The sequence below is a fragment of the Arthrobacter sp. Soc17.1.1.1 genome, from assembly GCF_036867195.1.
Lineage (GTDB): Bacteria > Actinomycetota > Actinomycetes > Actinomycetales > Micrococcaceae > Arthrobacter_D.
Map to the genome: position 1 here is coordinate 1710842 of NZ_JBAJII010000001.1, position 54956 is coordinate 1765797.

Sequence of the window (54956 nt, forward strand, 5' to 3'; positions counted from 1 at the left end):
GGGCGTCGCCCTCGACTGCGACGGCGACGCCCTGCTGGTCACGGTCGACCAGGAAGGCGCCGCGTGCCACACCGGCACCAGGACCTGCTTCGACGGACGCGCACTCGACGCCGTGACCGCCGACCGCCCCGACCCCGAAGGATCCTGACCCCTATGCAGCAGCTGGGTACCATCAGCCCCACCCTCGAGGAGTTCCGCGCCCTGGCCGAGGCCCGCCGCGTGGTGCCCGTGCACCTGAAGGTGCTCGCGGACGCGCACACGCCCATCGGCATCTACCGCAAGCTCGCGGCGGGGCAGCCCGGCACCTTCCTCATGGAGTCCGCGGCCGTGGGCGGCGTGTGGTCGCGCTACTCCTTCATCGGTTCCCACTCCCGCGCCACCCTCACCACGCGCGACGGCGAGGCGCACTGGCTCGGCGAACCGCCCGCCGGCGTCCCCGTGGGCGGCAACCCCGTGGAGGCCCTGCGCCGCACGGTCGAGGCCCTGCGCACGGAACGGTTCCAGGACCTGCCCCCGTTCACCTCCGGCATGGTCGGGTTCGTGGGCTGGGAGGCCGTGCGGCACTGGGAGCGGCTGACGAGCCCGCCCGAGGACGATCTGCTGCTGCCCGAGCTCGCGATGTGCCTCGTCTCGGACCTCGCCATCCACGACAACTCCGAGGGCTCCCTCACCCTGGTCGCCAACGCGATCAACTTCGACGGCACCGACGAGCGCGTGGACGAGGCGTGGCACGACGCCGTCGCCCGCATCCGGGCGATGCTCGCGAAGCTCGTGGCCCCCACGGAACTCGCCGTGTCCGTGATGGCCGTCGACGCGCCGACGGCGGAGCGGTCCATGGACCGGGTCCGCGAGTCCTGGTTCGAGCCCGAGTACCTGCAGGCCATCGAGCGCGGCAAGCGGGCCATCGTCGACGGCGACGTCTTCCAGGTGGTGATCAGTCGCCGCTTCGAGATCGAGTGCGACGCCTCGGCGCTCGACGTGTACCGGATCCTCCGCACCACCAACCCGAGCCCCTACATGTACCTCTTCAGCCTCGAGGACGCCGACGGACGCGGTTACTCGATCGTGGGCAGCTCGCCCGAGGCCCTCGTCACTGTCACGGGCGACGAGGTCATCACCCACCCGATCGCCGGGTCGCGGCCGCGGGGGAGGACCACCGAGGAGGACCGCGACCTCGCCGTCGAACTCCGCGCGGACACGAAGGAGAAGGCGGAGCACCTCATGCTTGTGGACCTCGCACGCAACGACCTCTCGAAGGTCTGCCTGCCGGGCAGCGTGGACGTCACGCAGTTCATGGAGGTGGAGAAGTTCAGCCACATCATGCACCTGGTGTCCACGGTGGTCGGCCGGCTCTCGCCCTCGAAGACCGCCTACGACGTCCTCGCCGCGACCTTCCCCGCCGGGACCCTGTCCGGTGCACCCAAGCCCCGCGCCCTGCGCCTGATCGACGAGGTGGAGCCGCACCGCCGGGGGATCTACGGCGGGGTGGTCGGCTATCTCGACTTCGCGGGCGACATGGACATGGCGATCGCCATCCGGTCGGCCCTGCTGCGCGAGGGCAAGGCCTATGTGCAGTCCGGCGGCGGCATCGTCGCGGACTCCGTCCTCGAGGCGGAGGCCCTGGAGACGGTCAACAAGGCCGCGGCGCCGCTCCGCGCCGCCCTGACCGCGGCCGGTCTCCGGACCGCGACGGCGGACCTGCCATGAGCGCCGAGCGGCCCGCCGCCGACCGGCCCGCCGACGGCCGGTTCACGCGGCGCGGCACCGTCGTGCTGGCGATCGTGGTCCTCGCGCTGCTCGCCTTCGGGTCCACGACGCAGACCTGGCTCAGCGTGCGCCTGCCCCAGGAGGCCGTGCAGACACCCGACCTCAGCATCCCGGGGAGCGACGCGGCCACGCCCGTCACGGCGTTCGCGCTCGTGGCCCTCGCGGCCGCCCTCGCGGTCTCCATCGCCGGGCGGGTGGCGCGGTGGATCATCGCGGTGATCCTCGTGCTGTCCGGTGTCGGCATCATTTTCTCCAGCGCCGCCGTCGCCCTCGACCCGGCCACCGCGGCCGAACCCGCCATCGGGACGGCGATCGGGGTCAGCGGCTCCGCGGGCGCCGTCGCGACCGCGAGCGCGATGCCCTGGCTGGCAGCGGGAGCCGGTGTGCTGCTGGTCCTCGCGGCGGCCTGGGTGGTCCTGGCCGGCAGGACCTGGGGCGTGAACCGGCGGTACGACGCCGGCGCCGCCCGCGGCGTCCACCCTGCGGCCGGCAGCCTGCAGCCCGGCGCCCCCGTGCCGTCCACCGGGGACGTGGCCCCCGGTGTCGTCCCCGGGGCCGCGGGCACGGGCCGGGAGGCCGGTGCGGACGAGGACGGCGGAGCGCCGGGCGCCCGCACGGCCACGCGCGGGCACGCCGACCCCGACCGCAGCGGCGCGGCCCCTGCGACCCCGGGCGCCACGGACACCTCCGGGACCCCTGACGCCACCGGCGCCGCGGGCTCCGACGCCGGGCACGCCGGGCACGCGGGGCACGCCGTGCATGCCGAGGACCGGGCACCGCGCCCGCGCCGCACGAGCGCCCACGCCGACGAGATCGACAGCTGGGACGAGCTCTCCCGGGGCAACGACCCGACCGGCTGACCTCCGGCCGCGACGCCTCCGGTCCGACGGGCCTGCATCACGCCACGCGCCTCGCCGCGACGGCCGCATGCGCTGCCGCCTCCGTACCGCCGCGCCGACCCATCAATGGCAGAATGGGACCAGACCCGTTTCGAAGGAGATTTCCCATGGCATCCGAGACCCGCGCCTCCGCCACCCGCAACACCCCCGCGAACCACGCCCAGATGGGCGACGAGACGATCGGTCACGGCAACAGCCCCGCCGCGTGGACCTGCGTCCTCATCATGCTGGCCGGCGCGGCCGTGGCCTCCTTCGCCTACATCCTGGCCAGCACCGAGGGCAACAAGGACTTCGGCACCCTGCTGTTCTGGGCCGGCATCGGCGTCATGTTCATCGGCCTGATCGTCGGCTTCATCCTGCGCCGGATCGGCTACGGCGTCGGCGGGTCGAAGCTCAAGAACAACGGCCACTAGATGACCGTCCTCGACGACATCATCGAGGGCGTCCGTGAGGACCTCGCGGACCGCCGCCGCGCGCGGCCCCTCGAGGACGTGCGTGCAGCAGCCCAGGCGGCGCCCGCGCCCCGCGACGCGTTCGAGGCGCTCGGCGGTGGGAACGGCGGGAGCATCGCCGTCATCGCCGAGGTCAAGCGCAGCAGCCCGTCCAAGGGTGCCCTCGCGGACATCGCGGACCCCGAAGCCCTCGCGGCCTCGTACGAGCGCGGCGGCGCGGCGGTCATCTCCGTGCTCACGGAGGAACGGCGCTTCGGCGGCTCGCTCGCCGACCTCGACTCCGTCCGCGCCGCGGTGGGACTGCCCGTGCTCCGCAAGGACTTCACCGTGGACGAGTACCAGATCTGGGAGGCCCGCGCGCACGGCGCCGACGTCGTCCTGCTCATCGTCGCGGCCCTCGACGACGAGGAGCTCGGCTCCTTCCTCGCCCTGACGCACCAGCTCGGCATGAACGCGATCGTCGAGACCCACACGGAGGAGGAGGTCCGCCGCGCGGTCGCCGCCGGGGCCTCCATCATCGGCGTGAACGTCCGCAACCTGAAGACGCTCGAGATCGACCGGGACGTCTTCGGCCGGCTGGCGCACCTCATCCCGGGCGGCACGGTGGTCATCGCCGAATCGGGCGTCCGGGACACCGACGACGTTGCCGGGTACGCCGCGAGCGGCGCGCACGCCGTCCTCGTGGGGGAGGCGCTCGTCCGCCACGAGGACCCCGCCACCACGATCGGTGCCTTCCGGCGGGCCGGCAGCGCCGCCTGGGATGCCGGCGTGGCACCCCGCGGCTGACAGCCGTACCCTCCGCGACCCCGGCAAGGGTGCGCGGCGCACAGCAGGACGGGCCGGCCGCCACCGGCCCGTGAGGGACACGGGCGGCACCGCCGCCCGGACCAGGACCAACAGGACAGGAACGCTGAAGCCATGACCGAGATGCACCAGGACACGGGCCTGAACGGCGCGGACGCCGGAGCAGCGGACGCCATCGACGCCGGGACGGCCGAGGCGTTCCTCAGCCACGACGAGAGCCTCCGCCATGCCCCCGGACCGTACTTCGGCTCGTACGGCGGACGCTGGATGCCCGAATCGCTGATCGCCGCCCTCGACGAGCTGCAGGACACGTTCGACAAGGCGAAGGCCGATCCCGCGTTCACCGCGCAGGTGGCGGAGCTGAACCGGAACTACGCCGGCCGGCCCTCCCTGCTCACCGAGGCGCAGCGCTTCGCCGAGCACTGCGGCGGGGTCCGCGTGTTCCTCAAGCGCGAGGACCTCAACCACACCGGTTCCCACAAGATCAACAACGTCCTCGGACAGGCCCTCATCGCCAAGCGGATGGGCAAGACCCGCGTGATCGCCGAGACCGGCGCCGGCCAGCACGGCGTCGCGAGCGCGACGGCGGCCGCCCTCCTCGGCCTCGAGTGCGTCGTGTACATGGGGGCGGAGGACACCCGCCGCCAGGCCCTGAACGTCGCGCGCATGCAGCTGCTCGGCGCCACCGTCATCCCCGTCACCAACGGCTCGCAGACCCTCAAGGACGCCATCAACGACGCCCTGCGCGACTGGGTGGCGAACGTCGACACCACGCACTACCTCCTCGGCACCGCCGCCGGCGCGCACCCCTTCCCGGCCATGGTGCGGTACTTCCACGAGGTCATCGGCGAGGAGGCGCGCGAGCAGATCCTCGAGCAGGCCGGCAGGCTGCCCGACGCCGTCTGCGCCTGCGTGGGCGGCGGCTCCAACGCCATCGGCATGTTCCACGGCTTCCTCGACGACCGCGACGTGGCCCTCTACGGCTTCGAGGCCGGCGGCGACGGCGTCGAGTCCGGACGGCACGCCGCCACCATCACCCTGGGCCGCCCCGGGGTGCTGCATGGCGCGCGGTCCTACCTCATGCAGGACGAGGACGGCCAGACGATGGAGTCGCACTCCATCTCCGCCGGCCTCGACTACCCGGGCGTGGGCCCCGAGCACGCCTACCTCGCCGACATCGGACGCGCCCACTACGAGCCCATCACCGACGCGGAGGCCATGGAGGCGTTCCAGCTCCTCAGCCGGACCGAGGGCATTATCCCGGCCATCGAGACCGCGCACGCCCTCGCGGGCGCCATGAAGGTCGGACAGCGCCTCGCCGCGGATCTCGCACCGGGGGAGAAGCCCTCGGACCGGATCATCGTCGTGAACCTCTCGGGGCGCGGCGACAAGGACGTGGCGACCGCCGCGGGCTATTTCGACCTGCTGCCGGACGACAGCGCCGAGCAGGAGATCGCGGAGGAGGGTGAGCAGCTGTGACCACGCAGTCCACGAACGGTCCCGCCGGAGTGCCCGCCACCGCCGGGCACTCCAAGGCCGCCGCCGCCATCGAGAAGGCGCGGAGCGAGGGGCGCGCCGCGCTCATCGGCTACCTGCCTGCGGGCTTCCCCGACGTGCAGACCAGCATCGACGCCGGCATCGCCCTGGCGCGGAACGGTGTCGACCTCATCGAGATCGGCATCCCCTACTCGGACCCCGTCATGGACGGGCAGGTGATCCAGGAGGCGACCGTCGAGGCTCTGGACAACGGCTTCACCGTGCCCCGCATCTTCGACGTCGTCGAGGGCATCACCCGTGAGACGGACGCCGCCGTGCTGGTGATGACCTACTGGAACCCGGTGATGCGCATGGGCGTCCGGGCGTTCGCCGAGCGCCTCGCGGCCGCCGGCGGAGCGGGGCTCATCACACCCGACCTCATCCCCGACGAGGCGGCCGAGTGGCTCGAGGCGTCGGACGAGTTCGGCCTGGACCGCGTGTTCCTCGTGGCGCCCTCCACGTCGCCGCAGCGCATGCAGGCCACCGTGGACGCCAGCCGGGGCTTCGTCTACGCCGTCTCGGTCATGGGCGTCACCGGCGCCCGGACCTCCGTGGGCGCCGCGGCACGCGCCGTGGTCGACGCCGCCCACGCGGCGGGCGCGGACCGCGTCTGCGTGGGGCTCGGGGTCTCCTCCTCGGCCCAGGTGCGGGAGATCGGCGCCTACGCCGACGGCGTCATCGTCGGCACGGCCCTCGTGGCCGCCCTGCGCGACGGCGGCGTGGACGCGGTCGCCGACCTCACCCGCGAGCTGAGCACCGGGACGCCGAAGGCGTCGTCGGGTGGGGCGGCATGAGCGCGGCCACGGCCCTGACCGTCGCGGCCTCGATCCCGAGCCCGCCGTCCGAGTGGGCGAGCTTCGCCCTCGGCCCCCTGACCATCCACGCCTATGCGCTGTGCATCCTGGCCGGCATCATCCTCGCCCTGATCCTGACGCAGAAGCGCTTCGTCGCCTTCGGCGGCCACGCGGACGCCGTCTGGGACATCGCCATCTGGGCCATCCCGTTCGGCATCATCGGCGGGCGGCTCTACCACGTGGTCTCCTCGCCGGACGCCTACTTCGGACCCGAGGGCGACCTCGCGCGGATCCCGCAGATCTGGCAGGGCGGGCTCGGGATCTGGGGCGCCATCGCCCTGGGCGCCGTCGGTGCGTGGATCGGTGCCCGCCGCGCAGGCGTGAAGCTCTCCGCGTTCGCCGACGCCGCAGCACCCGGTGTCCTCCTCGCGCAGGCCGTCGGCCGGCTCGGCAACTGGTTCAACCAGGAGCTCTTCGGCGCACCCACCACACTGCCGTGGGGCCTCGAGATCGACGCCGACAACGTGAACTTCCCGCCCGACCAGGCGCCCGGCACGCTGTTCCACCCGACCTTCCTCTACGAACTCCTGTGGAACCTCGCCGGCGTGGCGCTGCTGCTGCTGCTCGCCCGGCGGTTCCGGCTGCGCGGCGGCCGCATGTTCTGGCTGTACGCCGCCTACTACACCCTCGGGCGCGTCTGGATCGAGGCGCTGCGGATCGACGACGCCGAGATGGTCACCCTCTTCGGCGTCACGCAGCGCCTCAACGTGTGGACGAGCATCGCCGTCTTCCTGGTGTCGCTCGCCGTGCTCGTCTACCTGTCGGTCCGGCGCGGTCCCGTCGACGACCCCTCCGTGTACCTGCCCGGGCGGGAGCCGAAGGGCACCGTCGAGGGTGCGGCGGACCGGAAGGACGCCGCAGATCCAGCAGGCGACGCCGAGCGCAAGGACGACGCCGAGCGGGACGACGACGCCGGCCTCCCGGCGTCCGGGGACGACGTCCCGGCGCGCTCCCCGGACACGTCCGGGGACGCTCCGCGGGCCGCCTCCGGTAACGCTTCGGCCACAGGTAGCCACGGTGCGGACACGGCGCAGAGGGCGCGGAACGACCGTGGTAACCTTTCCGAAACAACGGCTCCCGAGTAGCGCTCCATGTTCCTCAGGGCCCCGCGACAGCGGAGCCGCGGGATTCGGTCCCCGCAAGCAGTCCCCGGGCCACCGCCTCCAAGGACGCAACACCACACAGTTGTGGACCATCGGTGCGACGGCCGGATCACCTCCGCCCGCACCTGAACCGCCCCACCCGGCGCAGCATGAACACTGCGACTGCCCGCCAAGAGCGCCGGGCCGACCCGGCGCAGGCGGACAGATGAACCAAGACACGGTGCCCGCTCGAAGCGGGCCCGCGGGGCCAAGGCTGTCCCCTCCCGACGCTCCATCAAGGGGGAAGGATCCTTATCCGATGACTGCTCCAACACCAGAGACCTCGAACGGGACGCAGCCCACGCCGTCGACCCCGGCGCCCGTCGAATCTCCCTTCACGCGCTTCGCCGCCATCCCGGAGGCCACGGGCCTCTACGACCCCGAGAACGAGAAGGACGCGTGCGGCCTCGCCGTCATCGCGACCCTGCGCGGGGAGCCCGGCCACGACATCGTCGACGCCGCCCTGACCGCCCTGCGCAACCTCGAGCACCGCGGTGCCGTGGGCGCCGACGAGGGCACCGGGGACGGCGCGGGCCTGCTCACGCAGATCCCCGACGAGTTCTTCCGCGCCGTCGTCGACTTCCCGCTGCCGGCCGCCGGCTCCTACGTGGTCGGCACGGCGTTCCTGCCGGCCGAGGCGAAGGAGGAGGAGACGGCCCGTGCGGGCCTCGAGTCGATCGCCGAGGCCGAGGGCCTGGACGTGCTGGGCTGGCGGGTGGTTCCCGTCGTGGCCGATCTCGTGGGCGCCATGGCCCGGGCCTGCATGCCGCACTTCGTGCAGCTCTTCCTGGCGCCGACCGACGGCGCGGTGTCCGACCTCGACTCCCGCGCGTTCCGGGTCCGCAAGCGCGCGCAGAACAAGTTCGGCGTCTACTTCCCGTCCCTGTCCTCGAAGACGATCGTCTACAAGGGCATGCTGACCACGGCGCAGCTCGAGCCGTTCTACCCAGACCTCTCCGACGAGCGCTTCAAGACGCGCCTCGGGATCGTGCACTCCCGCTTCTCCACGAACACGTTCCCGTCGTGGCCCCTGGCCCAGCCGTTCCGCACCATCGCGCACAACGGCGAGATCAACACCGTCAAGGGCAATCGCAACTGGATGCGCGCCCGCCAGTCGCAGCTGTCCAACCGGCTGCTCGGGGACTCCCCGGAGGAGCTGTACCCGATCTGCACGCCGGGCGCCTCCGATTCCGCGTCCTTCGACGAGGTGGCCGAACTCCTGACCCTCTCGGGGCGGCCCATCACGCACTCGATCATGATGATGATCCCCGAGGCATGGGAGAACCACGCCACCATGGACCCGGCCCGCCGCGCCTTCTACCAGTACCACTCGATGCTCATGGAGCCCTGGGACGGGCCGGCCGCGGTGTCCTTCACCGACGGGCGCCTCGTCGGCGCCGTCCTCGACCGCAACGGCCTGCGCCCCGCCCGCTACTGGGTCACCGAGGACGGTCTCGTGATCCTCGCCTCCGAGGTGGGCGTGCTCGACATCGAGCCCTCCCGGGTGGTCCGCAAGGGCCGCGTCTCCCCGGGCAAGATGTTCCTCGTCGACACCGAGGACGGCCGGCTCATCGAGGACCAGGAGATCAAGGCCGAGGTGGCCGCCGCGAACCCGTGGGGGGAGTGGGTCAGGGAGAACCTGATCCAGCTCGAGGACCTGCCGGAACGCGAGCACGTCATCCACACGAAGGCCTCCATCAACCGCCGCCAGCGCACCTTCGGGTACACGCAGGAGGAACTGCGCATCCTCCTCGGCCCGATGGCGAAGAACGGTGCCGAGCCCCTCGGCGCCATGGGTTCCGACACCCCCATCGCCGTGCTCTCCAAGCGCCCGCGTCTGCTGTTCGACTACTTCGTGCAGTCCTTCGCGCAGGTCACCAACCCGCCGCTCGACTCCATCCGCGAGGAACTCGTGACCTCGATGGGCGTCACGATCGGCCCCGACGGCAACCTGCTGTCCACCGGACAGGTGCGCTCCAAGCAGATCGCCCTGAAGTTCCCCGTCATCACCAACGACGAACTCGCGAAGATCGCCAACCTCGAGACCGACGACGGCGACCGCCTCACCGTCCGCGTGCGCGGCCTGTACCGGCACGACGGCGGGGAGGCGGCCCTCCGCGCCCGCCTCGCGGAGATCTGCGAGCAGGTCTCCAGCGCGCTGAACCGCGGCGTGGAGTACGTGGTGCTGTCCGACCGCGACTCGAACGCCCAGTGGGCGCCCATCCCGTCCCTGCTCCTCACCAGTGCGGTGCACCACCACCTGCTGCGCAGCGCGAACCGCACCAAGACCTCCCTCGTGGTCGAGGCGGGCGACGTGCGCGAGGTCCACCACGTCGCCGTCCTCATCGGCTACGGTGCCTCGGCGGTCAACCCCTACCTGGCCATGGAGAGCTGCGAGGAGCTCGTCCGGAACGGCGACATCACCGGCGTCACCGCCGAGCAGGCCGTCGCTCACCTCATCAAGGGCCTCGGCAAGGGCGTCCTGAAGATCATGTCCAAGATGGGCATCTCCACGGTCAGCTCCTACTGCGGCGCCCAGACCTTCGAGGCGCTCGGACTCGCGCAGGAACTCGTCGACGAGTACTTCCACGGCACGCAGACCCAGCTGGGCGGCGTCGGGCTCGACGTCGTCGCGGCGGAGACCGCTGCCCGCCACGAGAGCGCGTACCCGCAGGACGGCATCGAGGACCCCCACCGCGGCCTCGACAACGGCGGCGAGTACCAGTGGCGCCGCGAGGGCCCGCCCCACCTGTTCAACCCCGAGACGGTGTTCCGGCTCCAGCACGCCACGCGCGAGCGCCGCTACGACATCTTCAAGTCCTACACGCGCGGCGTGGACGACCAGTCCAAGGACCTCATGACCCTCCGGGGGCTCCTGAAGCTGCGCGGCGACGCCCGCCCGCCCATCGGCATCGACGAGGTGGAGCCCGTCTCCGCCATCGTGAAGCGGTTCTCCACCGGCGCCATGAGCTACGGCTCCATCTCGCAGGAGGCGCACGAGACCCTCGCGATCGCGATGAACCGCCTCGGCGGCAAGTCCAACACCGGCGAGGGCGGCGAGGACGTCGAGCGCCTGCTCGACCCGGAGCGCCGCTCCGCCATCAAGCAGGTGGCCTCCGGCCGGTTCGGCGTGACGAGCCTGTACCTGACGAACGCCGACGACATCCAGATCAAGATGGCGCAGGGGGCCAAGCCCGGCGAGGGCGGCCAGCTGATGAGCCAGAAGGTGTACCCGTGGATCGCCCGCACGCGGCACTCCACACCCGGCGTCGCGCTCATCTCGCCGCCGCCGCACCACGACATCTACTCGATCGAGGACCTCGCCCAGCTCATCTACGACCTGAAGCGGTCCAACCCGAGCGCGCGCGTCCACGTCAAGCTCGTCTCCGAGGTGGGCATCGGCACGGTCGCCGCGGGCGTCACGAAGGCCAAGGCCGACGTCGTCCTGGTGTCCGGGCACGACGGCGGCACCGGTGCGAGCCCGCTCAACTCGCTGAAGCACGCCGGCATCCCGTGGGAGCTCGGCCTCGCCGAGACGCAGCAGACCCTGATGCTCAACGGCCTGCGCGACCGCGTGGTGGTGCAGGTGGACGGGCAGCTCAAGACCGGGCGCGACGTCGTCATCGCCGCGCTGCTCGGCGGCGAGGAGTTCGGCTTCGCGACGGCCCCGCTCGTGGTGTCCGGCTGCATCATGATGCGCGTCTGCCACCTCGACACCTGCCCCGTTGGCGTCGCGACGCAGAACCCGGAGCTGCGCAGCCGCTTCACGGGCAAGCCGGAGTTCGTGGTCAACTTCTTCGAGTTCATCGCCGAGGAGGTCCGCGAGATCCTCGCGGAGCTCGGGTTCCGCACGCTCGAGGAGGCCATCGGCCACAGCGAGCTGCTCGACGCCCGCGAGGCGATCGAGCACTGGAAGGCCGACGGACTCGATCTCGACCCGATCCTGCGCGGCAACGAGTTCGACTCGGGTGAGCCGATGCGCAACATGCTCCCGCAGAACCACGAGCTCGACCAGCACTTCGACAACAAGCTCATCGAGATGAGCGCCGACGCGCTGCACCACCGCTCGCCGGTCCGCATCTCGGTGGACGTCGTCAACACGGACCGCTCCGTCGGCACGATGCTCGGTCACGAGGTGACCCGCACGTTCGGGCTGGACACCCTGGGCACGAACACCATCGACGTGACCCTCACGGGCCAGGCGGGACAGTCGCTCGGCGCCTTCCTGCCGGCCGGTATCACCCTGCGGCTGCTCGGGGATTCCAACGACTACGTGGGCAAGGGGCTTTCCGGCGGCCGGATCATCGTCCGCCCGGACCGCTCCAACGTGTTCCGCGCGGAGGACAACGTCATCGCGGGCAATGTCATCGGCTACGGTGCCACGAGCGGCGAGATGTTCCTCCGCGGGCAGGTGGGCGAGCGGTTCCTCGTCCGCAACTCCGGCGCCACGGCGGTGGCCGAGGGCATCGGTGACCACGGCTGCGAGTACATGACCGGTGGCCAGGCCCTGATCCTCGGCCGCACGGGCCGCAACTTCGGCGCGGGCATGTCCGGCGGCACGGCCTTCGTGCTCGACCTCGACCGCGCCCGGGTGAACCGGCAGAGCCTCGAGAACGGGGAGCTGCTGCTCGTCGACCTGGACGCCGAGGACGTGGAGATCGTCCGCGGCCTGCTCATCCGCCACGTCGAGGAGACCGAGTCCACGCTCGCCGAGAGCCTGCTGGTGTCCTTCGAAGACACCGTCGCACGATTCACGAAGGTCCTGCCGCGCGACTACGCCGCGGTACTGGACGCCCGTGCCACCGCCGCCGAGCAGGGACTCGATCCCGACGGCGAGGAGGCATGGACCAAGATCCTGGAGGTGACCGGTGGCTGACCCACGCGGATTCATGAAGGTGCGCGAGCGCCAGACCCAGCCGCGGCGGCCCGTGCCGGTGCGCATCATGGACTGGCAGGAGGTGTACGAGGCGCAGGAGAAGGGCGTGCTGAAGTCGCAGGCCGGCCGCTGCATGGACTGCGGCATCCCGTTCTGCCACCAGGGCTGCCCGCTCGGCAACCTCATCCCGGAGTGGAACGACCTCACGTTCCGCGACAAGGGCCGCGAGGCGATCGAGCGGCTGCACGCCACGAACAACTTCCCGGAGTTCACGGGCCGCCTTTGCCCGGCGCCGTGCGAGTCCTCCTGCGTGCTCGGCATCAACCAGCCGCCCGTGACCATCAAGCAGGTCGAGGTCTCCATCGCCGACCAGGCGTTCGCGGAGGGCTGGGTGGAACCCCACCCGCCGGAGCGCCTGACCGACCGCACCATCGCCGTCGTGGGCTCCGGACCGGCCGGCCTCGCCGCGGCCCAGCAGCTGACGCGCGCCGGCCACACCGTCGCCGTCTACGAGCGGGACGACCGGATCGGCGGACTGCTGCGCTACGGCATCCCCGACTTCAAGATGGAGAAGATCCACCTCGAGCGCCGCCTGGACCAGATGAAGGCCGAGGGCACGCGCTTCCGCACCGGCGTCGACGTGGGCAGGGACATCAGCTGGGGACAGCTCAAGCGGCGCTACGACGCCGTCGTCGTCGCGACCGGGGCCACGGTGCCGCGGGACCTCGCCATCCCCGGCCGGGACCTCCAGGGCGTGCACTTCGCGATGGACTACCTCGTGCAGGCGAACCGCGTGGTGGCCGGCGAGGCCATCGAGGACCAGATCCACGCCGAGGGCAAGCACGTGGTCATCCTCGGCGGCGGCGACACCGGTGCCGACTGCCTCGGCACCGCCCACCGGCAGAAGGCCGCGAGCGTCACGACGCTCGCGATCGGCCAGCAGCCCCCGTCCGAACGGCGCCCGGACCAGCCGTGGCCGACATTCCCGACACTCTTCGACATCGCCAGCGCCCACGAGGAGGGCGGCGAGCGGCGCTACCTCGCGTCCACCGTGGAGTTCGTGGGCGACGACGGTGTGCTGCGCGGCATCAAGGTCGCGGAGACCGAGTTCGTGGACGGCCGCCGCGTGCCGAAGGCCGGGACCGAACGCGAGATCCCCGCGGACCTCGTGTTCCTCTCGCTCGGCTTCACGGGAGCCGAACCGGCGGGCATCACCGAGCAGGTCCACGCCGAGTTCGACGAGCGCGGCAACGTGGCACGCGACGGCTACTACATGACCAACACCCCGGGCGTCTTCTCGGCCGGCGACGCCGGCCGCGGCCAGTCGCTTATCGTGTGGGCCATCGCCGAAGGCCGCGCCTGCGCCGCCGCGGTGGACCAGTGGCTGATGGGCTCCACCAAGCTGCCCGCCCCCGTGGCACCCACCGACCGCTCCATCGCCGTCCTCTGACCGGCACCGGCACCACCCCTCCCCACCTACTTGCACCATTCCGACGACCCAACACGACTAGGCTAGGTTCATGAGACGCGCAAAAATCGTTGCCACCTTCGGCCCCGCAATCGCCAGCTATGAGAACACGCTCGCTGTGCTCGAGGCGGGCGTCGACGTGGCCCGGATGAACATGAGCCACGGTGACTACACCGTGCACAGCAGCACCTACGACAACGTCCGGCGTGCGTCGGAGGAGCTCGGCAAGCCCGTCGGCATCTTCGCCGACCTCCAGGGACCCAAGATCCGCCTCGGACGCTTCGCCGACGGCCCCCACGCCCTGGCCCCCGGCGACGTCTTCACCATCACCGTCGAGGACATCGAGGGCACGCAGGAGATCTCCTCCACCACGTTCAAGGGACTGCCGCAGGACGTCAACGTCGGCGACATGCTGCTCATCGACGACGGCAAGGTCTCACTGCGCGCCACCGCGGTCGACGACGTGAAGGTCACCACCGAGGTCGTCGTCGGCGGCATGGTGTCCAACAACAAGGGCATCAACCTGCCGGGCGTCGCCGTGAACGTCCCCGCCCTCAGCGACAAGGACGAGGAGGACCTCCGCTGGGCCATCCGGATCGGCGTCGACATGGTCGCCCTCTCCTTCGTGCGCGACGCCGGCGACGTGAAGCGCGTCCACGAGATCATGGACGAGGAAGGCCGCCGCGTCCCGGTCATCGCGAAGATCGAGAAGCCGCAGGCCGTCGACGCCCTCGAATCGATCATCGACGCGTTCGACGCGATCATGGTGGCCCGTGGCGATCTCGGCGTGGAGCTGCCGCTGCAGGACGTGCCGATCGTGCAGAAGCGCGCCGTGGAGCTGGCCCGCCGCTGGGCCAAGCCCGTCATCGTCGCCACGCAGGTCCTCGAGTCCATGATCGACAACCCGCGTCCCACGCGCGCCGAGGCCTCCGACTGCGCCAACGCCGTGCTCGACGGTGCAGACGCGGTCATGCTGTCCGGCGAGACGAGCGTCGGCAAGTACCCCATCGAGACGGTCCGCACCATGGCCGACATCATCGAGTCGACCGAGCGCCACGGCCTCGAGCGCGTCCCGCCGCTCGGCAGCAAGCCGAAGACCCGCGGCGGGGCCATCACGCGCGCCGCCGTCGAGATCTCGGACCAGCTCGACGCGAAGTACATTTGCACCTTCACCCAGTCGGGCGACTCCGCGCGCCGCCTGTCCCGCCTGCGCCCCAAGAAGCCCGTCTTCGCCTTCACGCCGGTGCAGTCCACCCTGAACGCCATGTCCCTCATCTGGGGCATCCAGCCCAAGCTCGTCGAGTTCGTCGCGCACACCGACGAGATGACCGCCCAGGTGGACAAGGTGCTCTTCGAGCAGGGCCTGGTCGAGGTGGACGACCTCGTGGTGATCGCCGCCGGGTCCCCTCCCGGACAGGCCGGCTCGACGAACTCCATCAAGGTGCACCGCGTCGGCGACATCACCGACGCCGGACAGCTGCCGGACGACCACACGTCCTACGTCAAGGAGGACGTCGGCCCCTGGCCCGTCAAGAAGAAGTAGCGCGTCCCTGGACGCAGAAGACCCCCACCCGTTCCGGGTGGGGGTCTTTTTCGTGGCTCCGGTCGGATCCGTAGACCCTGCTCGTCGACCCTGCTCTCAGTTGACCTGGTTAATGATCGTCTCGGCGACCTCGCGCATGCTGAGGCGGCGGTCCATGGACGTCTTCTGGATCCAGCGGAAGGCCTCGGGCTCGGTGAGGCCCATCTTGGTGGTCAGGAGGCTCTTGGCGCGCTCCACGAGCTTGCGGGTGGCGAACTGCTCCTGCAGGTCGGATACCTCGGCCTCGAGGGCCTTGATCTCCTCGTGGCGCGACATCGCGATCTCGATGGCGGGGATCAGGTCTGCCGGCGTGAAGGGCTTGACGACGTACGCCATGGCCCCGGCGTCGCGCGCCCGTTCGATGAGTTCCTTCTGGCTGAAGGCGGTGAGCAGGACCACGGGGGCGATCCTGGCCTTGACGATCTGCTCGGCGGCGGTGATGCCGTCCATGACGGGCATCTTCACGTCCATGAGGACGAGGTCGGGCTTGTGCTCCTCGGCGAGTGCCACGGCCTTCTCGCCGTTGTCGGCCTCGGCCACGACTTCGTAGCCCTCCCCACGCAGGATCTCGATGATGTCGAGCCGGATGAGCGTCTCGTCCTCGGCCACGATGACCCGGCGTGCGGGTCCGGCGGGCGTGGATTCGGTGGGTTCAGACACTGTTGCTCCTTGATGATGGTGGCGTTCCGGTGGGTCCGCGGAGAGCTCGTTCGCGTACCCGGAAACAGACTATCGGCATGTAGAGTGGATTCGCGCACCGGCGGATGCGGAAGCAGGGCTTCCCTCCCGCTACCGGGGTGCAGACGGCCCGAATGGCGGAATTGGCAGACGCGCTGCACTCAAAATGCAGTATCGAGAGGTGTGTGGGTTCGAGTCCCACTTCGGGCACCTAAAACTCCCAGTCAAAGCGGGGTAGCCCCCGTGTGTGTGGACAAAAGTTGTAATAGTGTGGACAGCAGTCCACTATTACGGCCATGGCGAGCATCAAGGTACGGCAGCGTAAGAACGGGTCCAGCTCCTTCACCGTGTGCTGGAGGGACCCTCAGTCCAGGCGCGAGCAGGGCATAACGTTCGACTCCCGAGGAGAGGCCGAGACCCTCAAAAGGCTCCTCGAAACGAACGGCAATTCCTTCGAAATTGCGCAGCACGCCATCGTCCAAAACAACACCACGACGCCTACAGTTGCCGCCGTCGTGACTGAGCACATCGACCAGCTCATCCGACCCACGAAGCAGACGATCCACAACTACCGGACGATGCTCGAGCGGCACATCGACGGCGTCATCGGCCACATTCCGATCGACAAGCTCGACCACAAACACGTCACGCACTTGGTGCGTGCGCTCATGGACAAAGGGCTGAGCCCGAAGACGATCCGCAACATCCACGGACTTCTCGCGAGCTCCATGGAAACCGCCGTCCGCTACGGGTACCGCGGGGACAACCCGTGCCGGGGTACGGCGCTGCCGAGCATCGAAAAGGTCGAAGATGACGCGCAGTTCCTGACGGCCGGAGAGTTCGCCATGGTGCACCAGCAGCTCGATGACCAGTACAAGGACCTGGCAGCGTTCCTGGTGCTCACAGGAGCCCGCTACGGGGAAGCCACAGCGATCACGGTGGGCGACGTCGACCTGATGGCCAAACCGCCCACCGTGCGCATCACGAAGGCGTGGAAGCGCGACGGGTCGAAGGGCCACTACGTCGGAGTTACGAAGACGCCCAACAGCAAACGCACTGTCTCCCTGCCGCCGACGCTTGTTGAAATGCTCATCCCGCTCGTCGCAAGCCGCCCCGCGGACGAGTTGCTTTTCACCGGGCCCCAGGGCGGGCGGGTGCAGCACAAGCTGTTCTGGCACCACCACTGGGTGCCTGCTGTGCGTCGAGCGCAGGCAGAGGGCTTGGCGAAAGCGCCGAGGATCCATGACCTGCGGCACACGCATGCGTCCTGGCTCATTCAGGACGGACAGTCCCTGTTCAGCGTTAGCCGACGACTCGGGCACAGCTCCACAGACATGACTGACCGAATCTATAGTCACCGGATGCCTGATGCCCTGCAAGGATCGGCAGACGCCAGCGAGCGTGCGCTGCAGGGGCTGCGCTTCTAGTCGAGGCTATCCGACGCCCTGCCCGAAGTTCATTGCATCCAAAGGGACTTAGGTCCCCTCATCACCTTTATGGGACAACGTGCCTCGAGCGCTAACGCCGGGTTAGTCGGTCGGGAGGTCCTCTGGTGCCAGCTTCCCGCGCTGCTTCTCGGCCTGCTCGTACATGCGGGCGATGTACTCCTCAAGCTTCACCCGCTCGACTCGCCACTGCCCGCGGCCGCCCACCTGAATCGCGGGAAGATCGCCGGACTTCACCAGCGCGTACATCTGCGACTGACTCACCGCCAGCTCCGCGGCGACATCGGGCAGGGTCATGAAACGGGGTTGATCGGCCATGAGCTGATCCTAGTGGGATGAAGTGGAATCAACCGTCGCGGTTGCGCCGAGGCTCCTCGATCTTTCGCCGGCTGACGACGTTCGCGTTCACCCAAGCCTCCCGGGCCATGCTGTACTCCACCCACTGGCAGAGAACGAGGTTGTTCGTCCACGCCATCGCGAAGCCCTTGACCGTCTGTGTCCGGCCGTCCGGGTAAATGAGGTCGCACCAGATGGGCGGAGCCTTCTCCGTGGTTCTGGTGACGCCCTCGGTCGGCTCAGGGAGCGACATGGGCGGCACGAACCGATCACGAGATGGTGGGATGCCGTGCCAGCCTGGCCGGGGTGCGCGTTCCATGGCGAAACCGTAGACCTCGGCAATGACAACTAGCGCAAACTCTTGCGTATCAGGAACGGTTTGTGCACTCGACTGATGGTAAGCCGGGTGATGGTTCAGGCGTTACTGCCAACAGTAGGCTCAGTCCATCATCTTTCAGCCGCCTCCGCGGCTTCCTATGGGGAGACACCTTTTGATCGAGCTATTACGGCGGACTGTGTCCGTCGCTGCCGCTTGCGTCGTTGCAGCCGGCAGCATCACTATGACCTCCACGGCCGCTAACGCCTACATCGAGCCGGGAGCTACAACCACGTCGAATGCTCTGTTCCAGGAGTTGCCGTACAGCGGGAGCGCTCCTGCGGGATACGATCGGAGCCTTTTCACCCACTGGACCGACGACGATGGCGACTGCCAGGACACCCGCCAGGAAGTCCTCATCGCTGAATCACTGACACCTGTCACTCTCTCCAGCAATGGTTGCTCCGTCATCTCCGGTCAGTGGTATTCAACGTACGACAACCAATATTGGTCGAACCCCAGTGACGTCGACATCGACCACTTCGTTCCCCTCGCCGAGGCATACCGTTCCGGAGCATCCGCCTGGAGCCCTCAGCAGCGCCAAGCGTTCGCGAATGATCTGAGTTATTCACCAACCCTCGTTGCTATGACTGATTCGCTGAACCAGAGCAAGAGCGACGGAGACCCAAACGAGTGGCTGCCGCCGGTCGCGAGTACTCAATGCGCCTACGTCCAAAATTGGGTCGCGGTGAAATACCGCTGGGGTCTTTCAATGGACGACTTCGAAGCCCGAATCATCTTCTCCATCCTCAGCTACAACGGCTGCGGGGATGCCGCCGTCACCGCACCCGCTCAGGCCATTGGTTTCCAAGCTCCACAGCCTGACCGCTACCCGCTGTTCAAGAACAGCTACGACGGCACAATCTACGAGCAGATCAACGGGACGCCTTACCCGATCTCGTACGAGAGGTGGCGGGACGTCTACAACTTCGAGGCACCACAGCCGACCCGCACCGACTACGTGAAGTACCCCTGGTCGCCGACTGTGTACGCGGTAACGTTCTGGACCAACGAGGAGGCGTCGTGGCAGTGGACGCCCATCACCTACAACCAGTACCTGACTGCTGGATCCCCGTCTCCGAGGATTGCCGGCTGGATCAAGGGCAGCTACTACTACAAGTGGGGCACGAACGCCGAGATCTTCGTCGAAGGCGCTGACGGCGTGAACCACAAGCTCACCGGGCCCGAATGGGCAGCATCCGGGTACCGGTCCTTCGTCGACCGCGCCAACGAGGGTGTCTTGAAGCTCTCCTGGGCGCCGGAGCTGGTATGGATGAACAACATCAGCGCCGGCCAGGGGAACGCCCTCAGCTACCCGCGTTGGCAGGAAGAAGCCTTCCCGACACCACAGACCGTACGCCGGATCAACGGCGACCAGTTCTACCAGAACTACGGCAGCACCACGATCTGGTACGCCGGCCCGGGTATGAACCGCCCCGTGAGCTACAACGAGTGGGTCGGAGCCGGCTCACCCCGTCCCACGATGCAGGGCACTCCTCCCGCGCCGCCGACCACCCCGCAGCCGCCAGCACCACAGCCGCCACCGCCAACCACGCCTCAGCCGCCGGCGCCTCAGCCGCCACCGCCGAGCAACGTGTACTACCCGAACTGCGACGCAGTACGGGCAGCTGGCAAAGCACCCCTGTACCGCGGGCAGCCCGGCTACCGACCGGGCCTTGACCGTGAAGGCGACGGTATCGCCTGCGAGTAGTCCCTCGAGCAGCAACAAAAGCGCCCCCATCCATCTTGGGTGGGGGCGCTCCTGCACTAAGCCGAATTTATCTGCGGGTGGCGGAAGAGAGCGGGCCTTCAGCTTCGGCATATCGTAGTGAAGTGAAGCGTGCGAGGAGGACACTTGGCCTGCCCCAGAGAACTGAATACTGCCGTCTATGCAATGCCACCGATAAGCGAACGAACCGAGAAGACGTCCTCCCTACGTGGCTTCGCAACGTTCTGGGTGGTATTCACAAGCAGGCCGGGCTGCTTGAGCTTCCACCGCGTACCTTCCTCCGGATGTGCGTCGCCCACAACTCCATGCTCTCCACGCTTTTGGAGAATCCGCTCGCGCCGCTGCTGAAAACGATGATGGCTGGCGAGGAGACGACGCTCAGCCCGGAGCAGCAAGCACTGCTACTTGCTTGGCTTATCAAGACGACGGCACTCTTCGACCTAGTTGCTCTCGAGGAGTTTGAACGTAGGGAGCGCGACCATACTCGTGGAAAGCGGTCCAGGGAGGAACTTCAGGACCTGGTCTTGCAACTAATCGCGCGGGGTGGGGTGCCCCTCGACACATGGGCCGCAGCTGTCTGTTACGTAATACCAGAGGATGGTCGTTCCACCTCGACGCGCAGTCCGCTACCGGCCATAGAACGGCCCGATCACACCGCAATTACTTCCTATCCTCACTTGGTCGCTTTGTCCACCTGGGGAACCGAAGCCCAAGCTAACGCCTTTCGGAGCTACATGGGCGCGCTCAACGGGTGGCATGTCCTCACCAATGAGGCGACAGAGAACTTGGACTGGCGGGTCAATCTTGGCGTTACACCCTCCGATGTCGCGACCATTCGGAGCGCTGCCGGGCACCTGCCGCCAATGGGTTGGGTCTTTGCGACCAGCGAGCGTGAGCGGCAGCAGGCGAAGCGAAACCCGACCATCACGATGCATGGGGACGATCCGCAAGACCTTCAAAATGTCGGGCATGCCCTCGCTGAATTGGGCGTCGCTCGGATCGAGGTTAGTGTCTACAATCCTGGTTCAAGCATCAACTGAGCTCCCTAGGGCTTGTCATTTCGCGGGCCCGTAGGTGTAGGTCCGACCGCCGCTGCATTGAGCCGGATATATGCGCCGTACCATTGGGGCAGTATCGGATCCAACGCCTGGGGAAAACATGGTCTCTCTTCTCACTCGATCGCGCTCCAAATCGGCGCGCCCGAAAGCCAAAAAGTCAGGAAGCGCGCTGCGACCGGACATTCAGGGCCTCCGCGCTCTCGCTGTCGTCGCAGTGATCCTTGACCACCTCTTGGGCTGGCCCAGCGGCGGCTTCGTCGGTGTGGACATCTTCTTTGTCCTCTCCGGCTTCCTGATCACAGGGCTTCTTCTACGGGAGCAGGAGCGCACAGGAAGAATCTCGTTCTCAGGCTTCTACCGGCGTCGCATCAAGCGCATCCTGCCAGCCGCCGTGCTGGTCCTCGTTCTCACTGTCGCCGCCGCCTTCCTGGCATTCAACGACGCTCGAGCGAAAAGCACCTTGGTCGACTCGGTGTGGGCGTTGCTGTTCGGCGCTAACTGGCGTCAAGCCATTGTCGGCACTGATTACTTCGCGGCGGGCGGTCCAGAGTCACCCGTCCAGCACTATTGGTCACTCGCAGTCGAAGAGCAGTTCTACATCATCTGGCCGTGGCTCATGGTTGCGCTCTTCTTCATTGCCGCACGCGGATTCGGGTACCGGGACAGGCCCCGACTCATCGCAGGTTTCGCGATGCTGGCAATAACAGTCGCGTCATTCGCCTGGTCGGTCTTCGAGACAAGCACCTCACCGACAACCGCTTACTTTTCCACCTTCTCCAGGGCGTGGGAACTTGGCGTAGGCGCCCTCCTTGCCTGCGCCTCCACCATGATGGTGCGCCTATCTGCCACACTTCGTCCCTACCTCGCCTGGGCAGGGCTGGCTGGCATCGCTGTCTCCCTCTTCACCATCACAGCTGAGACAGCATTCCCCGGGCCCTCTGCGGCACTTCCTGTCCTTTCAACCGCGCTTGTCATCGCGGCAGGCACCGGTACCGCCACGCATAGAGGACTAGCACCGCTCACCAATAGCGTCAGCGGATACATCGGAGACATCTCCTACTCCCTCTACCTCTGGCACTTCCCAGTTATCGTCATCGGCGTCACGCTCTTTGGAGACGGGCCAGCTCAAATCGCGCTCATCGCCCTGACCTTCACTGCGGGCGCCATCTACGCCTACCACTTGATTGAAGATCCCATTCGGAAATCGGACTGGCTGAACGGCTCCAATGGCAAGGGCGGTTCGAGCAATGGGCTCTTCAGGCCAGCGTCGCACGCCTACAAGATGACCGCACTCAGCCTCCTCCTTGCGATAGCCGCGGTGTGTGTCACTATCGCGCTGATTCCTGTGCGTGCTCCCGTGGCTACGGCAGTACCCGCCCCAAGCATGAGCAGCACTGCAGAGGCCGTGCCATCCACAACACCTCAACTGGAAGATCTCCAAGCCAAGATGGCGTCCGCTCTCGCGGCGCCGGAATGGCCGCAAAGCTTGCTGCCCGCTCTCGATGAAGCCTTGGTTAGCCCGCAGGCGCCGGCGGACGTTATGCCCTGCGGTGAGGGGGTAGTGGATGAGAGCACGTGTACATGGGGGGATGATCAGGCTGAGCGCACGGCAATGACCATTGGCAATTCCATCAGCATGACTTACGTTGAGGCGCTTCGTTCTGCGATGGGAACAGACAGCGGATGGAAACTGATGAGCTACGGAATGTTCGGATGCCCGATCGCGGATTCTGCGGCGGTGCCGGTTGATTGGGCGGAGGGGTGCAGCGAGAGATTGGATGCGACCGTCGAGGCCATCAACCGCATTGAGCCTGACGTCGTTTTTGTCTCAGGGGTTGATTCTGCAGAATCCGTCAAGGTTCAACTGGGTAAGGTAACCGTTCCCACGAAGTTTGTTTTCCTGCCTGGCCCCCCGGGCGACAACGACTTGACCGATTGCTACACCCGGCTGAGCAGCCCTGCAGATTGCATGGGCGAGCTGCAATCAGACTTCGGTCAGACAGAGCGGAATCTGGCAGCGGATCTCAACGGAACCTTCGTCGACTCCAGCGACTGGTTCTGCTATCAAGGCAACTGCCCGGCCTACGTCGAAGGCACCGTCATGAAAATGGACAACCGGCACATGACGCCGCAGTACGCCAACTACATCGGCCCCGTAATCCGAGAGCATCTAGATGGGCTGGGCATTCTGCAGCCACTCGGCACCTAACCTAGGCGACATTCCCTTGCTCATGCACGAAGCAGCCCCAGCCTTCGAAGGCTGGGGCTGCTTCGTGTATGACTCCAATGGTGAAAGAGATCGAGGCTTACATTGCTCTAGTATTACCGCCATGGGGAAACTTTCAGCTCTCGCCGTGATCACTGCTGCCGCCCTGGGGCTGGTTGGCTGTAATGCCAGCGCATCCACTTCGCTGAGCCCGGCCTGTGAGCAGTTCGTTGAAGCACACTCGGGGTATGAAGCATCCGAGACGGCAGATCGATCTGCCGAAGTTGCGGCACTTAGAACCCTGTGGGACGAGACCATTGCCGCAGCCGAGGCATCCGAGGGAGACACAGCTGCCGCCCTCGAAAGGGCAGCAGCGGCAATAACGTCGGCTGCCATCCGCGAAGGCGAAGATGCTCACCTCGAGGAATCGCTCAGCAACGCTGAAGATGTGTGCTCAGCTCATATAGAGGAGACCGCCCCAGCAGTCCAGGCGGCACCGTCTGAGTAGGCCTGCTTGTTGAGGGTGGTGTCGTAGTAGGTACCGCCCACGCCCGCAACAGCAGGCGTTAGGCGCTGCGCCGTCGTCATGTTGCCACCATTGACACGACTTCCCACGCCGACCGCCGTACCACCCGTGAATAGCGGGACGTTCGGGGTTCCACCGGTCAGGTGGTTCGGGCCGATGATGAGCCCGGCCATGGTGCCGTTGAACGCAATAACCGCGGAGCGAGTGAACCCATCGAAAGAGTTCGTCGCGATCGTCCCGCTGCTGCATGCGTCGAGGTTGACTCCATCCTGAGAGGTTCCCTGCCCAGCGACCATGTTGCCGGTCATGAGGAAGTTCGTGACCGACTGAAGGATGATCGGCTGGTACGGGCCACGTAGTGAGTTCCCACCGAAAACGATGTGGTCTGTGGATGAGGCATGGACGGCGAACCCGTTCGGCGCCCACCCCTGGAACGAATTCGCGCTAACCGTGGCGTATTTCGTGTTGGTCGAGATGGAGAGGCACCGCGCCGTTACTCCTGCGCCGTCGACCGTGTTGGCGGTGATCGAGGCGTTCAGGGCGCCGACAACCTCTAGGCCGAATGCCGACGCCCCGATGATCGAGTTGCCGCTCACAGAGGCGTTGTCCGACTTGTCGACGCTGATACCCATGCGCCCGCCGACTGTCGTGTTGTTGCTTACTGTGGCGTTGTGAGCTTTCCCGAAAATCTCGATGCAAAGCCCTGAAGTGTTACCCGCTGGGAGTGAGACGTGATTACCGGTGACGCGGATGTAGTTAGCCGTCGCCGGGGTCTCGCCCTTGATCCGAATGCCATAAGGCCCGATGGCCGTATTGGTGATCGTGTTGTTGGTTACGCTGATGTTCGAGATTGAGCCCGAGGCGGTCGCGGTGACGCCGATGCCTGCGTCGCCGGATTCGGAGATGCGGCAATCGTTGACGCTCGCGTTGCTTCGGACGACGTTGATAGCGACACCCCGGGCGTTGTTGATGACCGCCCGGTCCACGACTGCACGCTCTCCGTTGACCAGGATGCCGCCCGAGCCGTTGGTCTGGTTCGCCTTATTGCCCTCGATGACCGGCCCGGTGAGGGTCACGTCTGGCGCTGAGATCTGGATAGCGTCGGCGTTCGACCCGTCAGCGATCTTTAGCAGCGACCCGGCGGCGAAAATCCATTGCTGCCCCGCGACGTTCGCGAGGAGGGTCGTGACTGTGTAAGTGCGCGGAGGGAAGTAGACGGTACCGCCCACGCCCGCCGCGTTCCGCGCCGCATGGACCGAGGCAGCGTCGGAGCCGGCGACAACGATTGCCGGCACGAACATGGCACTTAGTGCAGCGCGGGACGGGCTAGCCGGGTCCTGCAGCTCGCCGGCGACAGCGGCTCTGGTCGTTGCGACGTTCGCGCCGTCCTTGCCCGGCTCGCCCTTGAACGCTCCGGTTGCTGCAACGGCTTCGACTTCGGCGGTGACGCGCTCCGGCACTTCCGCAGCCAGCTGCTGCGCGGCGTCGCGAGCTTCCTCTACGAGCTTGCGGGCGTGATCGAAGGAGTTGCGGCGCCACACGAAGGCATCGGGGCCGCTGCCGGAGACCCAGTCGTGGGAAAACGCCCCGGCTGGGTCTTGAACATAGACGTCCGGGACGGCGCCCAGCGAGGAACTCTGGACGGATACGGAGGTCACGCCGTAGAGGCTCTTGATCGGGAGCGGGTTCGAGCGGTCGCCGACGGCGAAGACCTGGAACCGTGCGTTGGGGGCGATGACGGCGGCTGTGGTGCCGGCCTGTCCCTGGTCAGCGGCGGTGCCGGCGACGACGCCTTCGTAGTAGATATCTGACATGCGGTCCTCCTAGTGGGGTGGTGGGCGTAGCGAGAAGACCCCACTAGGAGGCCTGCTGTTCGGCAGAGTCAGAGGAGCTCGTGGCGTCCGGGCGGGTTCCCGTCGGGGGACAGGAACGACAGGTGCGCACGCGTCCACTCGACGACGCCGGGCACTGCGAGGATCCGGGTGACCAGAGCGGTCAGGGCGATGGCCGCGAGGAGGATGCCGTTGAGCACCACGAACAGCCACTCGGGGATGATCGGGGTGTTCTCGGTCAGCCAGTCCGCGCAGACCGCGAGGATGCCGTTGAGCAGGGGGAGGAGGCCGAGGGCGGCGGCCACGGCCGTCCTGAGGGTGGCCCGCCCGGGGTGCGCTACCTGGGTTGTCGTGGTGGGCGTGCTCATCGGGTCTCCTTGGGTGCGGCGTCGATGGTGGACTGAGGGACGATGCGCAGCGGGATGTCGGCTGCGTCAACGAGCTGAAACTCGTCGAAAGTCACGGGGCGCAGCGTGCCGGTGGCGACGTCGAGCGCGTACACCGAAGGGTTGCCCTCGGCCTTGACGTAGTAGGACGGCGCGACGTCAGCGACCGCCTGACGGATGGAGGCGTCGACCTGCGCGGCAGTCTGGTTACCCGCGAGTGCTTTCACTGCGGCCGTGAGTCCGGAGATCTGTTGGAGGACGATGTTGATGTCGCCCTGGGAGGCGAGCTGACCGGCCGCGGGGGCCATGTTGATCCTGCCCGCGATGGTCTTGACGCTGGTCTGTTCGCTGATCAGGTGGCGGAGGTTCTTCTCGAAGTCCTCGCGGCCGTTGTAATACGGGTCTGCCATAGTTCTGCGCTCCTATCGTGAGCCGATGAGCTCGAGCATGAAGGGGTCGTCCGTCGGGGAGCTTGGCGCTCCGATCGAACCGGCCCCGATGGGGATGACGTACGGGGTGGAGAAGTACGCGAGGGGATCCTTGCGGCTGTACATCCCGTCGCTGTAGTCGATGGGGAAGGTGACCAGCGAGAAGTGCACGTGCGGACCGCCGGAGCGCCCGGAGTTTCCGGAGAGGCCCATCACCGTGCCAGCGGCGAACCACTGGCCAACCAGGGCGTCGAGCCACGACTCGTCCTTGTGGGCGTAGTAGGTGCCGGTCCCGTCGCCGTGGTCGAAGCACGAGATGACGCCGGATGCCCACTTCGCAGCCGGGTCGGTGCTGAACCCGTACTTGATCGCCACCCAATCCGGCATGTTCCTGCCATCACCCGCGAAGTCGAGCTTGCCGCCGCCGGCGAGCGCGACGGGGGTGCGCATCGGGCAGGGGATGTCGATGCCGTCGTGTCCGTGGGGCTGGTAGTTGCCGTACTCGATGATGGTTGGATGCCACGACGGTAGGAACGCGGTGGGGTTCACGCCGTAGAGCTGGGACGTGCCTAGGCGTGGGTCGGTGGGCCAGACGGTGAGGGGCATCAGGGGCCTCCGAGGATGGTGGGGGTGGGGATCATCGCGGCCTGGCAGGGGCCGCCGCCATTGAGGACCTGGCCGTCGCTGAGGGTGATCTGCCAGTAGGAGTCAGCGCCGATTCCGATGCAGTCGACGTCGGTGATGCTGGCGCCTTGCGCGCCGGGGGTGCCGGGTTCGCCCTGGGGGCCAGTGGGTCCGGGGACGGTGGAGTCCGCGCCGGCGGGGCCCTGCGGCCCCTCCGGTCCCGCGGGCCCGGGCGCGCCGTCCTGCCCGGGCGGGCCCGGGCTGCCGTCGGCTCCGTTGAGCCCGTTCGCGCCGCTGGTTCCTGGGGGTCCGTCGGAGCCGTCCAGCCCGGCCGCGCCTGGCAGACCGTCGGAGCCGGGTGCGCCGGGGCCGCCTGCAGCTCCGTCTTCACCGTCGGTGCCGGGTGATCCTGCGCTGCCGTTCGCGCCATCGTCGCCGTCCTCGCCGGGGGGTCCCGGGGGGCCTTGCGGGCCGGCTGGCCCGGCGACGGGCACCTCGGGCGCGTCAGCGACCTTGTCGGCCTTCTCGCACAGGTCGCTGTCCTGGATCTGTGCCGGGTCCGGCGGGCAGCGCTGCTTGATTTCCTCGGCGAGGGTCTGTGCGTTGCCTGCGGCGTTGTCAGCGCGCTGGTTGGCCTGGTAGCCGATGATGAACACGGCGACGAACAGGGCCGCGATGAGGAACGCGACGAGCGCCCCGAGGAGGTTCCGCTTGCGTTCAAGATGACTCATGCTGTGCCTTCCTCGCCTGGGGGGTCTGAGGTCTTGCCGGTGTCGCGCAGGACGTAGTACCTGTCGCGCCATTCGTCCCTGTCCTTCTCTGCCTCGCGCACATCGATGCGGAGCTGCTTGATGTCGCCGCGACGTTCCTCGCGGAACTTGTCCGCAGTGCGCTGGTACCAGACGAAGGCGGCGATGAGGAGGACGACGACGATCCCCAGGACGCCGTACCGTTCGAGGGCGGACACTGCCGCCCCGGATGCTGCTTGTTCCACACCTCGGGTTACCTTTCGCTCGGGTGCCCGCAGGCGGTGATGCTGACAGCGGAGAAGTACGCGAAGCCGAGGTAGACGATCGTGGCCGAGAACACTCCCCGGCCGGTTGCCGGTCCGAGTGCCGCGGAGACCGCGAAGGCCGCGTAGGTGATCGTGAGCACCAAGGCGACGAGGCTTCCGCCGCCTCGCCTGAACTCCAGCAGGAGCAAGGCACCGGTCAGCATGAAGACGGCGCCCCATCCTTCCGGACGGGCCCAGAGGAAGGTGCCGACGAAGGTCGGCGCTTCGAGGAACCGTCCGGCAGACAAGATCAGCACGAGACCGAGCGCCATGCTGAAGAGCGCCACGCCCCGCACCAGCCGCGCGTCGGTTGGTGGCGGCGTCGTCGTTTCTCGCTCCATCCGCTCAGACCTCACCGGGCTCGACGGCCCAGGACGCGGAGAGGGAGACGGCGCCGCCGGGAGCGACAGGGTCGACGATCGTCACGTTGCCGTCAGTTTCAACGACGCAGTCGATGCCGCGGGTCTTCCGCGCTGGGGCGAGCTCCCGGGGGATCCTGAACATCGCGGTACCCGCCGGCGCGGTGTTCGGGTTGACCTCGCGCGCGTCCTTCAGGACAGCGCCGGAGAGGTGAGCGGTGCCGTTGGCGATCCGGAACTGGACGCCGTTCCACCCGATCCTCGCGTCGACGAAGGGCCGGAACGCGTTGCCATACACCTCCGGGCCGCGCCACGGCGTTGTCTCCTGCTTCGTGGAACGGAAACCCCAGTTCCCGTTCTCCAGGGGCATGTAGCGCCACAGCTCCCCGCCCTGGAAGACCTCCGCGCCGGGGCTCTCGAGGTACTGCAGGGCCTGTCCGTTGTAGGCGTAGTAGGACCCTGACCCGCCGGCATGGACGCGGAGGTCGATGATCTGCTCGATGACGGTCTTGCCCGCTTCGACGAGACACAGCGCCAGCGGCTGATCGGATTCGCGGCCCGGGTCGTCGGAGCGCTCAGGCAGCGCGGTGGTGTCCACGAAGCCGGGAAGGAACATGATGCGGGTGAAAGCCGGGTCGGTCCACGAGCGGCGCGCGACGACCATGTACCAGCGCTGCGTGCCGCTGGTGACGGCTGGCAGGGAGAACGTGTCGTACTGGGGGAGGGTGTCCATGATGGCGTCGCCCACGATGGTGCCGGCGTTGACGCGGATCCCGCGGTCCACGCCGACCTGCGCGGTCACTTTCCAGTCATTCTTTCCGAGGGCGGTGAATCGCCCGGACTGGATGGCCGGCCAGTACTTCGCTCCGATGGCGGCATCGATCGCGCCGGAGACGACTTCCCCGGCCTCGTCGAAGACGGCCGGGTAGCCGTAGCTCTCGATTACTACGGGCATCAGGTACTCACTTTCAGGTCGGTCAGTGCTTTCGCGAGCGCGGTGATCGCTTGCATGATCAGTTCGTCGGGGTCGTCCTTCGGGCCGATCGTGGAGGAGATCTGCAGCCCGTTGGCGGCGTCGTAGGTGACGCTGACCTCGGATAGGACATTGGTGACCTCGGTGCGGGACCCGACCCGGGCCGTGACCAGGGAGCCTGGCCGGACCCCCTTAGGGCCGAAGACGCGGAAGTTCCCAGACTCGGCGAGCTCGACGGTCAGCGACGCGGTCGCTCGGGTGTCCTCCAGCGCTTCCGCGGCCCGGATCGCGTGCGTGGCGGACTCCGAGGTGTCCCGGGCGTCCCGGAACACCTCGATGACGTCGCCCCAGAGGGCCTCGCGGGCGGCATCACGGAACGGGATGAACTCCCGCGCCTGCCCTTCGCCCTGCGCGCCGACGATCCCGCGTGTGGCTTCCGGAGGGTTCCGGGAGAACCCCCACTTCTGGATGACCCTCGAGCGTTCGGTCAGCGGCTGCAGGTAGGGCTTGGGCTCGACTACGTCCAGGTGCAGGGCGCCGTCCTTCATCTCCACCGTGATGCCCAGTGAAGACGCCTCCAGCGCCGGCTGCAGACGGTCGATCATCGGGTGCATCCGGAACGTCACCTCGGTCACCGGGCCCCGCCCCAGATCCGGTGCGATGACGATCGGGATCTGCGAGCGCTCGACCACGTTGCGGCGGACGATGTCCTTGATGATCGTCTCCAGCGGGGCGCGCCCGATGGTGTAATAGGCGTCGTCCTCGCCTTGGCGGTCCGGTGGCAGCCCGGGGGCCGGCCAGCCGAGGAAGTTGTGCATGAGCCGGTAGTCGGACTGGCAGCTGAAGACGTAGTCCCCGGCTACTCCCGGGCCCACCCCGGAGACGGGCCGGATCATCCCGGTCATGAGAGTTTCGCGGCGGAAGTTGATGCGAAGCCTGGCGCCCTCGTCCGACATGGCGGCAATGCGGTGGTGATTGCCCGGGAGGGTGATGCTGGTTTCACTGATGCCCCGCCACCGGATGGTGGACCGCAGTGCCTTGAAGTTGCCCAGAGGGGCAACCCATTGCATGTCGCGGTTGAAGATGTCGATGCGGAAGTCCTGGCGGCCCATCAGATGCCCATCAGGACGTGGCGCTTGAACCGGGCCTCGATCGATCCGGTGCCCGTCATCGTCAGGTCCAGCTGGACGTCCTCACCCGGGGGGAGCGGGGCCGGATTCCAGTTGCCGAAGCCGATGCGTTCCATGACATCCTCCCCGTCGAGTTCGGCGATCTGGTTCAGCGGGTCGGTGTCGATGATCAGGCGCTGCCCGCGCTCGATCGGGAACGGGATCCGGATGAGTTCACCGTCGAGCCCGACCACCGCCGAGGTTGACGGCCCGACGATGGTCCATTCGAGGTACGCCTCGACGTCGCCCGTGTTGCTGATCTTCGCGGTCGCGAGCTGCGACGCAGGCGAGTGGTAGAACGGCGGGCCGAAGCGCCTGAACCCGTAGAACGGGATCTGCCTGCCGACGACCCACGAGCCGACGATCGTCCCGGCGTCGAAGAACGGGTTCTCCGGCAGCAGCTCGATGCCATACACCTGCCACCCGGCCTTCGACGGATCCCGGGTCAGCGGGGCGTTCACGGCCGCGAAGCGCAGCGTGAGGCTGAACTTCTCGCCCGTCGGCAGCTCGATCGTCCACACCCCGGTGGTGCCGGGCCGCATGGTCCGCCAGAACGCCCGGTTCAGCTCGATCCACTCCGCGGGCTTGCGGCTCGGGTCGGTGTAGACGCCGATGTTCCAGTTGACCTTCCGGCCCGTGGCCAACCAGTCGTCCCACTGCACGCCATGGACCACGGGGGAGCTATGGGTGTAGTTGGTGATGTCCGGCATGGCCATGCCTTCGACGTCGCCCATCAGGAAGACGCCGGAGCGGTAGTCGGAAAGGTTCCAGACCGTGCCGTCCCACCCGGTCCACGTGTGCTTAATGCCCGGCAGCTGGCTGGGCGGCACGACGGGAGCGGGCGGGACGTACGGCGCGGCGAACAGGATGGTCACTAAACGCTCACCGTCTTCCTCAGGTTGTTCAACGTGCCCTGGCGGCGCACCTTGGTCTGGAGCTCATCGACGATGTCCTGCGGGTTCCCGTAGAAGGGCCCCTGCAGGATGTAGGTGTCCCCATCGCCGGCGCCCGCGAGCGCCTCGGCGGCCACGAACCGGTCCCGGGCCGCGAGCTGACCCGGGGTATGGATCAGCTCGGGCTTGCGGGTCTTGTTCTGGATCAACTGCGGCCGACCCCCGTTGGGCTGGAGGACACCGCCGTTGTCGTACAGGGTCGGGAAGACCGACTGCGGGGCCATCTGCCCGAAGCCGAGGATCTTCGTCGCCCCGTCCCAGATGTCGGCGGCAATGTCCTTCAGGCCACCGATCTTGTCGGTCAGGAACTTCGTGGCCATGGTCACGACTTCCTTGCCGGCGCCGACCGCGAGGTCGACGAAGGTGCCCGCGCCGGGGAAGTTGGTCCTGATGCTCTCGATAAGTCCGTTCGCGATCTTCTTGAACGGCTCGAGGATCGTGGCCAGCAGTCCCGGCCCGTCGCCTCCGCCAACGTCGCCGCCGTCACCGGCCGTCCGGCCGCCGGAGCCAGGCTTGCCGTAGATGGTCTGCAGGTTTCGCTGGTCGTACGCGGTGGGCCACAGGGCGCCGCCGCCGGCGCCCAGGTACGGGTGCATGACGGAGGTGTTGCCGGTGTTGTGCCCGAGCCCGACGGCGTGCCCGATCTCGTGCACGAGCGTCGCGAGTTCGTTCGGCCCGCCGGGCTTGATCGCGACTTCCTGCCCGCTGTAGTAGCCGATCCATGCAGGGTTCGCCATCCCGCCGTGCCGGACACCGATCGAGTTCTGACCGAACCCAGATCCGAGGTGCCTGACCGCGTTGACTCCGAGCCCGGACAGCCCCTGCCACGCGCTGGCTGCGCGCTGCAGCATCGACATCGGGAACGCGCCGAGGGCGTGGAAGTTCATCGCCCCGGCTCGCTTCGCCGCCATCTGCGGCCCACCCCAGATGAAGGGCTCCGACCCTGCCTGCGGTGCGCCGAGGCCCATCTTCTGCTTTGCCGCGCCCGTCATCCCTTCGATGACCCGGCGGACAGCGCCCTCCCCGCCCGTGTTGCCCGCACGATTCAGGGCGTGGATGGTGCTGTGCCCAAGGCCGCGAGCGGCCTCGGGCACCAGCACGCCCTCCTGCGAGCGCATGGGGGTGAGCACGTTGTCGCGCTTGCCCGGGTCGCGGCCCGGGATGATGCCGCCGCGGTTGAACCCCTTGGGCAGTGCGATGTCGGGCAGCGGGCTAACGCCGACCTTCTCCGCGATCTTGTTCACGTTGCCGATCAGGCCCTTGTTGAGGACCGTTTCGACCACGAACCGGATCGGGGCCTTCGCCAGATCCTCGAGACCCTTAAACCACTTACCGGCGGCGTCGACGCCCAGCTCGAAGGCCTTGGGGACCTTGTTCTGGATGATGTCCGCGATACCGTCGAAGATCGGCTTCAGGGTCCGGTCGTAGACCGACGAGACCACTCCGCCGATGCTGTCCATCGCCGGCTTGATCGCGTTGTCGTACAGCCAGGAGAAGACCGGGCCGAGGGTGCGCCGGAAGAAATCGACGACGGTCTGGAAGATGATCGTCCACCCGCGGATCTGGGTATCGATCACCCCGGAAATGAATCCGAACACCGGGGTGATGATCGAATCGCGGAACCAGACGAAGATCGCGCCGAGGGTGTTCCGGACGAAGGCGACCACGAGACCGAAGACCGCGGAGGCCATCGCCCACCAAGAGGAGATGATTGCGCCGACCGCAGCGAACACCGGCACGATCGTGTCCTGCCAGAAGGACAGGAACGCCGGGATCAGGATCTTCGTCACGACCGCGACGATGATCTCGAAGATCTTCGAGGCCAGCATCCAGAACGCATTCAGGACCGTGCCGATGCCGGAGAACACCGGCTGAGCGACGGCGAGCGCATTCTGGAAGGCGCCGACCACCCAGCCTGCTGCCGCCTGGATGCCGGCGAAGGCGGGCTGGATGACGTTCGTGTACAGCCAGGACGCGGCCGTGCCGATCGCCCCGAATACCTGCTGAGCAATCGGGACCACGCTGATCTGGAACCAGGACACGACCGCACCGACGGCGAGCTGTATCCCGGCCCACGCGTTCTGCACGATCTGCCGGCCGAGTTCGGTCTCGGTGAAGAACAGGACGATGCCAGCGATCGCCGAGGCGAGGATCGCGAGGAGGCCCACGAAGGGGAGCGCCTTGACCGCGAACCCGAGCGCCCGTGTCGCGACCGCGGCGATGCCCTGAGCGACCGTGAGGCCGCCTGTAGCCGCGGTGGTGGCGGTGGTGGCCGCTGTAGACGCGGCCAGTGCGGCCGTGGTGGCCCGCCGGTTCCCAAGGGCCGCCTGCCCTACCGTCGTATTGGTCGTCTGGGCGGCCGTCTGCGCGCGGATCGCTGCGGCCAGGGACCTGTTCGCGGTGGCCTGCGTCAGCAGCAGCGGCACGCGCAGGAGGTCCGCGACCGTGGCAGCGACCGTGGCCGCTCTCATCGTCACGTAGCCGGCCGCGAGCGCGATGATGACGCCGGTGAGGACGTTCGTGTGCTCGGACAGGTAGGTCATGACGGAGGTCGCGCCCTGCAGGAGCGGGATCGCCAGAGGGAGGGCGCCGGCGACGAGGCCGCCGATCTCCCCGGACAGGCCGCCGATGGCCTTGCCGACCTCGACCATGATCGGGGCCGCGGGACGGGCCACGGCCATGATCGAGGAGAACAGCGGCTGGACCTGGCTGAAGTCGCCTCCAGTGAGGGCTTTCGCGGCGTCGCGGATCTTGAAGAGGTTGTCCGCGAACGCGGAGTCTTCCTGCTGCCCGAAGATCGGGCCGGTGAAGTCGCCCTTCGCGACCACGTTCCACAGGTTGCCGAGGGAGTCCGACAGCTGGCGTGCCTGGTAGCCGGCCTTCTCCGCGAACCCGGGGAAGCCGCTGGAGGTGACTTCGCCGTCGTTGTACTTCCATGCGGCACCGAAGGCATAGATGGCCCCGATGCCCTCGTTGACCGCGAGGCCGAAGCCCTGCGACGGGTCGAGCCCGAGGGCCTGCACGAGCACCGGCGTCGTCGCGCCTTCGCCGAGGGCGACCTGGAAGGCCAGCACCCGGTCAAGGAGCGCCGAGACGCCCTCGACGGTCCCCAGCGCCCGCGCACGGGCCGCGGTGAACGCCGGGGCGAGGACCTGACCGAACTTCGCCGACACGTCCGCCGTCGCCGCGGACAGCTGCTTCTGGATGTTCGCGGTCGACGTCGACGTGCGGGCGAAGTCGCCCTGCGCGTCGGTGGTCTGCTCCATGATCAGTGCCTGCGCGGCGAGGGTCTTGTTCTGCGGAGTCAGCGCCTCTTTCGTGGTGCTGATCAGGCCCATCGAGAGGGCCTTCTGCCGCAAGGACGCGTCGTCGAGCATCACGCCGTAGGCGCGGATCGGCTCGGTCTCGCCGCGCAGCGCGGCGCCGATGGCCTCAATCGCCTGCTCCGGGCTGGTGCCCTTGAACGAGGCCATGTCGGACGCCAGCTGCGTCTGCTGGGTCGCGAAGTCCGCCAGCTCGTCACCGGACAGACCCGCAGCCTTGCCGTAGGTGCCGAAGGTGTTCGCGGCGTTGATGACCTGCTGCTTGGTCAGACCCATCTGCTTCGAGGCCGTCGCAGACTGGCTGATGATCTTCTGCATGCTGTCGCCGAAAACGACGCTGGCAGCAGCCGTCGAGTCCTCAAGCTCCGAGAAGGCCCCGACCGAAGTCTTCGCGAAGCCGGTGATCGCACCGGCGCTGAAGACAGCGAGCGCAGGGCCTACCGCGCTCTTGAGGGTCGAGGCGAACCCGCCTCCGAGCTTGGACCCAACCTTCTTGCCCGTGGCTTCCGCTTCGGCGGGAGCGGGCGCGAGTTCCTTGGACAGGTGCCCACGGAGACCACCGAAGAGCTTGGGGCCAAGGCGGCTGCCGGTGCGCTCAGCCCCACGCTCCACGTCGTCGAACTCGGAAAGGACGGACCGGCCGAGGCCCTTGGTCGTTGCGACGAGGTTGATGGCTCCTGTGCCGAGCTCGACAATGGGCAAGAGGGCCTCCTACGGGTTAGGAGGCCCTCGGAGCCTCTATTCAGTTGACGTGCTGCCAGGTGCGCCCATTGAGGATCGCGCTGATCGTCGACCGGGACACCCCATGGCGGGCGGCGAGCGCGGCCTGTGAGTGGCTGGTGTCGGCCCGGATGGCCCGGACGTCGACCTCGGTGAGTTTCGTGCGCGTACGGCCAGCCTCGGCCCGTTCATCGGCTTCAATGACCGCTTCGAGCTCGCCGATGTCGTCCGGAGCCGTCCAGCCGAGCCATTCGAGCATTTCGCTCGTCGGCAGCGGCGCGTAGTCTTCCTTCTTCGGGCGGTGGCCCGGGCGGGGGAAGGGCTTCGGGCGGTTGCGGCCGGACTGACCGTCCTTGGTCTGGAACCAGACCAGGTAGGCGACGAGGTCAAGGACCTCGGCGGTCACCATCATCTCGGGCGTCCAGATGCTGTCCTCGTCGATGACCGCCAGTCGGCGGTGCATCGCAGAGTCCTCGGGCAGGTGCCTGATGATGACGTAGAGGTCGCGCCAGTTGAACTTGCGACTGCCGACGTTCCGGAGGCGCAGTCCGCGGCCGATCAGCTCGTACTCGAGCGCCTCCAGCGCCTCGCCGCCCTCCTGGATGAGCTCGGCGAGGCCTAGAGTTCCCCCAGCGAGATGGCGGACTCCTCCTGCCACTGCTCGAGGAATTCAAGGACCTCGCCGATCGTGAGCTCGTCGAACGTCTCGACATCCTCGGGAGAGAGGATCTCGGCGACGATGCGGTCCTGCACCTCCTCTTCGGGGATGGTCCGGAACTCCTTGGCGAGCTTGTACGGCAGGTTCTCGACGTACTTGGCGCGCAACACCGCGCCGTCATCCGTCGTGTATTCGAAGCGGTCGTTCTTGTGGTGGCGGGGCTTCTTGTTGTCCTCGGGGGTCTTCGCGCCGGCTGCCTTGGCTGCTTCTGCGGTGTTGGTCTGTGCCATGGTGGGTTCTTCTTCCTGCTGGTGGGATTCTGGCGCCCTGGAGGGCTGGTGGTGGGCTTCTGGTGGTGCTGGTGGGTGGCGGCGCGGGGAAGCCCACCATGGAAAAGCCCGCGCCGCCGGTCTGCTTGCTGCCCTGCCGCTCTGAGGGCGCTACCCTCTGGCCCCTCAGCCGGTGCTACCGGCCAGGAGTTGCCAAGACGAGTCCTTCCCCGGCCCGCCGGCGGCGAACAGGGAAGTAAGCAGGAGTCGCTATGCGGCGGTGAACTTGCCGTCGTCGTAGTAGCGGTAGACCTTGATGCCGGACTCGTCCTTGTAGGCCGAAACCTGCAGTTGAACATGTTGAGGCCGCCGACGACGAACGGGGTCTCCTCGATCGTCGTGAGCTTGCCGTTCGGCACGAGGATGCGCATCTTCTTCTCGACGTAGCGCATGTCGAATCCGTACGCGGCGAAGGGCAGCTGCGCGCCGTCCTCGATCACGGAGTAGAGCTTGCCGCGGGTTGCCGTGGCCGCAGTGACGGTCACGTTTGCGTCGCCGAAGACCGTCTTCAGGACGTCTTCGTTGAACACCTCGAGCAGCGGGAACGTGAACGAGGACGAGTGGTCCGTCTGGAGATCAGCGACAGTGTCGCCGGCCCAGTCGCGGATGCTCTCGAGGTTTCGCTCACCCGCCGGGGCGAGGCCGTCCTCGCCGACGAGGCCGAGGCGCTTCCACGCGGCGACGAACGCCGTGGTGGCGTCGACGGGCAGCGCGGACCCGATCGGGGCGCGCAGCACTCCGCCGGTGGCCGCCGGGCCGCCAGCGGTCAGATTACGTACATCCATGATTCCTCCAAGGGAAATAGGGGTGGCCCGGAGAGCCGATGGGGTGGGGTGTGGCTACTGGCCGGTGTTGGTGGACAGGGTGACCACCGGGGCGTCGCTGGCCGGGGATGGGGTGCCGTCGTCGGCGTTCTTCCTGCGGGTCTCGGCGGCCTTCTTCGCGGCCTCCGAGCGTTTGGTCTTCTCGGCCTCCTCAGCTGCCGCTTTCTCGGCGGCCACGGCGGGGTCCTCGGTCAGCCAGCCGGCCTTCTCGTGGGCTTCGATGTCGGCCTGGTCCTCGCGGACGCGGGTTACGCCGGCGAGGTTCGGGTGATACAGGGTGGTGCTCATGCTGATCTCCTAGATCGTGTCGATGTAGCTCATGTCGATTTCGGTGGTGAAGGTGAACCGTGAGTGCGCGGTGTCTGGGTCTGGTAGGTCCGCGGGGAGGGCGAAGTCGCCTACGGCTCCGATGTGAACGCCCTCAACAACGGAGTTTTCGAGGCTGTGGATGATCGAGTAGGTTGCTTCGACCAGCTCGACGGCTCGTGCCGAATTTCCAGCCCATGCCTCGATGGCGAAGGTTCGGGAGACGGTGATTTTGTTCTTCCGGTTCCCACCTATGAGCAGGATTCGGATGAACTCTGGCGGGAGGTCTCGTGGTCGCTGCGTGGACACAGGGATAGGAACTTTGAACCATGCGAGGAGACGCGCGAGGATGATCCTCCGCAGGAGTGCCGGCGCGTCCCCGAAGAGAGGTTCCGTCATCAGCGCCGCCCGGCGTCGAGCGCTCGGGTGAGAGCTCGTTCCTTGGCCTCTCGGCGCTTGGCTGCCGGTGTCTGCGCGGTGACGGACACCCGGGTCCGATTTCTGCCGATGTACGTCGAGACCTCCATGCCGGGCCCTGCCGCTGCGGCGATGTTGCGGCCGCGGCGTTCGAGATCCTTGACGACCTCCGGGCTGGTCCGGAGCTTCCGGAAGCCCTCGAGGTTCAGCTTGATCTTCTGCGCCATCAACCGGTCACCTTCCTCAGTTCCACCACGGATACGACCTCCCGGCCGTCCGGGTGCCGCCACTTCGCCGGTTCGCCCTCGACCGTGTAGGTGCCGCCGCGCGCCTCGACCTTGTCCAGGTGCGTGAACGGCATGCCGAAGGGCCCGTAGATCTTCGGCTCGACGACGACGCGCGATCCGCCCGGTTCACGTGGCTCGGAGGAGGAGCCGGGGTCGAAGACGAAGATGCCAACGTCCTCGGGTGCGCCCCAGCCCGCGATCTCGTTCCCGTGCCCGTCAAGGACCGGATTGCCCTCCTCGTCCGTCTGGCCGCCGAGGTGCGGGAGCCGGTGCACCGTCTCGCTGATCTCGCGAGTCATCGATACCCCGACCGAACCCGGAACGACCGGATGCGCTGCCGCGAGCGCTTTCTCCGGAGTCCTGTGAGGTCTTCCTCCGAGATGTAGACGAACCCCGAGGACACCGCTGCGTCGATGGTCTTGGAGTCCGTCACCGGTCCGGTCGTGGTGCTGATCTGCCGCACCGCTTCCGGGTTCTGGAGGACCCGCTTCACGGCGTTGACGACGGCGATTTTCGCCGCGTCCGCCAGCAGCCCAGCCTCGGCCACCATGGCGTCCACGTTGGGCACTCGGAGCCGGAGCTTCGTTGATGCCTCGCTGAGGAGCCACTCGATGACCTGTTCCTCCCGCACCGAAAGAGGCCCCCATGCCTCGATCACGTTGTCCTTCGTCGCAATCTCGGGCATGAGAGCCTCCTTCAGTCACTCGGTGGGGATGCCGGCTTCGGCGAGCGCGTCGATGATGTCGGATGCCTTAGCGTCCGCGTCGACCTCGAAGCCCTTGGAAGCGGCGTAGGCGGCCCAGGCTGTGGCGCTGGAGCCCTTGCCGCCCTTGGGTGGGATGGGCACCTCGGAGGGGCCCTGCGTGCCGCTCTCGTCGTCTCCGGACCCGGTGCCCGACCCGTCGGAGCTACCAGTGGAGCCGCCCGTGTCGCCCGCACCCGTGTCTGAGCCGCCAGCGCCGGAGCCTGTCGGCTCCTCCTGCGCCTCCGCAGGAGGGGTTGCCCAGACGGCCGGGTTGGTGACGAGCTTTGCCGCCCAGCCCGGGATGGTGTCGTCCGGTCCGAAGGCCTTGGACTCACCGTCCCGGTGCACGTGCACGAAGGTGTTCAGCTTCCCGGTCATGCGGCGTTACGCACCTTCGCGACGAAGAGCCGCTTGGCATCCGTGAGGATGGGCAGTGCGACGGCGTCCACGAAGGTGAACTCGCGGTACGGCGGACCGTCCTTCTCGGTGACGCCGACGATGCCAGCGGCTTCCTCGAACGCGAAGTCGACCTTCGAGGAGTCGACCAGCTCCAGCGCCGTGGCGGTGACGCCGAATGCGGTGTAGCCGAGTTCGCTGAGGTCCGCCGGCGTGAGCATCACGCGGTCGTCGGGGACCGTCGGGGTCACGACGCCGTCGACGTCGAACCGCGCCACGTCCTGAAGGACGACGGGAGCGAGGTTCTCCGAGTCCATGAGGTCGTTGAGCTCGTTGAACGTCACGCGGGTCTTGCCGGTCTGCGCGCCGTGGACCGCGTTGACGATCTGCTTGTTGCGCTGCAGCAGACGCAGGACGCCCTCCGTGGTGCGCTGGGCGCCGGCGCGAGTGCCATTGGTGCGCCGGTACTCGTCGTTCCAAGCGATCATGTCGTCGAGCGCCTGCGCCGTCTCCGTGTCGGACCAGAGGATGGCCGCGTTGACGATGTGATTGGCGGGTACACCGAAGTCGTACTCGCCGTTCACGCCGTTCTCGTTGATGGTGATCTTGCCGTCGGTCAGCAGATCGCCCCAAGCAAGCTCGAGGCGGTTCTGGACCTCGCGGGTCAGCTGCTCGCCGTCGTTGTAGGTGGCGTTTGCGAGGGCCTCGGAGCGGGTGCCGCCGGTGCGGGCGAACTCGAGCTTGAGGCGCTCGTACTCGCCCTGGCTCAGCGAAGTGGAAAGCGGGATGAGCGGCACGCGCTTGTCGGAGCCGCCGTCGCGCTGCGAGACGGTGATCCGGCCGTCGAAGGTACGGAACTTCGCTGCGCGGTTCGTGCGCAGGACCTCCGCGAAGTCGACTGTGTTCGTGTCGAGGTTGCGGACGGGGAATGCGTTGAGGAACGCGAGGTTGGCGGGCACGGGGACCTCCCGGATGAAGACCGTGAGGTCGACCGGGGGTACCGGGGCTTCGTAGAAAATGGCCATGGGGTACTCCTAGAGTCCGAAGTGGATGAGGTTAAGGTCCGTGCGTGCCGCTGCGTCGAGCGATCCTGCGCCGGCCTTGATGGGCAGGCGTGCCGGGTTGACGAAGCCATGCACAACGCCGGCACCGCCGACGCGTCCCGTTTCCGCGCGAGCGGGGAGCGAGCCGAAGAGGATGCACTTGGCGTCCTGGCGTCCGTCGGTCGCCGTGTTGTCGTAGGGCCCGAAGAGCCCGCTTGCCGCCTTGCCGAGGACGATGCCGGAAGGGATCGTGCCGTTCGGGAAGTGCGCAGCCTTGCTGAACAGGGCGAGATCGAGGGTGATCGAGGGCGTGGTGCCGGGATCGGTGCCGTGCGGGCCGACGAGCCACGAGCGGTCCTCGGCCTGGTGGGTGGTGGTGGTGACGCCGAATTCAGTCATGATCCGGTCCTTTCATGGGAGTGGTTAGTCCTTCTTCTTGAAGCGGCGTGCCGCCTCTGCCCGGCCTGCTTCGCCGGGCGTGGATGATGCCTGCTCACGGCGACCCTGCCCCGTGTGGGGGAATCGCTGCTTCTCCTGCTTCGAGGACTCCGAGGAGTGCTCTTCGACCCACTTCTTGATGTCGTCGGTCTTGGCCTTGTCACCGTCGATGAACTCCGCGAGGTTCAGCCCGAGCATGGCGCCCGGGTCCACGGCGCGTCCTGTGAGCGCCTTCTCGAAGGCGTTGCGGACGCGTTCCTGACCGAGGACGGATCGAACTTCAGCACGTCCCGCTTCCTTGGCCGCTTCGACGGCGCGTTCCTGCTCCGTGAGGCTCTTGGTTCGGTTGTCCTCGATGTCCTTCTTGAGCTGGCGTGCCTGCTCAGGGGTGAGGTCCCCGTAGGCCTTGACCCGGTCTTCGTGCTTGCGCGCCTGGTGACGCCAATAGGCCGACTGTTCCTCCGGCTTCATGTCCTTGACGGACGTGTTGGCCGGGAAGCCAGTGTCGGTATCGCCGCCGGTGCCGGCGCCGTTGTCGCCACCTGCGCCGGTTCCGGTTCCGCTGTTGTCGCCGCCGGTGCCATCGCCGTTGTCCATGCGGGCGTCGCCGAAGGCCGCTCGGCGGAGAGCGAAGAGCCTGGTCAGCGCTCCGGGCTCGTGCAGGTTCAGCCCGTGGGGCTGCAGGGTGTTCGTGAGCATGCTGTTCCTCCCATGACGGGTTCGTTGGTGCGCCCCATGGCGGGGCATCCGCCACGGCGAGCGCCGCGCGGAATTCTCTAGGTGAGGACCTCGGGTCCGGCGAAGTGCTGCGAGCGCCAGCCGATGATGGGGCCAATCTCGGAGTGCTGGTTGGCGACGATGAGGTCGAGGTAGTCGGAGCGTTCGTTGCGGCCGTCAAGGATCCGGGCGCCGCGGTCGCTGTCGCCGAACTCCTGCTCGATGGCTGCTTGGGTCTGCTCCAGCAGGTCAGGGTCGACGACATGCGCGTCGGGGCCGACGTAGGGCTTGGTGTCGCAGTCGCAGCCGGGGTGTATCGGCATGAGGTTGCCGGTGGTGTAGCGCTGCGTGGAGGCGATGACGCACAGCGCGCAGTTCTCGCGGCCGGTGAGCACCCGCCGGTGGGCGGAGAACCTGCCTCGACTCATGGTGTCGCGGGCCGCATGCGTCTTCGAGAGCTGCAGGCCGGTGCCGACTATGTCGGTCAGGCGCGCGCCGCCGGCGGCGGCCGCTGCTGTAAGCGACTTGCCCTCGCCGAGCTTCGTGTAGACGGTGTTGAACGGCCGCTGGTAGACGGTATCCGCGTCCACGCCGCGGAGCGCTACCGTGCTTGCGGCGATCGCGCTGCCCGTCCGCACAGCCTGCTTCAGCTCGAGCTCGGACACCTGCCGAATGTACGCGTCGGTGAGGTCAGCGATCCGCTGCTGCCCAGCCTCGACCCGCGGCACCAACTGCGCGACGAGCCTCTCGTAGTCCGCGTCCCGGTAGGACCCGAGCCCACCCCACTGCCGTTCGGCGTAGGCGAGGACCCGGGCCCGCACATCGCCGACCTGGCGCCGGTAGTTCGCGTCAAGCCGTGTTTGCGGGAGCATTGAGGTCCTCCGCGAGCAGCATCTCGTCCGCAAGCTCGGCCGCGAGCTGGCGGATCTCTTCGGGCGTCTTCTGCAGGATCTCCCGCCAGATGGTCCGCTTGGCCATTGATCCCTGCGCCTGGGCGACGGCCGAGTACATATCCGAGAGCGAGTGCCGCTCAGTGGGCATCCAGCCGATGATGATCTTCGACCGGTCCGCCCGCTCCGTGTCCTCGAGAGTGAGGAAGATCAGGTAGAACAGGTCCCGCAGGGCCTGCGCAGCGCGGGTCATCTTGTCCTCAGTCGCGAAGGTCAGACCCTCCCGTGTGAAGGATGCTCCCGTCGCGGACTGGTTGTCCGGCGCGAGGATCGACAGCGGCCGGCGGGTGACCGCCGCAAGCTGCTTCACGTCGTCCTTGATGGCGGACAGGATCCCGTTCAGGTCAGCCTGGGTGGACTCCCAGATGGTGGCGTCCTTCGGGAGCTGAATCCACGACCCGGGATCGGACGTCAGGACATCGTCGAGTGTCAGTTTCTCGGCGCCCGAGCCGTCCTCGCCGTCATCCTCGTCGTCCTCGTCTTCGTCCATGTGCACCACGCGCTGCTTGAACGCCTGGTACAGGGTGATGACCATGCGCTGGTACACGGTGTCGTTGATGCGATTCAGCAGGTCCAGATGAGGTTCGAACTCGCCGACGCCCCGGCGGTTCCGGAACCGGACGACAGGAACCAGACTGTGGGGGAGCGGTTCGCCCGCCGCCCCACCGAAGTCCTCGTCCCAGGACCACGAGCTCTTGCTGAACAGCGGGCCGCGAGGGCTTCCCTTCGACTTCCGCGACGCGACGTAGCGCATCGCCGGGCCGAAGGCGTTGGCCTCCTCGTCCCACTGGCCCTTGATGAAGAGGAAGATGTAGTCCTTGCCCTCGTCCGGGTCGTGGAAGGTTTTGGACGCGGCGCGGATCTCCGACTGCTTCACCGGGTTGTGGATGGTGACGACCTGGCGAGGATCCTCGCCCGTGACGATCAGCTCGTCGGAATCGGAGTCCTTGCCGACCATCATGAAGCTGTCGCCCAGCGCCAGCATGTTCTCGATGACATCAGCGAACTCGACGTCGAGGCCGTTCTCCTTCCAGATGCGCTGCGCCTCGACATCGACTTCCTCGCCGCTCAGGGCGGTGCGGATGTCGCGGACGGTGATGCGCTCAGCCACGGACCCGACGAGGACGTCCGCGTAGTTCGTGCGGGCGGTCTTCAGGAACTCGCGGAACGACTCACGAGCGGTCTCGACGTTCGTCGGCAGGGGCGGATCCCCGATGTGGTAACTGTGCAGCAGGTTGAGGCGCTTCAGGCGCCCCACGCGCTTCTTGTCCAGCTTCGCGAGCCACCAGCCGGGACTATTCGGAGTTTCGATGTCGATGGTCACAGGGCACCTCCTAGCGAAGTCGACGGATCACAGAGCGCTTCTTGCGGCGGGGTTTGGCGCCGCTCTTGCGGGCATCCAGGCAGGCTTTCCACGAGAGGACTCCTGCCATTGCTTGGTCGAACTTGCGGTCGAGCTCGATCTTCCCGAGCGTCCAGAGCGGCTGCCCTTGGTCGTCGAGGATCCGTAGGTCACGCCGGCCGGCATTGCCGATGTGCCGGGTGTAGTCCTCGTTCCCGGTGTGCGTGATGATTCCGGCGTCGATGGCCTCGGTGAAAGCGCGCACCGCGTAGGACATCGGGGTCTTTCGCGCCGTCCACCACTCTTCGACCTGGTCCGGGTACTTCGCGGACCAGGAGCCCATCGTCTCGGTCCAGTGCGGAGGGTCGCCGTAGAGCTTCCAGACGTTGAACCGCTTCATCAGCTCTTCGAGCTTCGCGGTGACTTCGTCCTCGTCGACTTCCCAGTCCTCGACCTTCGGGTCTTGCTCCCACAGGAGGTCCTTGCCGCCCATCTGCAGGCCGGTCTCGATGTCGGTGACCACGAATGCAGTGGCATCCCGGAATCGGGCGCCATCGAAGCCGATCGTCACGAACGCGCCGTCGGGAATCTTCTGCTCTGGGCGGGCGAGGGTCTTCCACTTGTCGAGGTCGAAAGCCTGCGCCGCCGACTTCTGCCAGCGGTTCAGCCACACCCGCTCGAGGTACGACTTGTCGGCGCCCTTACGGTCCCACTGCCGGGCGATCGACTCGAACTGCCCGGGCCCGTACTCACCGATTGGGCCAGTCGCTTCCGAGATCGCCGCAACCCGCAGGTCGAGGGTCGTCAGGTCCTTGTGCTCAGGGCCAGCCCAGCGGGCGAAGAAGAACATCTGCGGGTCATCGATCAGGCCCTTGTCGATGTCCTCGGCTTCCTTACGCAGGTCCTCCTGAATGGAGTTTTGCCCCGGCTGGCCCGCCGTGGATGTGTAGAGCGACCACGGGTCCTCCAGCACCCTCTTTTCGAGGTTCGCTGTCATCGTCTCGTGGGCGTTCTTCTGATTCGGTAGGTACAGGCGGTGCGGCTCGTCGAAGCACTGGAAGGTCGTCAGCGCGCCGTCGCGTGAGTTCGGCGCGTTCGATACCGGGACAACCTGGCCCTCGTTCTGGCCGCGAGCGCCCAGGCGGATGATGCGGTCGAGTCCGGAGTCGAAGAGGTCCGCGTCGGGGCCTTCCTCGACGACGTACTTTAGGACGCCGTACGCCAGCTCGGAGACCTGCTCCTCGCTGGTGGCCATCATTGGGATGTAGGGGAACATCACCGGGCGGCCGACCGGGCGGCCGTAGGCGTCGAAGCCGTCGCAGCGGGCCGGCGCCTCGGGGTGAAGCTCGGCCAAGGACACCCAAGCCGCGAACTCGGTCTTGGCGAGTCCCTTCCGCCACTCGATGCCGCCGCGCTTGAACCGGCGGCGCCCCGCGAGGCGGTGGCCTTGCGGGTACACCTCGTAGAGCCGGTAAAGGGCCGCACGTTTTTCGGGGTCGAGGATGGCCGGGCGGCCAGCGAGGGAGCCGGGGCCGAACACGCAGCGGTCCTCGATGAAGGACACGAGCTGCGGGCCGAGGGTGGGCCATGGCTGATCATCCAGCTCGGGGACAATCAGGACTGCCACGCTAGTTCACCGACCTCAGGATCTGTCTCGGGTCGGGCCCCTCGTCGGGTGTGCCGGCCTGGCTGTGGTCCCGGCCGCGGTCCTGGTTGCGTGTCTCGCCTTCTTCCGCGAGCGCGAACATGATGCGCAGCCGCGCGCGGTCCTCGGGGGTGGCGCCGAACTTCGCCACGCGCAGCCGGAGTTCGGACGCGAAGCGGAAGTCGCCGGACCACACGCGTGCGTGCAGGAGAGCCGTGTCGAGCAGCTCCGACCAGTCGTTCGCCGTGAACTCGGAGGCAAGCGGGGACTCGCCCCACATCTTCCACCAGCGCACCGTGACCAGCGGCCACGTGAAGCGCTTTTTCTTGCCCTCGTCGTCCGTGAAGTAGATCGTGGGCAGCTTCGGCTGCACATCCGGGGTGATGCTGATGACCCGCATGCCCTGCTGGTCTTTGTTCCGCCGGGAACGGGTGGAGGGATCCTTGCCGACAGGGCCGCGTCCTGCCATGACTCACCCCCTAGTGATGCTCGGTGTCGCCGCGATGAAGTATGTAGGGTCTGAGAGATGCCAGTCCGATGAAAGGGTCTCGACCGTGAATGAACTGAAGCTTGTGCTCTGGCGGTTTCCGTCTACGCAGATCCCCAAGGAGGCCGGCAGCCTACAGGTCCTAGACTTCGACTTAGCTAGCATTCCGGGTCTCGCAGAGCACCTGAGCGCCGGGTGGACTGTTGTCAGCCACACTTTCGAGCGAGTCGACGGCGATGGCTTGATCACCCTGTTCCTCAACAGGCCCATCGAAGTCCCCGCCGCCCCTTACGGTCTCTAGCCGGCCCTCAAGCGTTGCGTCACCGTCGCATTCGTCTGGCCTAGACGAGCTGTAGCTCGATGTTGGTCGAGAGGGTTCCGGCTCGAATGGTGTGACCGGTGACGGTGATGTATCGGCCGGCGCTGTAAAACTCGACGCTCAATCCGTCGACGCTGGTGCGGCGCCCGGGTCCGGCGGGCGCCGTGCCCCAGAGATGGAGGCCGGTGCCGGAGGGCGAGAGCTCGACCCACGCGGTCGGGAATCGGTCCATGAGCGCCTGCGCCTGCGCGTTCGGCTTCCCGTCCACCAGGCAGTCGTCGAGGTCGATGCAGGACACTCCGTCGCCATTCAGGACGAACCCTAGCCCGACGCCCACACGGGATGCTTTCGCCGCGGTGTAGTCAGTCCAGGTGGCCGGGTCGGTTGAGGATGCATGACGGCCGGTGAGTGTCATCGGTACCTTGTCGACGCGGCCGCGTCGCTCGACAAGGTCCCACCGAACCCACCGGTCGAGGCGCCTCAGTTCGGCTGGGATCGGGGCGCGGTTTGCGTACACCCTGCATTTCGCAGAACAGAAGCGCGCGTCACTCCGAAGCAAATTCAGAGGGGCTGAACAATGCGCACAGGATCGTTTCGTCATGCCCTCATTCTACCCTTTTGTTACGCATAATCCGCGCTATCAAGCGGAAGCAAGAAAGGCGATCCCGCGAGCGCCTATAGGCGTTTTCCGGTGGGTGGAATGACTCGGGGCGGCGAATTAGGCGATATGCGGGCAATTTGCGGCCGCGGGTGCCAGAAATACCCAGACCCGTACAAACAGAAAGTTGCAGCACCTCTCCGTAAGAGCAACGGGAGTGGGGGAGGGGGGGGTAGGCCCCTGGGGTGTCACCCGCCGGCGGATTCGTACTCGGACCGAAGCCGGCGCCGCCCTTCGGCCGCCTCCTGTTGCGTCTTGTCCCGGTGGCACGGCGAGCAGGCAGCCTGCCCGTTGTCCAGCGTGGTCGTGCCGCCGAAAGCCTCGGCCAGGATGTGGTCCGCCTCGGTGGCTCGGTAGGTGCACCGCGGTCCGCGGATCTTGCACTGGCCCTTGTCTCGAGCGAGTACCGCCGACCGCCATGCCTTGTGCTCGCCGGTTGCCGTTCGCGGTGTGCCCTCGCGCTGCCAGTTCACCGTGGTGTGCTCGGGACAGTAGCGCTTGCCGACGACTCGCGTCTCGCACTGATGGTCCGCGCATTTCTTCGGAGCTCTTGGCATTGCACGTCCTGCCGAATAGCAATTGCTGGTGGCACAGCTGAGGCCCGGGAACTATGTGAGTTCACCGGGCCTCAGCATTTGGAGACACTTCTCCGAAGCCCTCCCAGAATAGCGCGAAGCAATTGCGTTTAACAACTGCTACCGCGCATTCATCGGTCGCGGCTTGTGGCGCCGCGCGCTTGGGCCTCGTTCGGGGTGTCCTTGATCCGGGAGGGGGTACACATTGTGTACCCCCTCCCGGATGTTACTTACCCTGCCCCGGGGTCTGATGAATCAGGGGGTGGGGCATCGGGGTAGGAGACGGTGTCGTTGAGATAGTGGCGCTTGATCCGAACTCCGTGGCCGGCGGTAGCTTCGTGAACCGCCAGATTCCCTTGGGTGTACGAGGCGCCGCACTGGGGGCACGCACTGAGTCCTTCTCCGATCGGCCGAAGGGTCTGAGGCGCCAGTCGCGTCATCACGCACCACCTTCCTTCGCCTGGTTGTTGGCGCTGATCTGCTCGGAGAGGTTGACCAGTTCCAGTCCGGGCCAGTGCTTGCCGCAGATGGCGCACTCGGCGTACGGGCCGTCGTCGTCGGTGCTGATGTGGAGTGCGGTCTTCCTCGTGCGCTCGCCGTCGTCCTCGACGAAGTGGAACGCGGTCTTGCACTCCGGGCAGGTACCGGCCAGAGGGATCACCTTTTTCGGGTCGAAGAGCGCCTCGATAGATCGCTTCCACCCAAGCACGATCTTCTCTGCCTCGACCAGCGTCTCCCTACTCATTCTGGCCCGAGCTGCCCAGTACTGAATGCGGTCCTCGAGGTCGTACGACCGGAGCGGCCTCGTGTCCTTGTGGGTCCAGTAAAGGAAGCCTGCCTGCTCGTCGATCTCCCGGTATAGGTCGAAGGCGTTGAGCGCCAGCGGTGATGGCCGGCCACCACTGCCGCCGGTCCCTCCTTCCATGCCCGGGGTCTTGGCCCGGCGCAGCTGCACGAGAAGCGGGTCCGCCATGACCCACCTCGTCACGGTCCCGCCGTTCGGCCCGTCGCACTCGATGCCGTGCGGTGTCTCGTTCACCAGGAGGGAGATCGCTTCATCGAGCTTCTGGGTGTTCAGTCCCTCTGGCCGTGAGCCGCTCATGGGTTCACTCCTTGCAGTGCACGCTGGATGGATTCGTTGGCCCAGTCCTCGGGGCGCTTGATGCCAACGGTGACGCCGGCGGTTCGCAGTGCAGTGATCCACACGAGCTGCGCCGGGGTCGCTCGGCCCTTCTTGCTCTTGAGCTCCCAGATGATGAGGCGGTGGCGGACAGGGTGCACCAGGACGAGGTCCGGCCATCCCGGATCCGACCGGCGGCTGTCATGGGTGTGATAGACCAGCCAGCCAAGTTCCTTCGCCAGCTGCGTGATCTTGTCCTGCAGCTGCTGTTCGGTCCACTCGTTGCACATCTTCAGCCGGTGCTCGGCGGCGGTCAGGACGGGGAAGCGTGTCACTGGTTCTCCTTGATGCATGTTCGGCACGGCTGCTCTTCGCCGTGGATGTCGCACGTCGTCTCGTCTACCTCGGATCTCTTCCCCTGCCAGCCATGCCAAGGAGATCCCTGAGTACCTACTGCTGGGACAGGTGGAGCTTCACCAGCGTGATGAGGGTTAGCCAGCTTCTGGTCCTGGGGTCTTCCTTTGCCACGTCCTCGTCTTCTGTTTCGAGGCTTAGGTGAGGAGCTGGCTGGGTGACCTGGCACAGACCCATTACTTGACCCTGCCCCGCCCTGCCCTACCCCAGCCCTGCCCACCCGCTCGCCCTCGTGCGCGCGCCCGAGGAGACGTTTCGTGTCAGGTATCTGGCTGATATCTGTCTGATCCTGCGGCTTGATCTGCGCGGCGGGCGTCTCAGAGGCAGCGAGTGCTGGCGAGACAGTCTCCTGTAGGCCTGCGGCACGCGGAGCGGGCAGCAGCGTCATGCCGGCCTGCTCGGGCGTCTTCGCGGCCTTACGGCGGTTGCAGTCCCAGCACGCCAAGACGACGTTCACAGCGCCCACAGCCTTACGTGGGTCGACGTGGTCCATCGTCGGCCGGAAGTCGGACTTCCGGTCGGACCGGTGCAGGTCGCGAGCGCAGTAGCGGCAGCGGCCACGGGTGGGGTTGTTCGGGTCGTCAATGCAGTCGCGCGCCCATACGGCGGCGATGAGCTCGGCGCTCTTGAGCTCCTTGCTCTTGTCGCGCTTGACCTTGACGGTGTCTCCGCGGGCGTAGCCCAGGGCGAACCAGTCATGGAAGAGGTACTGGCCGGGCTCTACTGCGGGGCAGCGTTCACACTCGTGCGACTCAGCGTGCCAGAGCCCAGCGGCGACCAGGTGGTCGGCGAGCCTCAGCGCGACGTCGTAGTTGAGCATGATGCTGACGAGGTCCTCGACGGACACGACACCATCGGTGAGGGCAGCCTGGGAGAGTCCCCCGGCCATCATCCACATACCGAGGGCTGCCGGGCCTTCGAGGTCATTGCGCAGCGCGGTACGGGCCAGCTGCTGCGCCTTCCTATTCACCGGCATCTGGTCGTCGATCATGAAGTACGGCATTAGGTTCTGGTGCCATTCCCTTCTGGTGGAGCGGCGAGCGCGACAGAGGGCGCGTCGCTCGCGGTGACGGCAGCGCTCGCGGTGGTGGCGTCGTTGGCCAGCTCGAGGAGGACGTCGGCGTGGCAGGGCTGGTCGAGAGGGCACCAGCACGCGAGATCCTTACCGGCAAGCGCGGCGCGCACGTTCTGCTTGATCCGCCCGTCCCATACGCCGAGGTCGTCGTGGCGGATCTTTGGGTCGACGGTGTCCAAGCTGACCCGCTCGATCAGGTCGGAGTACATCGCGACCGCTTCAGTGCGCCGCTCCCTGAGGTTCTCTTCGCGGTTGGTCGAGCAGACCAGGTGCTTGCCGTCCGGCTCCACCCACATGAACCCGCCTTCTCGCTTGACGGCATAGGGGTTGCCCCAGCGCGAGCCTCGGCCGACGTATACGGCGCCAGCGGGCATGCGCCAGCCCTTCGTGCGCTTTCGTTGAATACGGCTAGGCATTGGATGCCTCGTATCCCCGCATGCGCTCGAGGTAGGCCTCGTGGAAGCGGCGGTTGTAGTCGTCGTGGCAGGACCGGCAGAGGTAGATGAAGTCGCCGATGGCGAGCTGGCCCTGGTCCTCGGCCACGGTGTCCTTGTGCACGCCCGTTTGGGCGAGCTCGTGAGGGTGGTTGACGCACCAACGCTCCCAATCCCGGTTGGCCTCGACGCGGGTAACAGCCTGCGCGCCACGTCCCGGGCTGTCCTGGTACTGGAAGCGCATGCCCTCTACGCCGTACTCGGTGCGGATGGGGACCTTGCGGCAGTAGGTATGGGTGACGTCGTACCCGCGGAGCTCGGACCTGTCGAGCCAGTCGCCGCACTGGTATGCAACGAACAGGTCCACGTCCTCGAACGGGACGTGCCCGACGAGGTGCACGCCGAGGAAGTCTCCCTCGTCTATCTCTCGAATCTCAATGAACTCCGGCGAGTCATACAGACGAGGCGTGGTCACAGGACCGCTCCTGCCTGGTCGCCCCAGTTAGTATCCGAAGGCTCGTCGGTGAGGGCTGCCATGATCTCCGGCGTCCGTGCGAGGACCTCCTCGCATGCGGCTTCCCAGCCAAGGATGAACATGGGGTCGCCGTTCACCCTGTCGGTCATGTTGGGGAGGACCAAGAGCGCGCGAATCCGTTCCGCAGCCTGCGCCACGTTCGCCCGGTGGATGCTCTGCTCGGCTTCGGTTCTGTCCAGGGCGTCGGCTGCCCGGGTGAGCAGGCTGTAATCCTCGGACTCCTGGGCTGCTGCGCGCAGCTCGTCCTGGAGGCTCATGGCCGGCCCTTGGCGCTGGCGTCTGCGGCGAGCGCGTAGTCGTTCTGGGTGGTGTCACGGCTGCTGGTGAAGACGTTCGCGATGGAGGTGAATGCGTCGACGAGGACCTGGAAGGGGCCGGGCTGCTTGACCGCTTCGCCGAGCTGCTGCATGCCTTGGAGCGTCTTCAGGCGGGACGCCGCCTGCCGGGCTTCGGCTTCCTCGCGCTTGAGGGCGCGGAGGTCTTTGAGCGCTCCGGGGTACTGCTTGCCTGTGAATCGGGACATGGTGGTCTCCTTAGTTGTCGTGCCGCTGTGCGGCATCGTGATGCGGGAGAGTCGCGAAGCGTTCGACGACTACCGAGCGGAGACACTCTTCGCGCTGGATCGGAATCCATCGCGGGTCCCCGCTCTTCCTGCCTCGAACTTCGGACTCGGCTTCTTGAAAAACCTGCCGGAACAGTTCCGCTGCCAGCTCTACGTCGCTGAATCGTTTGGCGTGGGAGTGGTGCTCGGGCACCGGAGCGGCAGTGGCCGCGAGGCGGTCGATCTCGGCGACGAGGGCCGGGATCGGGCTCTCCGCTGACCACCCGCACTTCGAGCAGTAGAGGCTCGTGTGCGTGTGCTGGTACGGGCACTCGCCCACCCGAACCGCGTACGCCCTGGCGGCGGCCAGCTGCTGCGCCGTCAGCGCATCCGATTCGGCGCCGTGGAAGGTCGCCTCCACCTTGCCGCTCATGCGCTGGCCATTGTCAGTGCAGTGAGAGCCATGCGAGCGTCATCGATCAGGCGATTACGGCCTTCGGGTGCGAGGGACTCCCACTTGTACTGCGGCTGCAGCGTCCCTAGTGCTCTCTGCCTCCATAGTTCGCGGGCAACTCGCTCGATCGCAGCGTCGTCTACCTTGACCCGGTGAATGCCTTGTTCGGCGTCGTAGGTGTCTGCTGCGATGAGTGCGGCTCGGGCTCGTGGTTCCCACCGGTGGGCGAGGTAGTTGGTGGTGGCAGTGGGGGCGCTGGCGTGAAGGGCACGCGCTGCGGCTTCGTTCCTAGTGCTCATCGGGTGCCTCCCGTGAGTACGGCGAGCGCGGCGCGTGCGTAGCGGGTGGTGATGGTTTGGCAGTCGGGGCAGGCGTCCCAGCCGCTTTCGTAGTCGCACTGGCCGCAGTAGGCGCCTTCGCCGGCGATGGCGCGGGCCATGCGTTCGACGGAGGCGTCGTCGGCGCGGACGCGGCGGATGCCGCGGGCTGCGTCGCTCGTGTCGGCTGCTTCGAGTGCTGCGTTGGCTCGTGCTGCCCAGCGGGGCTCGTAGCCCTTGTACGGGGGAGCTCCGGCTGGTGATGCTGCCTGGAGGGCTTTGCCGGCGGCGGTGAGGCGCTCGGTGATCTGGATGGTTGGGGCTGGCATCAGTTGCGTCCCTCCGCCCGGATCAGGTGCCCGCGGAGCATCTCTTGCTCGCGTGCGTTGGAGATGGCGGCCGCGGCGATGAGGAGCACGACGGCCGTCAGAAGGAGCTGGAGCCAGTTCGCCGGGAACCAGATGATCAGGATGATCAGGGCGGCGACAGTGAGCACGAGCGCGTACTGGGTGAACTGAAGTCCACGCTTCATTCGGACTCTCCGATCAGGTTGAGGGCGTCTTGGAGCTTCTCTGGTGGGAAGAGGACGGCACGGGCCTTGGTGCCTTCGGCCGGTCCGACGAGGCCGAGGGTTTCGAGGCGGTCCATGATGCTGCCGGCCTTCGCAAAGCCGATGCGGAGCTTGCGCTGCAGCATGCTCGTGGATCCGAACTGGGTGGTGACGATCAGTTCGACGGCCTGGCGCTGCAGGGCCTCGTCGCCGCCGATGCTGTTGATGGCCTGCTGGAGGTACTCGAGCGCGCGCTCTTCCTCCTGCTTGTCCGTGGCCGTCTTCCCGCCAGCGGCGCGGAGCCTGTCCTCCTCGGCGGCAGTGTGCTCGCGGGAGAACTCCTGCAGGCGGTTGTACCAGTCCTTCCGCCACTCGTTCAGCTCGATCGCTAGGTCCGAGTCGTCCTCGGCGGCAACGGGCATCAGTAGGCCCATGAACGCCGGCCCGCAGGACACGAGCATGGACTTCCGGGAACCAGTCGGCTCGAGGATCAGCGGCTTGCCGTACGTACTCGTCGCCGCGATGAAGAGCTTGACCAGGGAACCGCTCGTCGCAAGGCGCGCAGGCATCTGCACCGTCGACTGAAGGGTCTGACGCATCAGCAGCGGGATGTTCGGGAACGGCTCGCCCACGTGGGTGCGCGGCACTGCGTAGTGCTTGCCCGGGAACAGGCCCGCGACGTCGGTGAACAGGATCTCCTTCTCCCGCACCTCGATGCGCAGGGCATCCCCGATTTCGCCCTCCGGGTTCGACTTCGACCGGAAGAGCATCATGACCTCCCGAACGACGTCGGGCGTCAGGTCGAACTGGTCATCCTCGTAGGACCCCGTCAGCCCGGAGTGCTCCCACACCGAGGCGATCGACATGCCCACCGTGTACCGGTTGGTCGCCGTCACATACAGGTTGTGCTCGTTCACCGTGAAGTGAACGCGGTGCGTGGACACGATGTCCGCGCTCTTCTCCGCATGAGGCGCGCACGACTGCATCGCCTGGCGGAAGTCCATCGTGTTGACGTCGATGACCATCGGGCTCACTGAGCACCCTCCTTGCGGAGCCGGGTGCCCTCGCTGCGGAGCTCTGCGCCCGCGGGGTCGAGCCGGTCCGCGAAGCGTCGCAGCATTTTGGGCAGCGCGGCGCTGAGGTGGCGCTCTTCGAGGATGCGTGCCGTGTGGTCGAGCTGCCAGGCGTCGACCTCATCCGAGGTGATGTCGCCAAAGGGGCGGAGCGGGAGCAGCTCGTCGGTGCCGGCGTCCTCAATGACAAGTGCGACGAGGTCCGTCCAGTCGATGGCCTCGACCGCTCCCTCGACCGTCGATTCGAGGCTCGTGATCAGTTCGGCGAACTTCGACAGGAAGGGGTCGAGTGCCTTCGTCAGGTCCTCGTGCTCGACCTCGGTCAGCTCCTCGTCGCGGGCCTTGAGCTTCGCGAGCGCGGAGCGGAGGGGCTCGGGGTCGGAGTAGTCGGCGGATCCGGTGAGGGGGGAGAGCCCGGCTGGCATGCGGGCCGCTTCGTCCTGGTGGGCGGCGAGCGCCTTCGCGCAGTCATGCTGGTTGCCAGAGGTGCCATGAACGCGGCCGTACTGGTTGATTTCGTCGTCGTCCACGCCGCCGTTGCGGGCATAGATCACGGCGATCTCACAGATGGCCAGCTCGTAGCCCCAGCCCTCCAGCTCGAACTCCTCGCCGCCGGCGGCGTGGAAGCGCTGAAGGCGCGATCGGAGCCACTCCGGGAGAGCGTCCTCGCGCTTCTGCCAGTCCTCACGGTTCTCGGCAAGACGCTCGCGCTTCTCCTGGTCCCACTTCGCCCGCCGGTCAGCGTCCGCCTG

The 54956-nt window shown here is 67.2% G+C and carries 59 protein-coding genes, 1 tRNA gene and 1 pseudogene (2 of these 61 running past the window's edge); 17 read left to right on the top strand and 44 right to left on the bottom strand.

Annotated elements, in window-relative coordinates; translation table 11 throughout:
* The 11 genes from hisI to pyk form a co-directional block, all read left to right on the top strand.
* Positions 1–148: the final stretch of a phosphoribosyl-AMP cyclohydrolase gene (gene hisI / locus V6S67_RS07750; RefSeq protein ID WP_334209693.1), read on the top strand. The gene continues 305 nt to the left of window position 1, outside the view; the window shows 148 of its 453 coding nt (coding positions 306–453); its start codon lies off the left edge, out of view; its stop codon occupies positions 146–148.
* 5 nt (positions 149–153) lie between these two features.
* Positions 154–1707: an anthranilate synthase component I gene (locus tag V6S67_RS07755; protein WP_334209694.1), complete on the top strand. Its 1554-nt coding sequence runs from the start codon at positions 154–156 to the stop codon at positions 1705–1707.
* Positions 1704–2627: a Trp biosynthesis-associated membrane protein gene (locus V6S67_RS07760; protein ID WP_334209695.1), complete on the top strand. Its 924-nt coding sequence runs from the start codon at positions 1704–1706 to the stop codon at positions 2625–2627. The genes V6S67_RS07755 and V6S67_RS07760 overlap by 4 nt, the downstream gene beginning before the upstream one ends.
* Before the next feature lie 203 nt (positions 2628–2830).
* Positions 2831–3079, top strand: a complete 249-nt coding sequence (locus V6S67_RS07765; RefSeq protein WP_442884872.1) for an HGxxPAAW family protein — start codon at positions 2831–2833, stop codon at positions 3077–3079.
* A complete protein-coding gene (trpC, locus tag V6S67_RS07770; RefSeq protein WP_334209697.1) occupies positions 3080–3904 on the top strand; it encodes an indole-3-glycerol phosphate synthase TrpC in 825 nt (274 codons plus the stop codon).
* A 141-nt stretch (positions 3905–4045) separates the two neighbouring features.
* Positions 4046–5401: a tryptophan synthase subunit beta gene (trpB, locus tag V6S67_RS07775; RefSeq protein ID WP_334211556.1), complete on the top strand. Its 1356-nt coding sequence runs from the start codon at positions 4046–4048 to the stop codon at positions 5399–5401.
* On the top strand, positions 5398–6252 hold the full coding sequence (trpA, locus tag V6S67_RS07780) for a tryptophan synthase subunit alpha (RefSeq protein WP_334209698.1): 855 nt from the start codon (positions 5398–5400) through the stop codon (positions 6250–6252). Before trpB ends, trpA begins: the two co-directional genes overlap by 4 nt.
* Positions 6249–7397, top strand: a complete 1149-nt coding sequence (lgt, locus tag V6S67_RS07785; RefSeq protein WP_334209699.1) for a prolipoprotein diacylglyceryl transferase — start codon at positions 6249–6251, stop codon at positions 7395–7397. Before trpA ends, lgt begins: the two co-directional genes overlap by 4 nt.
* A gap of 316 nt (positions 7398–7713) precedes the next feature.
* Positions 7714–12330, top strand: a complete 4617-nt coding sequence (gltB, locus tag V6S67_RS07790; protein ID WP_334209700.1) for a glutamate synthase large subunit — start codon at positions 7714–7716, stop codon at positions 12328–12330.
* Positions 12323–13780, top strand: a complete 1458-nt coding sequence (locus V6S67_RS07795) for a glutamate synthase subunit beta (protein ID WP_334209701.1) — start codon at positions 12323–12325, stop codon at positions 13778–13780. The genes gltB and V6S67_RS07795 overlap by 8 nt, the downstream gene beginning before the upstream one ends.
* Positions 13781–13850: 70 nt before the next feature.
* On the top strand, positions 13851–15341 hold the full coding sequence (gene pyk, locus V6S67_RS07800) for a pyruvate kinase (protein WP_334209702.1): 1491 nt from the start codon (positions 13851–13853) through the stop codon (positions 15339–15341).
* A gap of 96 nt (positions 15342–15437) precedes the next feature.
* On the opposite strand, the gene V6S67_RS07805 is transcribed toward pyk, so the two are convergent.
* Positions 15438–16040: an ANTAR domain-containing response regulator gene (locus V6S67_RS07805; RefSeq protein ID WP_208741031.1), complete on the bottom strand. Its 603-nt coding sequence runs from the start codon at positions 16038–16040 to the stop codon at positions 15438–15440.
* Between the two features lie 146 nt (positions 16041–16186).
* On the opposite strand from V6S67_RS07805, the gene V6S67_RS07810 reads away from it, so the two are divergent.
* Positions 16187–16268: transfer RNA gene (locus V6S67_RS07810), tRNA-Leu, on the top strand.
* An 86-nt stretch (positions 16269–16354) separates the two neighbouring features.
* Entirely contained in the window at positions 16355–17485 is a 1131-nt protein-coding gene (locus tag V6S67_RS07815) for a tyrosine-type recombinase/integrase (RefSeq protein ID WP_334209703.1), read from the top strand.
* Between the two features lie 102 nt (positions 17486–17587).
* Here the strand turns inward: V6S67_RS07815 and V6S67_RS07820 are convergent, their stop codons facing one another.
* Positions 17588–17821 (bottom strand): helix-turn-helix transcriptional regulator, encoded by a 234-nt coding sequence (locus V6S67_RS07820; RefSeq protein ID WP_334209704.1) that lies wholly within the window; start codon positions 17819–17821, stop codon positions 17588–17590.
* Between the two features lie 28 nt (positions 17822–17849).
* A complete protein-coding gene (locus V6S67_RS07825; protein WP_334209705.1) occupies positions 17850–18158 on the bottom strand; it encodes a hypothetical protein in 309 nt (102 codons plus the stop codon).
* Between the two features lie 241 nt (positions 18159–18399).
* On the opposite strand from V6S67_RS07825, the gene V6S67_RS07830 reads away from it, so the two are divergent.
* From V6S67_RS07830 to V6S67_RS07840, 3 genes are all read left to right on the top strand, one after another.
* The gene (locus V6S67_RS07830; RefSeq protein ID WP_334209706.1) at positions 18400–19926 is read left to right on the top strand and encodes an excalibur calcium-binding domain-containing protein; all 1527 of its coding nucleotides are present in this window, start codon (positions 18400–18402) and stop codon (positions 19924–19926) included.
* 302 nt (positions 19927–20228) lie between these two features.
* The gene (locus tag V6S67_RS07835; RefSeq protein ID WP_334209707.1) at positions 20229–20984 is read left to right on the top strand and encodes a hypothetical protein; all 756 of its coding nucleotides are present in this window, start codon (positions 20229–20231) and stop codon (positions 20982–20984) included.
* A gap of 118 nt (positions 20985–21102) precedes the next feature.
* Positions 21103–23211: an acyltransferase family protein gene (locus V6S67_RS07840; protein ID WP_334209708.1), complete on the top strand. Its 2109-nt coding sequence runs from the start codon at positions 21103–21105 to the stop codon at positions 23209–23211.
* Between the two features lie 456 nt (positions 23212–23667).
* On the opposite strand, the gene V6S67_RS07845 is transcribed toward V6S67_RS07840, so the two are convergent.
* The 27 genes and pseudogenes from V6S67_RS07845 to V6S67_RS07970 form a co-directional block, all read right to left on the bottom strand.
* Positions 23668–25548 (bottom strand): right-handed parallel beta-helix repeat-containing protein, encoded by a 1881-nt coding sequence (locus V6S67_RS07845; protein ID WP_334209709.1) that lies wholly within the window; start codon positions 25546–25548, stop codon positions 23668–23670.
* A gap of 68 nt (positions 25549–25616) precedes the next feature.
* On the bottom strand, positions 25617–25934 hold the full coding sequence (locus V6S67_RS07850) for a hypothetical protein (protein WP_334209710.1): 318 nt from the start codon (positions 25932–25934) through the stop codon (positions 25617–25619).
* Complete coding sequence (locus V6S67_RS07855; protein WP_334209711.1) at positions 25931–26362, bottom strand: hypothetical protein; 432 nt, start codon at positions 26360–26362, stop codon at positions 25931–25933. Before V6S67_RS07855 ends, V6S67_RS07850 begins: the two co-directional genes overlap by 4 nt.
* 12 nt (positions 26363–26374) lie before the next feature.
* Positions 26375–26986 (bottom strand): M23 family metallopeptidase, encoded by a 612-nt coding sequence (locus V6S67_RS07860; RefSeq protein WP_334209712.1) that lies wholly within the window; start codon positions 26984–26986, stop codon positions 26375–26377.
* Positions 26986–27735, bottom strand: coding sequence for a hypothetical protein (locus tag V6S67_RS07865; protein ID WP_334209713.1), 750 nt, complete (start codon positions 27733–27735; stop codon positions 26986–26988). Before V6S67_RS07865 ends, V6S67_RS07860 begins: the two co-directional genes overlap by 1 nt.
* A complete protein-coding gene (locus tag V6S67_RS07870; RefSeq protein ID WP_334209714.1) occupies positions 27732–27998 on the bottom strand; it encodes a hypothetical protein in 267 nt (88 codons plus the stop codon). The genes V6S67_RS07865 and V6S67_RS07870 overlap by 4 nt, the downstream gene beginning before the upstream one ends.
* Before the next feature lie 8 nt (positions 27999–28006).
* The gene (locus V6S67_RS07875) at positions 28007–28399 is read right to left on the bottom strand and encodes a hypothetical protein (RefSeq protein WP_334209715.1); all 393 of its coding nucleotides are present in this window, start codon (positions 28397–28399) and stop codon (positions 28007–28009) included.
* A 4-nt stretch (positions 28400–28403) separates the two neighbouring features.
* Entirely contained in the window at positions 28404–29372 is a 969-nt protein-coding gene (locus V6S67_RS07880; RefSeq protein ID WP_334209716.1) for a hypothetical protein, read from the bottom strand.
* On the bottom strand, positions 29372–30502 hold the full coding sequence (locus V6S67_RS07885) for a Gp37-like protein (protein WP_334209717.1): 1131 nt from the start codon (positions 30500–30502) through the stop codon (positions 29372–29374). The genes V6S67_RS07880 and V6S67_RS07885 overlap by 1 nt, the downstream gene beginning before the upstream one ends.
* The gene (locus V6S67_RS07890; RefSeq protein ID WP_334209718.1) at positions 30502–31434 is read right to left on the bottom strand and encodes a hypothetical protein; all 933 of its coding nucleotides are present in this window, start codon (positions 31432–31434) and stop codon (positions 30502–30504) included. The genes V6S67_RS07885 and V6S67_RS07890 overlap by 1 nt, the downstream gene beginning before the upstream one ends.
* Complete coding sequence (locus V6S67_RS07895; RefSeq protein WP_334209719.1) at positions 31434–35537, bottom strand: matrixin family metalloprotease; 4104 nt, start codon at positions 35535–35537, stop codon at positions 31434–31436. The genes V6S67_RS07890 and V6S67_RS07895 overlap by 1 nt, the downstream gene beginning before the upstream one ends.
* A gap of 40 nt (positions 35538–35577) precedes the next feature.
* Positions 35578–36213, bottom strand: a complete 636-nt coding sequence (locus V6S67_RS07900) for a DUF5361 domain-containing protein (RefSeq protein ID WP_334209720.1) — start codon at positions 36211–36213, stop codon at positions 35578–35580.
* Positions 36174–36503, bottom strand: a complete 330-nt coding sequence (locus V6S67_RS07905) for a hypothetical protein (protein WP_334209721.1) — start codon at positions 36501–36503, stop codon at positions 36174–36176. The genes V6S67_RS07900 and V6S67_RS07905 overlap by 40 nt, the downstream gene beginning before the upstream one ends.
* A gap of 512 nt (positions 36504–37015) precedes the next feature.
* Positions 37016–37327 (bottom strand): annotated as a pseudogene (locus tag V6S67_RS19955) (phage tail tube protein); the annotation flags it as partial.
* 54 nt (positions 37328–37381) lie between these two features.
* Positions 37382–37654: a hypothetical protein gene (locus V6S67_RS07910; protein WP_334209722.1), complete on the bottom strand. Its 273-nt coding sequence runs from the start codon at positions 37652–37654 to the stop codon at positions 37382–37384.
* Positions 37655–37663: 9 nt separating this feature from the next.
* Complete coding sequence (locus V6S67_RS07915; protein WP_334209723.1) at positions 37664–38071, bottom strand: hypothetical protein; 408 nt, start codon at positions 38069–38071, stop codon at positions 37664–37666.
* Positions 38071–38316 carry a hypothetical protein gene (locus tag V6S67_RS07920; RefSeq protein WP_334209724.1) on the bottom strand — a complete coding sequence of 82 codons (246 nt, stop codon included), beginning with the start codon at positions 38314–38316 and terminating at the stop codon, positions 38071–38073. The genes V6S67_RS07915 and V6S67_RS07920 overlap by 1 nt, the downstream gene beginning before the upstream one ends.
* On the bottom strand, positions 38316–38675 hold the full coding sequence (locus V6S67_RS07925) for a hypothetical protein (protein WP_334209725.1): 360 nt from the start codon (positions 38673–38675) through the stop codon (positions 38316–38318). Before V6S67_RS07925 ends, V6S67_RS07920 begins: the two co-directional genes overlap by 1 nt.
* Positions 38672–39061, bottom strand: coding sequence for a Gp19/Gp15/Gp42 family protein (locus tag V6S67_RS07930; RefSeq protein WP_334209726.1), 390 nt, complete (start codon positions 39059–39061; stop codon positions 38672–38674). The genes V6S67_RS07925 and V6S67_RS07930 overlap by 4 nt, the downstream gene beginning before the upstream one ends.
* Before the next feature lie 15 nt (positions 39062–39076).
* The gene (locus V6S67_RS07935; RefSeq protein ID WP_334209727.1) at positions 39077–39499 is read right to left on the bottom strand and encodes a hypothetical protein; all 423 of its coding nucleotides are present in this window, start codon (positions 39497–39499) and stop codon (positions 39077–39079) included.
* The gene (locus tag V6S67_RS07940) at positions 39496–40542 is read right to left on the bottom strand and encodes a major capsid protein (protein WP_334209728.1); all 1047 of its coding nucleotides are present in this window, start codon (positions 40540–40542) and stop codon (positions 39496–39498) included. Before V6S67_RS07940 ends, V6S67_RS07935 begins: the two co-directional genes overlap by 4 nt.
* Positions 40543–40551: 9 nt before the next feature.
* Positions 40552–40959 (bottom strand): head decoration protein, encoded by a 408-nt coding sequence (locus tag V6S67_RS07945; protein WP_334209729.1) that lies wholly within the window; start codon positions 40957–40959, stop codon positions 40552–40554.
* A gap of 24 nt (positions 40960–40983) precedes the next feature.
* Positions 40984–41697: a hypothetical protein gene (locus V6S67_RS07950; protein ID WP_334209730.1), complete on the bottom strand. Its 714-nt coding sequence runs from the start codon at positions 41695–41697 to the stop codon at positions 40984–40986.
* Between the two features lie 77 nt (positions 41698–41774).
* Positions 41775–42587 (bottom strand): hypothetical protein, encoded by an 813-nt coding sequence (locus V6S67_RS07955; RefSeq protein WP_334209731.1) that lies wholly within the window; start codon positions 42585–42587, stop codon positions 41775–41777.
* Positions 42565–43989: a phage portal protein gene (locus tag V6S67_RS07960; RefSeq protein WP_334209732.1), complete on the bottom strand. Its 1425-nt coding sequence runs from the start codon at positions 43987–43989 to the stop codon at positions 42565–42567. Before V6S67_RS07960 ends, V6S67_RS07955 begins: the two co-directional genes overlap by 23 nt.
* 10 nt (positions 43990–43999) lie before the next feature.
* Positions 44000–45571 (bottom strand): hypothetical protein, encoded by a 1572-nt coding sequence (locus V6S67_RS07965; protein WP_334209733.1) that lies wholly within the window; start codon positions 45569–45571, stop codon positions 44000–44002.
* A gap of 64 nt (positions 45572–45635) precedes the next feature.
* Positions 45636–46121: a phage terminase small subunit gene (locus tag V6S67_RS07970; RefSeq protein ID WP_334209734.1), complete on the bottom strand. Its 486-nt coding sequence runs from the start codon at positions 46119–46121 to the stop codon at positions 45636–45638.
* Between V6S67_RS07970 and V6S67_RS07975 the strand changes: the two genes are divergently transcribed.
* Positions 46120–46440, top strand: a complete 321-nt coding sequence (locus V6S67_RS07975; protein WP_334209735.1) for a hypothetical protein — start codon at positions 46120–46122, stop codon at positions 46438–46440. The two genes, V6S67_RS07970 and V6S67_RS07975, sit on opposite strands and share 2 nt — an antisense overlap.
* A gap of 40 nt (positions 46441–46480) precedes the next feature.
* Here the strand turns inward: V6S67_RS07975 and V6S67_RS07980 are convergent, their stop codons facing one another.
* From V6S67_RS07980 to V6S67_RS08045, 14 genes are all read right to left on the bottom strand, one after another.
* Complete coding sequence (locus tag V6S67_RS07980) at positions 46481–46873, bottom strand: bifunctional DNA primase/polymerase (RefSeq protein WP_334209736.1); 393 nt, start codon at positions 46871–46873, stop codon at positions 46481–46483.
* A gap of 431 nt (positions 46874–47304) precedes the next feature.
* Positions 47305–47673, bottom strand: a complete 369-nt coding sequence (locus V6S67_RS07985; RefSeq protein ID WP_334209737.1) for an HNH endonuclease — start codon at positions 47671–47673, stop codon at positions 47305–47307.
* A gap of 457 nt (positions 47674–48130) precedes the next feature.
* Positions 48131–48793, bottom strand: a complete 663-nt coding sequence (locus V6S67_RS07990; RefSeq protein ID WP_334209738.1) for a DUF7341 domain-containing protein — start codon at positions 48791–48793, stop codon at positions 48131–48133.
* Positions 48790–49146 (bottom strand): VRR-NUC domain-containing protein, encoded by a 357-nt coding sequence (locus V6S67_RS07995; RefSeq protein WP_334209739.1) that lies wholly within the window; start codon positions 49144–49146, stop codon positions 48790–48792. The genes V6S67_RS07990 and V6S67_RS07995 overlap by 4 nt, the downstream gene beginning before the upstream one ends.
* Positions 49143–50216, bottom strand: coding sequence for an HNH endonuclease (locus V6S67_RS08000; RefSeq protein ID WP_334209740.1), 1074 nt, complete (start codon positions 50214–50216; stop codon positions 49143–49145). Before V6S67_RS08000 ends, V6S67_RS07995 begins: the two co-directional genes overlap by 4 nt.
* Positions 50217–50227: 11 nt before the next feature.
* Positions 50228–50674, bottom strand: a complete 447-nt coding sequence (locus V6S67_RS08005; RefSeq protein WP_442884732.1) for a DUF4326 domain-containing protein — start codon at positions 50672–50674, stop codon at positions 50228–50230.
* 34 nt (positions 50675–50708) lie between these two features.
* Positions 50709–51209: a hypothetical protein gene (locus V6S67_RS08010; RefSeq protein WP_334209742.1), complete on the bottom strand. Its 501-nt coding sequence runs from the start codon at positions 51207–51209 to the stop codon at positions 50709–50711.
* Positions 51206–51526, bottom strand: coding sequence for a hypothetical protein (locus V6S67_RS08015; protein ID WP_334209743.1), 321 nt, complete (start codon positions 51524–51526; stop codon positions 51206–51208). Before V6S67_RS08015 ends, V6S67_RS08010 begins: the two co-directional genes overlap by 4 nt.
* Positions 51523–51792, bottom strand: coding sequence for a hypothetical protein (locus V6S67_RS08020; protein WP_334209744.1), 270 nt, complete (start codon positions 51790–51792; stop codon positions 51523–51525). Before V6S67_RS08020 ends, V6S67_RS08015 begins: the two co-directional genes overlap by 4 nt.
* Before the next feature lie 10 nt (positions 51793–51802).
* On the bottom strand, positions 51803–52243 hold the full coding sequence (locus tag V6S67_RS08025) for a hypothetical protein (protein ID WP_334209745.1): 441 nt from the start codon (positions 52241–52243) through the stop codon (positions 51803–51805).
* Positions 52244–52559: 316 nt separating this feature from the next.
* Positions 52560–52910: a hypothetical protein gene (locus tag V6S67_RS08030; RefSeq protein ID WP_334209746.1), complete on the bottom strand. Its 351-nt coding sequence runs from the start codon at positions 52908–52910 to the stop codon at positions 52560–52562.
* Positions 52910–53113 (bottom strand): hypothetical protein, encoded by a 204-nt coding sequence (locus tag V6S67_RS08035; protein WP_334209747.1) that lies wholly within the window; start codon positions 53111–53113, stop codon positions 52910–52912. Before V6S67_RS08035 ends, V6S67_RS08030 begins: the two co-directional genes overlap by 1 nt.
* The gene (locus V6S67_RS19960) at positions 53110–54156 is read right to left on the bottom strand and encodes a DNA translocase FtsK (protein ID WP_442884873.1); all 1047 of its coding nucleotides are present in this window, start codon (positions 54154–54156) and stop codon (positions 53110–53112) included. The genes V6S67_RS08035 and V6S67_RS19960 overlap by 4 nt, the downstream gene beginning before the upstream one ends.
* A 5-nt stretch (positions 54157–54161) precedes the next feature.
* A protein-coding gene (locus V6S67_RS08045; protein WP_334209748.1) for a hypothetical protein crosses the window boundary here: on the bottom strand, positions 54162–54956 show its 3' portion. 246 nt of this gene lie beyond the right edge of the window; only the last 795 of its 1041 coding nucleotides appear in the window; the start codon falls outside the window, past its right edge; it ends in the stop codon at positions 54162–54164.

Coding starts and splice junctions, on each gene's coding strand:
- V6S67_RS07845 (WP_334209709.1), bottom strand. CDS start 25,548: ATGTCAGATATCTACTACGAAGGCGTCGTCGCCGGCACCGCCGCTGAC.
- V6S67_RS07850 (WP_334209710.1), bottom strand. CDS start 25,934: ATGAGCACGCCCACCACGACAACCCAGGTAGCGCACCCCGGGCGGGCC.
- trpC (WP_334209697.1), top strand. CDS start 3,080: ATGACCGTCCTCGACGACATCATCGAGGGCGTCCGTGAGGACCTCGCG.
- V6S67_RS07835 (WP_334209707.1), top strand. CDS start 20,229: ATGTGCGTCGCCCACAACTCCATGCTCTCCACGCTTTTGGAGAATCCG.
- V6S67_RS07905 (WP_334209721.1), bottom strand. CDS start 36,503: ATGGCACAGACCAACACCGCAGAAGCAGCCAAGGCAGCCGGCGCGAAG.
- V6S67_RS07880 (WP_334209716.1), bottom strand. CDS start 29,372: ATGCCCGTAGTAATCGAGAGCTACGGCTACCCGGCCGTCTTCGACGAG.
- V6S67_RS08020 (WP_334209744.1), bottom strand. CDS start 51,792: ATGTCCCGATTCACAGGCAAGCAGTACCCCGGAGCGCTCAAAGACCTC.
- V6S67_RS07990 (WP_334209738.1), bottom strand. CDS start 48,793: ATGAGCGGCTCACGGCCAGAGGGACTGAACACCCAGAAGCTCGATGAA.
- V6S67_RS07985 (WP_334209737.1), bottom strand. CDS start 47,673: ATGCCAAGAGCTCCGAAGAAATGCGCGGACCATCAGTGCGAGACGCGA.
- V6S67_RS07855 (WP_334209711.1), bottom strand. CDS start 26,362: ATGGCAGACCCGTATTACAACGGCCGCGAGGACTTCGAGAAGAACCTC.
- V6S67_RS08005 (WP_442884732.1), bottom strand. CDS start 50,674: ATGCCCGCTGGCGCCGTATACGTCGGCCGAGGCTCGCGCTGGGGCAAC.
- V6S67_RS08025 (WP_334209745.1), bottom strand. CDS start 52,243: ATGAGCGGCAAGGTGGAGGCGACCTTCCACGGCGCCGAATCGGATGCG.
- V6S67_RS19960 (WP_442884873.1), bottom strand. CDS start 54,156: ATGGTCATCGACGTCAACACGATGGACTTCCGCCAGGCGATGCAGTCG.
- lgt (WP_334209699.1), top strand. CDS start 6,249: ATGAGCGCGGCCACGGCCCTGACCGTCGCGGCCTCGATCCCGAGCCCG.
- V6S67_RS07920 (WP_334209724.1), bottom strand. CDS start 38,316: ATGGCGCAGAAGATCAAGCTGAACCTCGAGGGCTTCCGGAAGCTCCGG.
- gltB (WP_334209700.1), top strand. CDS start 7,714: ATGACTGCTCCAACACCAGAGACCTCGAACGGGACGCAGCCCACGCCG.
- V6S67_RS08035 (WP_334209747.1), bottom strand. CDS start 53,113: ATGAAGCGTGGACTTCAGTTCACCCAGTACGCGCTCGTGCTCACTGTC.
- V6S67_RS07950 (WP_334209730.1), bottom strand. CDS start 41,697: ATGCTCACGAACACCCTGCAGCCCCACGGGCTGAACCTGCACGAGCCC.
- V6S67_RS07975 (WP_334209735.1), top strand. CDS start 46,120: ATGACTCACCCCCTAGTGATGCTCGGTGTCGCCGCGATGAAGTATGTA.
- V6S67_RS07840 (WP_334209708.1), top strand. CDS start 21,103: ATGGTCTCTCTTCTCACTCGATCGCGCTCCAAATCGGCGCGCCCGAAA.
- pyk (WP_334209702.1), top strand. CDS start 13,851: ATGAGACGCGCAAAAATCGTTGCCACCTTCGGCCCCGCAATCGCCAGC.
- V6S67_RS07755 (WP_334209694.1), top strand. CDS start 154: ATGCAGCAGCTGGGTACCATCAGCCCCACCCTCGAGGAGTTCCGCGCC.
- V6S67_RS07970 (WP_334209734.1), bottom strand. CDS start 46,121: ATGGCAGGACGCGGCCCTGTCGGCAAGGATCCCTCCACCCGTTCCCGG.
- V6S67_RS07815 (WP_334209703.1), top strand. CDS start 16,355: ATGGCGAGCATCAAGGTACGGCAGCGTAAGAACGGGTCCAGCTCCTTC.
- V6S67_RS07865 (WP_334209713.1), bottom strand. CDS start 27,735: ATGAGTCATCTTGAACGCAAGCGGAACCTCCTCGGGGCGCTCGTCGCG.
- V6S67_RS07820 (WP_334209704.1), bottom strand. CDS start 17,821: ATGGCCGATCAACCCCGTTTCATGACCCTGCCCGATGTCGCCGCGGAG.
- V6S67_RS07830 (WP_334209706.1), top strand. CDS start 18,400: ATGACCTCCACGGCCGCTAACGCCTACATCGAGCCGGGAGCTACAACC.
- V6S67_RS07910 (WP_334209722.1), bottom strand. CDS start 37,654: ATGAGCACCACCCTGTATCACCCGAACCTCGCCGGCGTAACCCGCGTC.
- V6S67_RS07935 (WP_334209727.1), bottom strand. CDS start 39,499: ATGACCGGGAAGCTGAACACCTTCGTGCACGTGCACCGGGACGGTGAG.
- trpB (WP_334211556.1), top strand. CDS start 4,046: ATGCACCAGGACACGGGCCTGAACGGCGCGGACGCCGGAGCAGCGGAC.
- V6S67_RS07915 (WP_334209723.1), bottom strand. CDS start 38,071: ATGACGGAACCTCTCTTCGGGGACGCGCCGGCACTCCTGCGGAGGATC.
- V6S67_RS07760 (WP_334209695.1), top strand. CDS start 1,704: ATGAGCGCCGAGCGGCCCGCCGCCGACCGGCCCGCCGACGGCCGGTTC.
- V6S67_RS07925 (WP_334209725.1), bottom strand. CDS start 38,675: ATGACTCGCGAGATCAGCGAGACGGTGCACCGGCTCCCGCACCTCGGC.
- V6S67_RS07875 (WP_334209715.1), bottom strand. CDS start 28,399: ATGGAGCGAGAAACGACGACGCCGCCACCAACCGACGCGCGGCTGGTG.
- V6S67_RS08000 (WP_334209740.1), bottom strand. CDS start 50,216: ATGATCGACGACCAGATGCCGGTGAATAGGAAGGCGCAGCAGCTGGCC.
- V6S67_RS07930 (WP_334209726.1), bottom strand. CDS start 39,061: ATGCCCGAGATTGCGACGAAGGACAACGTGATCGAGGCATGGGGGCCT.
- V6S67_RS07885 (WP_334209717.1), bottom strand. CDS start 30,502: ATGGGCCGCCAGGACTTCCGCATCGACATCTTCAACCGCGACATGCAA.
- V6S67_RS07980 (WP_334209736.1), bottom strand. CDS start 46,873: ATGACACTCACCGGCCGTCATGCATCCTCAACCGACCCGGCCACCTGG.
- V6S67_RS07860 (WP_334209712.1), bottom strand. CDS start 26,986: ATGCCCCTCACCGTCTGGCCCACCGACCCACGCCTAGGCACGTCCCAG.
- V6S67_RS07945 (WP_334209729.1), bottom strand. CDS start 40,959: ATGACTGAATTCGGCGTCACCACCACCACCCACCAGGCCGAGGACCGC.
- V6S67_RS07940 (WP_334209728.1), bottom strand. CDS start 40,542: ATGGCCATTTTCTACGAAGCCCCGGTACCCCCGGTCGACCTCACGGTC.
- V6S67_RS08030 (WP_334209746.1), bottom strand. CDS start 52,910: ATGCCAGCCCCAACCATCCAGATCACCGAGCGCCTCACCGCCGCCGGC.
- V6S67_RS07765 (WP_442884872.1), top strand. CDS start 2,831: ATGGGCGACGAGACGATCGGTCACGGCAACAGCCCCGCCGCGTGGACC.
- V6S67_RS08015 (WP_334209743.1), bottom strand. CDS start 51,526: ATGAGCCTCCAGGACGAGCTGCGCGCAGCAGCCCAGGAGTCCGAGGAT.
- V6S67_RS07955 (WP_334209731.1), bottom strand. CDS start 42,587: ATGCTCCCGCAAACACGGCTTGACGCGAACTACCGGCGCCAGGTCGGC.
- V6S67_RS07825 (WP_334209705.1), bottom strand. CDS start 18,158: ATGGAACGCGCACCCCGGCCAGGCTGGCACGGCATCCCACCATCTCGT.